The organism is Ruegeria sp. AD11(2025), from assembly GCF_056542405.1.
This window is the reverse complement of record NZ_JBQFZU010000030.1, coordinates 1-50,694: the sequence shown is the minus strand read 5'-3', so window position 1 is coordinate 50,694 and position 50,694 is coordinate 1. Positions and strand designations below refer to the sequence as shown.

The 50,694-nt window shown below is 57.8% G+C and carries 62 protein-coding genes, 1 tRNA gene and 1 pseudogene; 21 read left to right on the top strand and 43 right to left on the bottom strand.

Annotation, left to right across the window (positions count from 1 at the left end; translation table 11 throughout):
• Positions 1 to 548: 548 nt before the first annotated feature.
• The 5 genes from ACR1XY_RS20610 to ACR1XY_RS20590 all read left to right on the top strand — a co-directional run bounded on the left by ACR1XY_RS20610 (position 549) and on the right by ACR1XY_RS20590 (position 4,673).
• Entirely contained in the window at positions 549 to 1,520 is a 972-nt protein-coding gene (locus ACR1XY_RS20610) for a DNA cytosine methyltransferase (protein ID WP_480595985.1), read from the top strand.
• The gene (locus tag ACR1XY_RS20605) at positions 1,520 to 2,365 is read left to right on the top strand and encodes an NgoMIV family type II restriction endonuclease (RefSeq protein ID WP_421596672.1); all 846 of its coding nucleotides are present in this window, start codon (positions 1,520 to 1,522) and stop codon (positions 2,363 to 2,365) included. Before ACR1XY_RS20610 ends, ACR1XY_RS20605 begins: the two co-directional genes overlap by 1 nt.
• A 196-nt stretch (positions 2,366 to 2,561) precedes the next feature.
• Positions 2,562 to 3,344, top strand: a complete 783-nt coding sequence (locus ACR1XY_RS20600; RefSeq protein WP_480595981.1) for a dCTP deaminase domain-containing protein — start codon at positions 2,562 to 2,564, stop codon at positions 3,342 to 3,344.
• Positions 3,344 to 3,697 carry a MazG nucleotide pyrophosphohydrolase domain-containing protein gene (locus tag ACR1XY_RS20595; RefSeq protein WP_480595979.1) on the top strand — a complete coding sequence of 118 codons (354 nt, stop codon included), beginning with the start codon at positions 3,344 to 3,346 and terminating at the stop codon, positions 3,695 to 3,697. The genes ACR1XY_RS20600 and ACR1XY_RS20595 overlap by 1 nt, the downstream gene beginning before the upstream one ends.
• Positions 3,666 to 4,673 (top strand): oxidoreductase, encoded by a 1,008-nt coding sequence (locus ACR1XY_RS20590; RefSeq protein WP_480595977.1) that lies wholly within the window; start codon positions 3,666 to 3,668, stop codon positions 4,671 to 4,673. Before ACR1XY_RS20595 ends, ACR1XY_RS20590 begins: the two co-directional genes overlap by 32 nt.
• A gap of 355 nt (positions 4,674 to 5,028) precedes the next feature.
• Here the strand turns inward: ACR1XY_RS20590 and ACR1XY_RS20585 are convergent.
• The 4 genes from ACR1XY_RS20585 to ACR1XY_RS20570 all read right to left on the bottom strand — a co-directional run bounded on the left by ACR1XY_RS20585 (position 5,029) and on the right by ACR1XY_RS20570 (position 8,725).
• A tRNA-Arg gene (locus ACR1XY_RS20585) sits at positions 5,029 to 5,105 on the bottom strand.
• 64 nt (positions 5,106 to 5,169) lie between these two features.
• Positions 5,170 to 6,552, bottom strand: a complete 1,383-nt coding sequence (locus tag ACR1XY_RS20580; RefSeq protein ID WP_480595975.1) for an ATP-binding protein — start codon at positions 6,550 to 6,552, stop codon at positions 5,170 to 5,172.
• Positions 6,553 to 6,570: 18 nt separating this feature from the next.
• Positions 6,571 to 7,989 carry a dihydrolipoyl dehydrogenase family protein gene (locus tag ACR1XY_RS20575; RefSeq protein ID WP_480595973.1) on the bottom strand — a complete coding sequence of 473 codons (1,419 nt, stop codon included), beginning with the start codon at positions 7,987 to 7,989 and terminating at the stop codon, positions 6,571 to 6,573.
• A gap of 4 nt (positions 7,990 to 7,993) precedes the next feature.
• Positions 7,994 to 8,725, bottom strand: coding sequence for a TVP38/TMEM64 family protein (locus ACR1XY_RS20570; protein ID WP_480595971.1), 732 nt, complete (start codon positions 8,723 to 8,725; stop codon positions 7,994 to 7,996).
• A 296-nt stretch (positions 8,726 to 9,021) separates the two neighbouring features.
• Here ACR1XY_RS20570 and rpmH point away from each other — a divergent pair, with 296 nt between their 5' ends.
• The 11 genes from rpmH (at position 9,022) to ACR1XY_RS20515 (ending at position 19,248) form a co-directional block, all read left to right on the top strand.
• Positions 9,022 to 9,156: a 50S ribosomal protein L34 gene (gene rpmH, locus ACR1XY_RS20565; protein WP_005980833.1), complete on the top strand. Its 135-nt coding sequence runs from the start codon at positions 9,022 to 9,024 to the stop codon at positions 9,154 to 9,156.
• A 25-nt stretch (positions 9,157 to 9,181) separates the two neighbouring features.
• Positions 9,182 to 9,607 carry a ribonuclease P protein component gene (rnpA, locus tag ACR1XY_RS20560; RefSeq protein WP_480595969.1) on the top strand — a complete coding sequence of 142 codons (426 nt, stop codon included), beginning with the start codon at positions 9,182 to 9,184 and terminating at the stop codon, positions 9,605 to 9,607.
• Entirely contained in the window at positions 9,604 to 9,846 is a 243-nt protein-coding gene (gene yidD / locus ACR1XY_RS20555) for a membrane protein insertion efficiency factor YidD (protein ID WP_480595967.1), read from the top strand. Before rnpA ends, yidD begins: the two co-directional genes overlap by 4 nt.
• 67 nt (positions 9,847 to 9,913) lie before the next feature.
• Positions 9,914 to 11,530, top strand: a complete 1,617-nt coding sequence (locus tag ACR1XY_RS20550) for an acyl-CoA dehydrogenase family protein (RefSeq protein ID WP_480595965.1) — start codon at positions 9,914 to 9,916, stop codon at positions 11,528 to 11,530.
• Between the two features lie 44 nt (positions 11,531 to 11,574).
• Positions 11,575 to 12,468 carry a tRNA 2-thiocytidine(32) synthetase TtcA gene (gene ttcA / locus ACR1XY_RS20545; RefSeq protein ID WP_480595963.1) on the top strand — a complete coding sequence of 298 codons (894 nt, stop codon included), beginning with the start codon at positions 11,575 to 11,577 and terminating at the stop codon, positions 12,466 to 12,468.
• Positions 12,469 to 12,540: 72 nt separating this feature from the next.
• The gene (locus tag ACR1XY_RS20540; protein ID WP_480595961.1) at positions 12,541 to 14,076 is read left to right on the top strand and encodes a putative bifunctional diguanylate cyclase/phosphodiesterase; all 1,536 of its coding nucleotides are present in this window, start codon (positions 12,541 to 12,543) and stop codon (positions 14,074 to 14,076) included.
• 123 nt (positions 14,077 to 14,199) lie between these two features.
• Positions 14,200 to 16,029, top strand: coding sequence for a membrane protein insertase YidC (gene yidC, locus ACR1XY_RS20535; RefSeq protein WP_480595959.1), 1,830 nt, complete (start codon positions 14,200 to 14,202; stop codon positions 16,027 to 16,029).
• Positions 16,026 to 16,763 carry an MOSC domain-containing protein gene (locus ACR1XY_RS20530; RefSeq protein WP_480595957.1) on the top strand — a complete coding sequence of 246 codons (738 nt, stop codon included), beginning with the start codon at positions 16,026 to 16,028 and terminating at the stop codon, positions 16,761 to 16,763. Before yidC ends, ACR1XY_RS20530 begins: the two co-directional genes overlap by 4 nt.
• Positions 16,760 to 17,413, top strand: a complete 654-nt coding sequence (yihA, locus tag ACR1XY_RS20525; protein ID WP_480595955.1) for a ribosome biogenesis GTP-binding protein YihA/YsxC — start codon at positions 16,760 to 16,762, stop codon at positions 17,411 to 17,413. Before ACR1XY_RS20530 ends, yihA begins: the two co-directional genes overlap by 4 nt.
• Entirely contained in the window at positions 17,410 to 17,778 is a 369-nt protein-coding gene (locus ACR1XY_RS20520) for a DUF2946 domain-containing protein (RefSeq protein ID WP_480595953.1), read from the top strand. The genes yihA and ACR1XY_RS20520 overlap by 4 nt, the downstream gene beginning before the upstream one ends.
• A 66-nt stretch (positions 17,779 to 17,844) precedes the next feature.
• Positions 17,845 to 19,248 (top strand): PepSY-associated TM helix domain-containing protein, encoded by a 1,404-nt coding sequence (locus ACR1XY_RS20515; protein WP_480595951.1) that lies wholly within the window; start codon positions 17,845 to 17,847, stop codon positions 19,246 to 19,248.
• A 72-nt stretch (positions 19,249 to 19,320) separates the two neighbouring features.
• Here ACR1XY_RS20515 and ACR1XY_RS20510 read toward each other — a convergent pair.
• Positions 19,321 to 19,892 (bottom strand): annotated as a pseudogene (locus ACR1XY_RS20510) (SDR family oxidoreductase).
• Between the two features lie 117 nt (positions 19,893 to 20,009).
• Here ACR1XY_RS20510 and argB point away from each other — a divergent pair.
• Genes argB through ACR1XY_RS20495 form a run of 3 tightly spaced genes read left to right on the top strand, consistent with a single transcriptional unit; the run spans position 20,010 to position 22,064 of the window.
• Positions 20,010 to 20,873 carry an acetylglutamate kinase gene (gene argB, locus ACR1XY_RS20505; protein ID WP_480595949.1) on the top strand — a complete coding sequence of 288 codons (864 nt, stop codon included), beginning with the start codon at positions 20,010 to 20,012 and terminating at the stop codon, positions 20,871 to 20,873.
• A 19-nt stretch (positions 20,874 to 20,892) separates the two neighbouring features.
• Positions 20,893 to 21,570, top strand: coding sequence for a ferredoxin (locus ACR1XY_RS20500; protein WP_480595947.1), 678 nt, complete (start codon positions 20,893 to 20,895; stop codon positions 21,568 to 21,570).
• Positions 21,567 to 22,064, top strand: a complete 498-nt coding sequence (locus tag ACR1XY_RS20495) for a SixA phosphatase family protein (RefSeq protein ID WP_480595945.1) — start codon at positions 21,567 to 21,569, stop codon at positions 22,062 to 22,064. Before ACR1XY_RS20500 ends, ACR1XY_RS20495 begins: the two co-directional genes overlap by 4 nt.
• A gap of 45 nt (positions 22,065 to 22,109) precedes the next feature.
• Here the strand turns inward: ACR1XY_RS20495 and ACR1XY_RS20490 are convergent, their stop codons facing one another.
• The 9 genes from ACR1XY_RS20490 to ACR1XY_RS20450 form a co-directional block, all read right to left on the bottom strand.
• Positions 22,110 to 22,901 (bottom strand): amino acid ABC transporter ATP-binding protein, encoded by a 792-nt coding sequence (locus tag ACR1XY_RS20490; RefSeq protein WP_302477163.1) that lies wholly within the window; start codon positions 22,899 to 22,901, stop codon positions 22,110 to 22,112.
• Between the two features lie 12 nt (positions 22,902 to 22,913).
• Entirely contained in the window at positions 22,914 to 24,269 is a 1,356-nt protein-coding gene (locus ACR1XY_RS20485; protein WP_480595943.1) for an amino acid ABC transporter permease, read from the bottom strand.
• A gap of 1 nt (position 24,270) precedes the next feature.
• On the bottom strand, positions 24,271 to 25,539 hold the full coding sequence (locus ACR1XY_RS20480) for an amino acid ABC transporter permease (protein ID WP_480595941.1): 1,269 nt from the start codon (positions 25,537 to 25,539) through the stop codon (positions 24,271 to 24,273).
• Positions 25,540 to 25,666: 127 nt separating this feature from the next.
• On the bottom strand, positions 25,667 to 26,683 hold the full coding sequence (locus ACR1XY_RS20475) for an amino acid ABC transporter substrate-binding protein (RefSeq protein ID WP_480595939.1): 1,017 nt from the start codon (positions 26,681 to 26,683) through the stop codon (positions 25,667 to 25,669).
• 208 nt (positions 26,684 to 26,891) lie between these two features.
• A complete protein-coding gene (locus tag ACR1XY_RS20470) occupies positions 26,892 to 27,599 on the bottom strand; it encodes an ATP12 family chaperone protein (RefSeq protein ID WP_480595937.1) in 708 nt (235 codons plus the stop codon).
• 4 nt (positions 27,600 to 27,603) lie between these two features.
• Complete coding sequence (locus tag ACR1XY_RS20465; protein ID WP_480595935.1) at positions 27,604 to 28,275, bottom strand: HAD-IA family hydrolase; 672 nt, start codon at positions 28,273 to 28,275, stop codon at positions 27,604 to 27,606.
• Positions 28,272 to 29,315, bottom strand: coding sequence for an RluA family pseudouridine synthase (locus ACR1XY_RS20460; RefSeq protein ID WP_480595933.1), 1,044 nt, complete (start codon positions 29,313 to 29,315; stop codon positions 28,272 to 28,274). Before ACR1XY_RS20460 ends, ACR1XY_RS20465 begins: the two co-directional genes overlap by 4 nt.
• A 109-nt stretch (positions 29,316 to 29,424) precedes the next feature.
• Positions 29,425 to 30,735, bottom strand: coding sequence for a replication-associated recombination protein A (locus tag ACR1XY_RS20455; RefSeq protein ID WP_480595931.1), 1,311 nt, complete (start codon positions 30,733 to 30,735; stop codon positions 29,425 to 29,427).
• A gap of 3 nt (positions 30,736 to 30,738) precedes the next feature.
• Entirely contained in the window at positions 30,739 to 32,127 is a 1,389-nt protein-coding gene (locus tag ACR1XY_RS20450) for a trypsin-like peptidase domain-containing protein (RefSeq protein WP_480595987.1), read from the bottom strand.
• Positions 32,128 to 32,265: 138 nt separating this feature from the next.
• On the opposite strand from ACR1XY_RS20450, the gene ACR1XY_RS20445 reads away from it, so the two are divergent.
• Positions 32,266 to 33,249 (top strand): TAXI family TRAP transporter solute-binding subunit, encoded by a 984-nt coding sequence (locus tag ACR1XY_RS20445; protein ID WP_480595929.1) that lies wholly within the window; start codon positions 32,266 to 32,268, stop codon positions 33,247 to 33,249.
• A 63-nt stretch (positions 33,250 to 33,312) separates the two neighbouring features.
• Here ACR1XY_RS20445 and rplQ read toward each other — a convergent pair whose 3' ends face one another.
• From rplQ to rpmC, 21 genes are all read right to left on the bottom strand, one after another.
• Positions 33,313 to 33,735, bottom strand: coding sequence for a 50S ribosomal protein L17 (gene rplQ, locus ACR1XY_RS20440; protein WP_170613748.1), 423 nt, complete (start codon positions 33,733 to 33,735; stop codon positions 33,313 to 33,315).
• 118 nt (positions 33,736 to 33,853) lie between these two features.
• On the bottom strand, positions 33,854 to 34,870 hold the full coding sequence (locus tag ACR1XY_RS20435; RefSeq protein ID WP_170403678.1) for a DNA-directed RNA polymerase subunit alpha: 1,017 nt from the start codon (positions 34,868 to 34,870) through the stop codon (positions 33,854 to 33,856).
• A gap of 115 nt (positions 34,871 to 34,985) precedes the next feature.
• Complete coding sequence (rpsK, locus tag ACR1XY_RS20430) at positions 34,986 to 35,375, bottom strand: 30S ribosomal protein S11 (protein ID WP_093965380.1); 390 nt, start codon at positions 35,373 to 35,375, stop codon at positions 34,986 to 34,988.
• Between the two features lie 15 nt (positions 35,376 to 35,390).
• On the bottom strand, positions 35,391 to 35,759 hold the full coding sequence (rpsM, locus tag ACR1XY_RS20425; RefSeq protein ID WP_170576075.1) for a 30S ribosomal protein S13: 369 nt from the start codon (positions 35,757 to 35,759) through the stop codon (positions 35,391 to 35,393).
• Positions 35,760 to 35,960: 201 nt separating this feature from the next.
• Complete coding sequence (locus tag ACR1XY_RS20420) at positions 35,961 to 36,605, bottom strand: adenylate kinase (protein ID WP_480595926.1); 645 nt, start codon at positions 36,603 to 36,605, stop codon at positions 35,961 to 35,963.
• Positions 36,602 to 37,966, bottom strand: coding sequence for a preprotein translocase subunit SecY (gene secY / locus ACR1XY_RS20415; RefSeq protein ID WP_170403681.1), 1,365 nt, complete (start codon positions 37,964 to 37,966; stop codon positions 36,602 to 36,604). Before secY ends, ACR1XY_RS20420 begins: the two co-directional genes overlap by 4 nt.
• A gap of 109 nt (positions 37,967 to 38,075) precedes the next feature.
• A complete protein-coding gene (gene rplO, locus ACR1XY_RS20410) occupies positions 38,076 to 38,549 on the bottom strand; it encodes a 50S ribosomal protein L15 (RefSeq protein ID WP_480595924.1) in 474 nt (157 codons plus the stop codon).
• A gap of 145 nt (positions 38,550 to 38,694) precedes the next feature.
• Complete coding sequence (locus ACR1XY_RS20405; protein WP_480595922.1) at positions 38,695 to 39,552, bottom strand: hypothetical protein; 858 nt, start codon at positions 39,550 to 39,552, stop codon at positions 38,695 to 38,697.
• Between the two features lie 177 nt (positions 39,553 to 39,729).
• Positions 39,730 to 39,945 carry a DUF1127 domain-containing protein gene (locus ACR1XY_RS20400; RefSeq protein WP_480595920.1) on the bottom strand — a complete coding sequence of 72 codons (216 nt, stop codon included), beginning with the start codon at positions 39,943 to 39,945 and terminating at the stop codon, positions 39,730 to 39,732.
• 188 nt (positions 39,946 to 40,133) lie between these two features.
• Positions 40,134 to 40,517, bottom strand: coding sequence for a hypothetical protein (locus ACR1XY_RS20395; protein WP_480595918.1), 384 nt, complete (start codon positions 40,515 to 40,517; stop codon positions 40,134 to 40,136).
• A gap of 112 nt (positions 40,518 to 40,629) precedes the next feature.
• Positions 40,630 to 40,818: a 50S ribosomal protein L30 gene (gene rpmD, locus ACR1XY_RS20390; protein ID WP_058283504.1), complete on the bottom strand. Its 189-nt coding sequence runs from the start codon at positions 40,816 to 40,818 to the stop codon at positions 40,630 to 40,632.
• A 12-nt stretch (positions 40,819 to 40,830) separates the two neighbouring features.
• The gene (rpsE, locus tag ACR1XY_RS20385; protein ID WP_170419378.1) at positions 40,831 to 41,400 is read right to left on the bottom strand and encodes a 30S ribosomal protein S5; all 570 of its coding nucleotides are present in this window, start codon (positions 41,398 to 41,400) and stop codon (positions 40,831 to 40,833) included.
• Positions 41,401 to 41,517: 117 nt separating this feature from the next.
• Complete coding sequence (gene rplR, locus ACR1XY_RS20380) at positions 41,518 to 41,877, bottom strand: 50S ribosomal protein L18 (RefSeq protein ID WP_170663171.1); 360 nt, start codon at positions 41,875 to 41,877, stop codon at positions 41,518 to 41,520.
• An 11-nt stretch (positions 41,878 to 41,888) separates the two neighbouring features.
• A complete protein-coding gene (rplF, locus tag ACR1XY_RS20375) occupies positions 41,889 to 42,422 on the bottom strand; it encodes a 50S ribosomal protein L6 (RefSeq protein ID WP_170328770.1) in 534 nt (177 codons plus the stop codon).
• An 11-nt stretch (positions 42,423 to 42,433) separates the two neighbouring features.
• Positions 42,434 to 42,826, bottom strand: coding sequence for a 30S ribosomal protein S8 (rpsH, locus tag ACR1XY_RS20370; RefSeq protein ID WP_010437099.1), 393 nt, complete (start codon positions 42,824 to 42,826; stop codon positions 42,434 to 42,436).
• A gap of 13 nt (positions 42,827 to 42,839) precedes the next feature.
• Positions 42,840 to 43,145: a 30S ribosomal protein S14 gene (gene rpsN, locus ACR1XY_RS20365; protein WP_010437098.1), complete on the bottom strand. Its 306-nt coding sequence runs from the start codon at positions 43,143 to 43,145 to the stop codon at positions 42,840 to 42,842.
• A gap of 19 nt (positions 43,146 to 43,164) precedes the next feature.
• Positions 43,165 to 43,725, bottom strand: a complete 561-nt coding sequence (gene rplE, locus ACR1XY_RS20360; RefSeq protein WP_170334098.1) for a 50S ribosomal protein L5 — start codon at positions 43,723 to 43,725, stop codon at positions 43,165 to 43,167.
• Positions 43,718 to 44,029, bottom strand: a complete 312-nt coding sequence (gene rplX, locus ACR1XY_RS20355) for a 50S ribosomal protein L24 (RefSeq protein WP_170440482.1) — start codon at positions 44,027 to 44,029, stop codon at positions 43,718 to 43,720. The genes rplE and rplX overlap by 8 nt, the downstream gene beginning before the upstream one ends.
• A 2-nt stretch (positions 44,030 to 44,031) precedes the next feature.
• A complete protein-coding gene (rplN, locus tag ACR1XY_RS20350) occupies positions 44,032 to 44,400 on the bottom strand; it encodes a 50S ribosomal protein L14 (protein ID WP_008757934.1) in 369 nt (122 codons plus the stop codon).
• A 76-nt stretch (positions 44,401 to 44,476) separates the two neighbouring features.
• Entirely contained in the window at positions 44,477 to 44,707 is a 231-nt protein-coding gene (gene rpsQ / locus ACR1XY_RS20345; protein WP_039538279.1) for a 30S ribosomal protein S17, read from the bottom strand.
• Between the two features lie 4 nt (positions 44,708 to 44,711).
• Complete coding sequence (gene rpmC / locus ACR1XY_RS20340) at positions 44,712 to 44,918, bottom strand: 50S ribosomal protein L29 (RefSeq protein WP_010437082.1); 207 nt, start codon at positions 44,916 to 44,918, stop codon at positions 44,712 to 44,714.
• Between the two features lie 339 nt (positions 44,919 to 45,257).
• On the opposite strand from rpmC, the gene ACR1XY_RS20335 reads away from it, so the two are divergent.
• Positions 45,258 to 45,701, top strand: a complete 444-nt coding sequence (locus ACR1XY_RS20335) for a GFA family protein (RefSeq protein ID WP_480595914.1) — start codon at positions 45,258 to 45,260, stop codon at positions 45,699 to 45,701.
• A 77-nt stretch (positions 45,702 to 45,778) separates the two neighbouring features.
• Here the strand turns inward: ACR1XY_RS20335 and ACR1XY_RS20330 are convergent, their stop codons facing one another.
• From ACR1XY_RS20330 to ACR1XY_RS20295, 8 genes are all read right to left on the bottom strand, one after another.
• Positions 45,779 to 46,399 carry a 2OG-Fe(II) oxygenase family protein gene (locus ACR1XY_RS20330; RefSeq protein WP_480595912.1) on the bottom strand — a complete coding sequence of 207 codons (621 nt, stop codon included), beginning with the start codon at positions 46,397 to 46,399 and terminating at the stop codon, positions 45,779 to 45,781.
• 50 nt (positions 46,400 to 46,449) lie between these two features.
• Positions 46,450 to 46,998, bottom strand: coding sequence for an amino acid synthesis family protein (locus tag ACR1XY_RS20325; RefSeq protein WP_480595910.1), 549 nt, complete (start codon positions 46,996 to 46,998; stop codon positions 46,450 to 46,452).
• Positions 46,999 to 47,162: 164 nt separating this feature from the next.
• Positions 47,163 to 47,576, bottom strand: a complete 414-nt coding sequence (rplP, locus tag ACR1XY_RS20320; RefSeq protein ID WP_085823145.1) for a 50S ribosomal protein L16 — start codon at positions 47,574 to 47,576, stop codon at positions 47,163 to 47,165.
• Positions 47,577 to 47,588: 12 nt separating this feature from the next.
• Complete coding sequence (gene rpsC, locus ACR1XY_RS20315; RefSeq protein WP_008758042.1) at positions 47,589 to 48,299, bottom strand: 30S ribosomal protein S3; 711 nt, start codon at positions 48,297 to 48,299, stop codon at positions 47,589 to 47,591.
• Entirely contained in the window at positions 48,299 to 48,679 is a 381-nt protein-coding gene (gene rplV, locus ACR1XY_RS20310; RefSeq protein ID WP_039538267.1) for a 50S ribosomal protein L22, read from the bottom strand. The genes rpsC and rplV overlap by 1 nt, the downstream gene beginning before the upstream one ends.
• A 3-nt stretch (positions 48,680 to 48,682) precedes the next feature.
• A complete protein-coding gene (gene rpsS / locus ACR1XY_RS20305) occupies positions 48,683 to 48,961 on the bottom strand; it encodes a 30S ribosomal protein S19 (protein WP_005980699.1) in 279 nt (92 codons plus the stop codon).
• A gap of 3 nt (positions 48,962 to 48,964) precedes the next feature.
• Positions 48,965 to 49,807: a 50S ribosomal protein L2 gene (gene rplB, locus ACR1XY_RS20300; RefSeq protein ID WP_170356688.1), complete on the bottom strand. Its 843-nt coding sequence runs from the start codon at positions 49,805 to 49,807 to the stop codon at positions 48,965 to 48,967.
• 213 nt (positions 49,808 to 50,020) lie between these two features.
• Positions 50,021 to 50,602 (bottom strand): hypothetical protein, encoded by a 582-nt coding sequence (locus ACR1XY_RS20295; RefSeq protein ID WP_480595908.1) that lies wholly within the window; start codon positions 50,600 to 50,602, stop codon positions 50,021 to 50,023.
• Between the last annotated feature and the right edge of the window lie 92 nt (positions 50,603 to 50,694).

Here is a 50,694-nt window from a genome sequence, read left to right as displayed (position 1 = left end):
CGACCCGCTACGACAGGTGCCCGAAGGTCTTCCTGTCAGCCATCGCCCTCGCAGCACTCGTCATCTATTGGCTATGAGTCCTGACCCTAGTAGCAAGGCGCCAACATCCAAAGAACTACGATGTTGACGCCAGGATACAGATCGAGACGAAAGAGTTTCGTTCGATGGATGACTCACAAAAGGTACGGATCTCTAGGAGTCCGTTGTCACACGGAGAGATGGCGTCTCTGATCCAAACGGCTGTCGAGCTTCACTCTCGGGCGATGGATCAAGCGAAGGACCGGCGTTGGTGGTTGCCCGTTCTGACCGCGTTCATTGGAGCTGCTTCGGGTATCGCAGGCACTCTTTTGGGAGTGGTACTCACATAGCTGTCAAAATGCAGGGGGTGGTCGTAACGCATTCACGTCATCCCGCTGGGCTCAACTTGTTACTTCTTCTGCAACCACTTTCGTAGAACATATAGAGAACTGCGGACTTGTGAGAATCCATATCTGGTGTCTTCCATGACTATCCCTACAAGGGTATGGTGCAAAAAAATGAGGCGATTGATGCAGACGAATCTTACATCTATTGAACTTTGCGCCGGTGCAGGCGGTCAGGCTCTTGGCATGGAACGTGCCGGATTCAGCCATCAAGCGCTTGTTGAGATTGACAATCATTGCCGCAACACCTTGTTGCTCAATCGTCCGTCGTGGAACGTCGTAGATGGTGAACAGGCCGATTTAGCTAATTTTGATGGCCGCCCTTATGAGGGCATCGATGTGTTGGCCGGCGGTCTGCCATGCCCGCCTTTTTCCGTGGCCGGCAAACAGCTAGGACACGCCGATGAGCGTAATCTTTTTCCTGATGCTTTGCGTCTAGTTGATGAAATCAGACCACAGGCTGTTATGATTGAGAACGTACGCGGATTTCTTGACGCCGTGTTTGCAGACTACCGCCAAAAGCTCAAACGACAACTTAGCAAGCTAGGCTATAAAGCTGACTGGCATCTCTTCAACGCATCTGACTTTGGTGTACCGCAGCTGCGACCGCGTGTAGTAATCGTCGCCTTGCGAAAAGACTTCTCTGAGCATTTCTCTTGGCCAGTTTCATCTTGCAATTCGCCTGCGACAGTTGGTGAAACTCTGCATGATCTTATGGCTGAGAATGGTTGGAGAGGAGCCACACGTTGGAGCAAGCAGGCCGATGATATTGCCCCGACTATTGTTGGAGGTTCGAAGAAACATGGCGGCCCTGACCTTGGGCCAACGCGAGCAAAGCGAGCTTGGGCAACACTCGGGGTTGACGGCATGGGTATTGCGAATGAAGCCCCAGAACGTGACTTTGTAGGTATGCCCCGACTTACGGTGCCCATGGTGGCACGATTGCAAGGCTTCAGCGATGACTGGCGCTTCTCCGGCAAAAAAACACCCGCCTATCGGCAGGTGGGCAACGCGTTCCCGCCACCAGTAGCTGAAGCTGTCGCGTTCAAAATCCGAGAAGCGATTTCAGCCCGCAAATCCGTTCGGGTTGTTGCCTAATGAGCGTCGCATGGCTCACAAAGGCACGGCGCGAGTTCCACGCGACCCTTCTTGGGGGCATCTTAACCAAAAGCGCAGCTGGCATCCCTAGCAATGCTGACAAAGCCTCTAAACCCAGCAGAGAAATCGCTGGCTCTATTCTAGATCAGCTCGGACCAGCCAAAACCGCACTAAAGCTTCCCGGTCAGACAGCTGGCGCAGATTTTGAAGGTGTGTGTGCAAGTTTTGTGCGCGTGTGCTTCGAGCGAATGCAGCATCTCCGCCCTGGCTCCTTTACTGTTACAAAAGGCGGCGGCATCGCAATGTTCGATCAGTATGCCCACCTGGATGATCTTGAAGCTATCGCCAAAGCCAATCGAGAGATCGCCACGGCCATTGGCTCCGACTATCTAATCAAACCCGATATTGTCGTAGCACGAGCGCCCGAGGCAGATGGGGCCATCAATGCGAAAGGCGCATTGGTTGACACTGGCACAGCACGACTTTCGAGCTTGCGTGCGGTCAATCAGCCTCTTGAAATCCTTCATGCCTCAATCAGTTGCAAATGGACACTGCGAAGTGACCGTGCGCAGAATGCCCGGTCTGAAGGTCTCAACTTGGTTCGAAACCGCAAAGGAAGGCTACCACATATCGCAGTTATCACTGGAGAACCGACACCTGGCCGAGTGGCATCTTTAGCGCTCGGAACCGGCGATATTGATTGCGTTTATCACTTCGCTCTCTACGAGCTTCGCAAAGCTCTGGTAGATCAGGGTCGCGATGAAACGCTCGAACTGTTGGATACTATGGTCGAGGGCAAGCGCCTAAGAGACATCTCCGACTTGCCATTAGATCTAGTAACTTAGGCACTACAATAAGGTTTGAGATACGGTAGAAACTCGTCTCACACAGTTCGGCAACGAATCCCAGCTTTTCAGGTCCAAGGCCACTCCAGCTTTAATGTCAGGTGAACCGAAAGCGGTAGGCTGGTCCAAAATCAGCGCGTGGAGCCAGATCCACTGAGCGAAAACACTTATTAGAGAATTCGAAAGTTAGGGCGCAATGGCAACACTGAGCAATGTAGATCTAGAAAAAGAAATTGGAGCTGGAAGACTACTTACTGGCACTGATGATAAGATGGTTGAAGGTTCCAGCTATCAACTACGGCTCGGCAACGTCTACTATGATCTGTCAGAGAATGGGAAGCGTTTTGAGCTCGCCGACGGCGAAACGATACTCATCAAGCCAGGACATAGGGTCGTTTTGATCACTAAAGAGGAGTTCGATGTTCCTGCGAACATAGTATCCCGAGTAGTCAGCAAAGGATCACTGTTCAGTATTGGGCTTAGCCCTGTCGCTACCTACGCAGACCCGGGCTTCTCTGGCAACCTCGGCATAGTCACGCAGAATTTCAGCAATAGTTATATTCAGCTTTCCCAGGGCGAGCCAATCGCGAAGGCCGATTTTAGCAACCTAAGCAATCCGGCAACCAAACTCTATAAGGGTCAACACGGATTCCAAGCCGAGATTTGGCCGATCAAAACCCATCTGCAAAAAACGCACAGTGAAGTCGCAAATGACGATCGTGTATTTTCGGAAAAGGACGAGGCGTTGGCGCTTTTGCCAGAGGCAACAAAGGTGATAATCCGAAGACTCGAAGGAAGAGTGCTTTGGTTGTTGGCATTGCTCGTGCTAGCGATTGGCATCAATGGGGTCGCACTCTACCTAGTAGAAACCGAGAGCGAACTCCTTGATGATTTCTACGGCGTTTTGGGCAGTCTGATAGCGTCTGGCATTGTCGCGGTTCTTGCCCTGGTGGTCGGATTTCTTGGGAGGACGAAGTAATGGAGCTTGCGAAGATCGTCGCTCGTCAGATGGCAGCGGATGTTAAGCGCGGATTTTCGGAAGAATTGCAAACGGATGCGGATCGGCTTGCCCAACTCACCAGAGACACGGTTGGCCTTGTCGGCGAGGTTGGCGAGTTCGCTAACTTGCTAAAAAAAGTGGAATTGGCGTTCCGTGTTGATGGTTACGAAGGGTATTCACTTGAAATTGCATCTGCGGACCTCCGAGAAGAACTCGCGGATGCAATGATCTACATCATCCGACTATCAAACGTTCTGGGAGGCGATATCGAAAACGACCTACTGGAGAAAATGGCGAAGAATGATGAACGCTACCGCCATCTTGAAGAATAAACGTGTTTTCTTTCTCGGTGTGAATACTGGCTTCGTCCAAGACGGGCTGCCAGACAATCAGTTCATAGATTTCTACAGGGAAAGAAGTTCCGCCCATTTATACTGCGCGATCTTGGGCAACATTGTGATTCCTGGAGGCTTTGGGACTAATGATCAAACGCCTACGCTGTCGACGCATTCTCGATGGGCTGCGATAGCAGAAGCTATTTCGTCAGAGGGAACCGCACCTGGAATCCAACTTGCCACCACGTGGCCAAGCTATATCGGTCAAAGAAAATTTGTAGTCAGAGAGCCCAGTGAAACGATCAAAGCTGCGCGTCAGCTACTTTCAATGATGACACGAGATGACATCGACAGTGTCATGGATGGGTTTCGTGCAGCTGCCCAAATGGCGGTTACACACGGATATCAACACATACAAATTCATGCTGCACACGGATATCTTCCTTGCTTGCTATTGGACAAAGACCTGAACCCTCTTGCACCATATGTAAAAGACGAGATGGCTGAATTGGCTAGCTTCTTACGGTCCCAAAAGGTCGAAACATCGGTGCGCTGGTCAATTCGCACGGGTGACTCCGAGTTTGATCAAAGGGGAATCGAAGAAAGCGTTGGCAATGTTTCTTCACTTCAGTTCGATTTCGTCGATCTTTCTTCCGGCCACTACAACATAGACAAAAGACTCATCTACCCTTCCACAGACTACTTTCTTTCCCAGAGGCACCATGACAGTTTGGAGATCGCAAATAAATTTCCGGAGCAGCGCTTCATCCTTTCAGGTCGGGTTTCGGCCTTTCTAGGGGATCTGCCTAACAATGTTGAGGTTGGCCTCTGTCGCGATCTAATTGCCAACCCAAGGTTCTTGACTGAATTGACCGATGGGTGTCGAAACCGGGGAAAGTGCCATTACCACTCTAGAGGCCTTGATCGGCTATCATGCCCAACATGGAGCGAGAGCTCTAGGAGAGAAGCATGAAGCAGCCGTTTTCCCAACAGGTCCGTATCCGATAGCCACAAGAAATTGTGCCAGAATTACGTAAACTATTTGGGTCGGGCAAAGTAATAGCAGTGGTGGTAAGACTATACTAACGCCGTGAATGTCCGTTATGCCGACGCGACTGCAGCATCTGAAACCTCGGAGTGGCTGTTTGGGACCGACCCGAGTTCATAAAAACGCAGCCAGAGCGAACCACCTATTTCCAGTTGAATTCCGGTATTCGACTTCAGCGATGGACACACGGCAAAGCAACGAAAAAATGGGGCGCTATCTACAATGGAACGACTATGGGTACCAAACGGCAAAACTATGTGTCGTCCCACAATGAAACCAGTGGCGGACCGAGGAGGATTCGAACCCCCGACCCCTTGATTCGTAGTCAAGTACTCTATCCAGCTGAGCTATCGGTCCGCGTTGGTGAGGCGCTATGTAGACCTACCTCCGGGCACGTGCAAGTCGATTCTTGAAAAATGTTCTAAAAAGTCACGTCACCCTGCGGCAGGCGGATTTCAAAGGTTGTTCCCTCAGGTCCGGTCTCGGCCAGAACAAGGTCTCCACCATGTCCGCGCACCAGTTCTTGCGAGATTGCCAGACCAAGGCCCGACCCCCCTTTGCGCACCCCGCCCTGAAACGGCGTGAAAAGGTTCTCGCGCGCTTTGGGCGGCAAGCCCGGGCCGTTATCCTTAATCTCGACGCACCAGTCATTCTCGTGAACACATCCTGCGATCGTGATCTTGCCCGGCTTGCCCGACGCCACCAACGCCTGACGGGCATTGCGCACAAGGTTCATCATCACGCGGAACATCTGTTCCGGGTCTGCGCGGGCGATCAGATCCTCCGGCACTTCGTTGACGATCTCGACGCAGGCATCGGCCACGGCCAGTCTTTCGCTGGCGGCTACATCCTCGGCCACGTCTCGCAGGGGCACCATGGTAAGGGTCGGCGCAGGTTCTTCGGCGCGGCCAAAGGCCAGCGTACTCTCGCACAGGGACACGGCCCGGGTGATCGAGTTCACCAACTTCGGGGCCATACGCCGCACCAGCGGGTCGTCACTGGCCTCGATCCGGTCAGTGAAAAGCTGTGCCGAAGTCAGGATGTTGCGCAGATCGTGGCTGACCTTGGCCACAGCTCCGCCCAGCTGTGCGAGACGTTCACGTTGCTTCAAAGCCTGCGTCAATTCGGTCTGCAGCTGTTGCAGGGCCTCTTCCGCCTCGCGCAGTTCGGTCACTTTGGAATTGGGAGAGATAATTCCCCGTGCGTCCTCGGGTGCACCCGCATAGCGCTGCATATAGCCCACAACTCCCTTGATGGGCTTCACCAGAACAACCCGAACGGCCAGAAACAGGAAAAACGCGGTGATGATCGAAATGACAAATGACAGGCCCAGGATGCGCAGCCCATAATCCGTCATCGCCATGCGCAGGGGTTCGGTGTCTGTGGTGACCTCGATCAGCAACCCCGCCCCTTTGACAGGCTCACCGATCACGCGAATGACCTCATTTTCCGGCGTGAACAGACGCGTGACGGCATCCCTAATCAATATCCAAGGCCCCGCATCGCGCAGGTCGTAGGTTCTGGTGATCGGCTCGGGAATCGGGGAAGACAACATCAACTGCCGTACCTCATCCCGCCGCAGCACTACGTTATAGACCCCGGCATTGGCCAGCAGTTCGGCTTCAAGATCATCGGCCAGCATGTCATCGGCCAGCAGAGCCAATGACGCGATCTGGGCGCGCTCAAGCCGGTTCAGCAGGAAATCTTCGCGAAAACGCGCAATCGAGGGCACAAAGATCAGAACCTCGGCCAACATCACGAAGACCGTCGTCAGGATCAGAAATCGGCCCGACAGCGAGTTCACTAAGCTCTCCTTTTCCGGTCAGGGCATCCAGCGCTGGACGAACCGGACCACCCGTTTAACCATTTGATTCTCAAATAGCCTTGGCGAGAAATAGGCACCCGCCACCCTTTTGTTAAGCTCTCCGATCGTCGGATAAGGCGAAACCATTGCAGCGATCTGCCCCATCTTCAGGTTATTGGCCAAGACCAGCGACCACAAGTTGATCAATTCGCCCGCCTGATGCCCAACGATTGTGGTCCCGACTGGGCGGCCTTTTACGACCATGACCTTAATGAAGCCGTTCGTCTTGCGTTCCGAAATGGCGCGGTCGTTATGGTGATAGTCAAAGCGTACGATCTCGAGTTTGTCGCCGTGCTGGTCGCGCGCCTGCGCCTCGGTCAGGCCAATCTGCGCCAGTTCGGGATCAGTATAGGTGGCCCAAGGGATATGTGCTGTTTTCGCCTTTGACGGCAGTCCAAACAGGGCCGATCGGATGATAATCCCGGCGTGATATCCGGCCACATGGGTAAATTGCATCCCACCTGTAACGTCACCGATGGCGTAGACCTTCCGGTTCGTCGTCCGCAGCGTCTCATCCACCTTGATCCCGGTTCGGGTAGGTTCGATCCCCGCGGCCTTCAGGTTCAAACGGTCGGTATTGGCCTTGCGTCCGGCCGCCAGCAGCAGATGCGAGCCGGTATAGATGTCGCCATTCTCGGTTACGACCTCGACCAGGCTCTTATTGTTGCGAATTTGGGCAACCATTGCCTTTTCGTGAATCGCCACACCTTCGGCCCGCAGCGTGTCCAGCACAATCTCGGCCGCTTCGGGGTCGTCTTTGCCCAGCGCCTGCAAGCCCTCGATCACCGTCACCTCGCTGCCCAACCGGATATGGGCCTGCGCCATCTCCATGCCGATGGGGCCACCACCAATAATCAGCAGATGCTCCGGTTTTTCGCGCAGGTCGAAGATGGTTTCGTTGGTATAGTACGGCACCTGATCCAACCCGGGGATCGGTGGAACCAGAGGCGACGAGCCCGTCGCAATCACCACGCGTCGTGCAGTGATCAAGTTCTCACCCGCTTGCACCTGGGTCGGAGAGACAAAGCTGCCAAATTCCCGGATCACCCGGACTCCGAACCCTTCGAACCGCTCCTGACTGTCCATCGGCTCGATCTGGGCGATCACGTCATACACGTGGTCCTTGGCGGCGGCGTAGTCGACTTGAGGGACTACATCCGCCACGCCCAGCGCGGCGGAATGCGCCTGCCCATAAGCCGCTTTTCCACTGGCGATCAGCGCCTTGGAGGGAACGCAGCCGAAGTTCAGGCAATCGCCGCCCATCTTGTGGCCTTCCAGCAGAATGACATCCGCCCCCATCTGGCTGGCCCCGGCCGCCACGGACAGACCGCCCGACCCGGCCCCGATCACCAGGATATCCGTTTTCAGGTCTCGCATGAGTTCAGGCGCCCTTTTTGCCACGCAGGACTTTGATGACTATCGGCAGAGCAGCCAGCACACACAAGCCGATGATTGGGCCGATGACGAAGGGCTCCCACAGCAGCGAGACATCCGGTGTCTCGCCCCGGTCGAACACACCGCCCAACCCGACACCGATCCACGTGTAGACGATGCCGCCCGGAATGATGCCCAGCGCGGTGGTAATCAGAAAGTTGCGGAACTTCACCCCCACCAACGCAGGAACTAGATTGGCCACAAAGAACGGCACTACCGGCACAAGGCGCAGCAGAAACAGGACCGAGATTTCGTTCTCACGCAGGCCTTCTTTCAGCTTTTTGATCGTCCCTTCAGAGGATTCCAACCGTGCGGTCAGGGATTTGCCTAGGCCCCAACGCGCCGCCAGAAAAATGGTCGAAGCGCCGATAGTGGCGGCAAAGACGTTGAAGACGGTGCCCGCAAACAGGCCGAACAGGAACCCTCCGGTCATCGAGGCAACAGCGGCCCCCGGCAGCGAAAAGGCCACAATCACGATATAAACCGTGATGAATACGGCTGCCATCACCCAATAGTGCGAGTCGCGCAACGCCAGCAGTGCCTCGCGATTGTCGCGCAGTGTCTCGAAAGTAAGGTAGTCGCCCAAGGTGAAGAACCCCACCGCGGCAACAGTGAGAATCACCAGCAACGGGATATGGCGCGCAAGCCCGCTGCGCGGTGCCTGAGTTGTATCGCTCATGAGGCTGTCCGGTTTTGTTCGTTTCATTCTGTCCCCAACATGCGCCGCCCAAGGCCCGCGCAACAGGGACTTCACGCGGCCTTGATGTTTACGGCAGGGAATGTGAGTGTTTGGGGTCTAAAACCACGATTTTGAAACCTTTTGCCCGACCCGGTTACAGAATTGTTGCAAAAGGCGTCAAAACTCACACCTAGGGGTTTGACTTACCCCCCGCTTCCCAGTAGAGGACGGGCTTCGAACACTAGGGCCAGGCGAATCCGCGCCGCACCCCACCGCTATAGATTGGAGACGGAGCGATGAAACGCACCTATCAGCCTTCGAACCTGGTTCGCAAACGCCGCCACGGTTTCCGCGCGCGCATGGCCACCAAGGCCGGCCGCAAAATCCTGAACGCGCGCCGCGCACGTGGCCGCAAGTCGCTGAGCGCGTAAACCGCTCACCGATCAGGTTATGAACATGACGCCGCCGGAGGCCCCTGTGGATGGTAAGAACCAGCCCGGGGAAACGCCCCCGGCGGCGTCCGTTTGCGCACCTGAAACTTTGACCGTTCTCAAGAAACGGTCAGATTTCCTGAAAGCCGCCCGCGCGCGTCGGCAGGGCACCTCATCGATGATGGTACAGGCCCGCAGGCGCGCCGCGGACGAAGCGCCGGGGATTCGTGTCGGTTTCACCTGTTCCAAGAAAGTCGGCAATGCTGTGGCCCGTAACCGCGCCAAGCGGCGTCTACGCGAGGCCGCCCGCGCCGTGCTGCCTGCGCAAGGACAGGACGGATGGGACTACGTTTTGATCGGCCGCGCTGAGGTCACTGCAAAACGCCCGTTCGACGCCCTTCTCGATGACCTGCGATATGCCCTGCGCAAAGTGCACGGGCCGAGGGAATGAATCTGCTGGCGCATATCCTTGCCTTGCCTGTCCGGGCCTATCGGCTGGTGTTCAGCCCTTGGGTTGGGTTCAACTGCCGCTATCAGCCCACATGCTCGGCCTATGCCCTGGAGGCGCTGGAAAAACACGGGGCCATCAAAGGTGCATGGCTGGCGGCCCGGCGGATCGGGCGCTGCCATCCGTGGGGTGGTGACGGGTACGATCCGGTGCCCGAGTGCAAATGCGAAGATTCCGCGTGACCCCCGGTCAGACTTGACCCATCAAAATCCGCGCTAAACACTTGGATCCACACAGCCCGAGGTCCAGATGACATCCGACGCGCACCAAAAGCTGCCCACGCATGAGGTCCTGAATCAACCGCCAATGCGCGGGGATTGCGACCTTTGGGCCGCCGACCCGGTGCTGCGCAATGCGGTTGGCTTCGCTGCAGGCCGCACCGCGCCTCTGGAGGTATATGGCGAGCACTTGGGACGCGCTGAGACCCGCGAGTTGGGCCGCGTCGCAAACCAGCATCCGCCAGAACCACTGTTGTTCGACTCAGGCGGCAGGCGTTTGGACGAAGTTCGCTTTCACCCCGCCTACCATCAAATGATGCAGATAAGCCAATGCGCCGGATACGCCGCCCAGCCATGGGACGGGCAGCCGGGTGGCCATACTACTCATGCCTCGATGATCTATATGGCCAGTCAGGTCGAACCGGGGCACTGCTGCCCGTTGACCATGACCTATGCGGCCTATCCGGTGCTGGACGTGAACACGGATATAGCCGCAATCTGGCAACCAAAGCTGACGGCACGTACATACGACCCGGCTACAAAACCAATCACGCAGAAAACCAGTGCCACGCTGGGCATGGCGATGACCGAGAAACAGGGCGGCTCGGACCTGCGCGCCAATACCACCACGGCCACGCGGGATGGCGATCACTGGCACTTGCGCGGGCACAAGTGGTTTTGCTCGGCCCCGATGTCGGACGGATTTCTGACGCTGGCGCAGACCCCGGGCGGACTGACCTGTTTCCTTGTCCCCCGTTGGCTGGAGGGTGCGCGCAACGCTATTCACCTGATGCGACTGAAGGACAAGCTGGGCAACAGGTCCAATGCCTCGGCTGAAATCGAATACCACGACGCACTGGCCTATCAACTGGGCGACGAGGGCGCTGGTGTGCACACGATCATCGAAATGGTGCACCATACGCGGCTGGATACGGCCATGGCCCCCGCGGGTCTGATGCGTGCCGCTTTGGCCGAGGCGCATCACTGGGTTACCCATCGCAGTGCCTTTCAGCGTCGGTTGATCGACCAGCCGCTGATGCGTGCGGTTCTGGCGGATCTGGTGCTGGACTGGGAAGGCGCGCTGACACTGGGGATGCGCGTAGCACAGGCGTTCGACGGCCAGGCCCCCGAGGACAAGGCATTTGCCCGGATCAGTGTCGCTCTGGCCAAGTTCCTGAACAACAAGCTTTGCCCCGTGGTCGTGGCCGAAGCAATGGAAGTGTTGGGTGGTATGGGTTATGTCGAGGATACCCCCCTGCCCCTGCTTTATCGTGAGGCCCCCCTGAACGGCATCTGGGAGGGGTCGGGCAATGTGATCTGCCTCGACATCTTGCGCACTCTTACCCGCGAGCCGCTGGCCGTTGATGTGTTGCAAACGGAACTGGACGCCGCAACGGGTGCGGACCGCGCCTATGACGCAGCCCTGAAGGCACATCGCGACCGATGGCCCAACCTACCCCCCGAGGCCGAGGCGCGCTGGTTTGCCGAACGCACGGCGCTGCTGCTCACGGCCTCACAACTTCTGCGCAATGCCCCCGGCGCGGTTGCCGATGGGTTCATAAGCACGCGTCTTTCGGGCGACAGCGGGCGCATCCCCGGGTCGGTGACCGGGCTGGACACAGGCGCGCTACTGGCCCGCCTCGGCTGACCGGTCCCCTTGCCCGGTTGCGTCAACTGCTGTAGGGGCTGCGCATGTTTGACGAAGCTGACGATATCCATCCGCTCTTTGCCGGCGCGCCCTCGACCACTGAGTTCAAGAAGCTGCGCAAACGCATCGTGCGCCAGACCCGCGAAGCCATTGAGCAATACGGGATGGTGGACCCGTCCGCCCATGACAAAGACGGCAAGCCGCCCCGCTGGCTGGTGTGCCTGTCGGGCGGCAAGGACAGCTATACCCTGCTGGCGGTCCTTTATGAGCTGAAATGGCGCGGGTTGCTACCGGTTGATCTGTTGGCCTGCAATCTGGATCAGGGTCAGCCCGGATTTCCGGCCACTGTCCTGCCCGAGTTTCTGGAACGCATGGGTGTACCCCACCGCATCGAATATCAGGACACCTATTCCGTTGTGATGGACAAGGTTCCGCAGGGCCGCACCTTTTGCGCGCTGTGTTCCCGCCTGCGCCGGGGCAACCTGTACCGGATCGCGCGCGAGGAAGGCTGCAGCGCCGTAGTTCTGGGCCATCACAGGGACGATATCCTTGAGACGTTCTTCATGAACCTGTTCCACGGCGGACGTCTGGCGACGATGCCACCGAAATTGGTGAACGAAGAAGGCGACCTATTCGTCTTCCGCCCGCTGGCCCACGTGGCCGAGGCCGATTGCGCGAAATTCGCCACCTCGATGAACTACCCCATTATCCCCTGCGACCTGTGCGGAAGTCAGGACGGGCTGCAGCGCCAACAGGTCAAGCAGATTCTGGATCAGTGGGAAAAGAACAGCCCCGGCCGGCGTCAGGTGATGTTTCGGGCCCTGACCAACGCGCGGCCCTCGCATTTGCTGGACCCGAAACTGTTCGATTTCCAGGCGCTCGCGCTAAACCCCGGCGAAAAAGACGAAAATTCGGGTGAAATTCCACTGTTGCGTTAACGTCTGACTCAGATTGGTTTTCTACGGTTGCCCAATACGTGCTATGCCTAAACGTAGGGGCCCAGAAAACCGATGTGGAAACGTTTCTCCGTTGAACGCGTTCTCGATGCTCTAACTTCCATTCTGAGCGGACCTGCCGCTTTGGCTTTTGTCCCAGCGATCAGCCTGGCGGCTTTCTGGATCGGCGGGGAACGGGCATTGGTGGTTGCCGCCCTATGCCTGCCGCTGGTTTTCCTGGGTGCCGCCACATTTGACGCCCGCTCCGACCAGCGGCGCAACGCGCCCGGCGGCATGATGGCCATTGACGCCTTTGCCGCAGAAATGGAAAGAATTTTTAAAACATTCGCGCCCGGGGGGGCAGATTCAGCCTGCATCCTCGTTGCGCTGGACGACTATTCAGATTTTCTGGATTTGCACGGCAACGCCGCGGCCGATCATCTGGCCGACCAATTTAGCCGCCGCATCCTCTCGGTCATACGCACGCAGGATATCGTGACCCGCCTGGACCAGAACAAGACCGCAATTGGCCTGCAACCTTCGCGGCAACTGGATCTTGAGGCCTGCATTCAGATGGCCGGACGCATTCAGGCCGTTGTTGAGGAGCCTTTCACACTCAACGGTACAGGAGTGTATGTGTCCTGCTCGATCGGATTCAGCCAGCTTTCCAGCGCCGCTGATGGCCAGTACGAAGACTGGATCGACACCGCCTCGGCCGCTTTGGGCGAAGCGCAAAGAAACGGACCGTCAACCATTCGCGCCTTTTCCAGCGAAACGCAGCGTCGTTCGCGCATTCGTGCCAATCTGCGCAAAGAGTTCGAAACGGCGCTGGACAACGGTGAAATCCGCCCTTGGTACCAGCCTCAGATTTCGACCAACACGGGGCGCGTGACCGGGTTCGAGGCGCTGGCCCGCTGGGAACATCCTCAAAAAGGGGTGTTGAGCCCACAGGTGTTCCTACCCTTCGCCGAACAGGCCGAGTTGATGGAGAAACTTGGACAGGCGATGCGGCATCACGCCTTTGCTGCCATGCGCGATTGGGATCGTGCCGGGATAGTGGTGCCCCGGATCGGTGTGAATTTCTCATCCGACGAACTGCGCGACCCGGTCCTGATCGACCGACTGAAATGGGAACTGGACCAGAATGACCTGACGCCCGACCGCCTAGCGGTTGAGATTCTGGAAACCGTGTTCTCGCGGCGACCCGACGATGTGATCACCCGCAACGTGACGAGCATGTCCAAACTTGGATGTTGCATTGATCTGGATGATTTCGGCACTGGGCATGCCTCGATTGCATCGATCAAGCGCTTTAATGTCTCGCGGATCAAAATCGACCGGTCCTTTGTCGCCAAAGCGGATCGTGACGCCAGCCAGCAGCAGTTGGTAAGCGCCATCCTGACCATGTCCGAGCGCCTGAATGTCGAAACGCTGGCCGAAGGGGTTGAAACTCAGGGCGAACATGCCCTGATGGCCCAACTGGGATGCGATCATGTTCAGGGCTTCGGGATTGGCAAACCGATGCCGTTTGAAAAGACGCTGGACTGGGTTGCCGCACATCAGAACAAAGTCAACGGAGTGCCGAAAATCGGGCGCAGAACTGGCCCGTAATCGAAGATTTCCACCACAGAAACGCGATCCGTGACGAATTAACAAGCGATTCCGCTTGACCTTTGGGCCAGCACTCTGTTGAACCCACCGGGTGTGTTTCACTGCTTAAGGTGGCTGTCCCCGATGGACGATCAGAACAAGAATCTCATCCTTGCAACCGCGCTCAGCTTTCTCGTGATCCTTGTTTGGTTCGTGCTGTTCCCTCCGCCGGAACAAGAGCTCGCACCAGATCAGGCCGAGGTTACCGCTGTCGACGGCAGTGAGATTCAAACGCCCAACGCTGCGGGCACCAGCACCGTCGGTGAAGCGACAACTGCCGCCGAAGAAACCCTGCCCGAAGAACAGGCCCAACGGGTCGAGATCGACACCCCTCGCCTGAAGGGCAGTCTGTCGCTGTCGGGCGGTCGGATCGACGAGTTGTTTCTGAAGGACTACAAGGTCTCGATCAAAGAAGGCGCACCGATTGTCGAGCTTCTGTCTCCGGTCGGATCGGATTCGGCTTATTACGCTCTCTATGGCTGGGCTCCGGGTGCTGGAGTGGCCGGCGCCGACGTACCGGGCCCGAACACTCTTTGGACTGTGGAACAGGGTGAGACGCTGGGGGTCGACACACCGATCACCCTGAATTGGGACAACGGCAAAGGGCTGACCTTCCGCCGCACGATCTCGGTTGACGAGGACTATATGTTCACGGTCAACCAGTCCGTCGAAAACAACAGCCAGGCCGCGGTTGGAATGGCCCCCTATGGTATTCTGGCCCGCCACGGCATTGGTGAGGACGGCGACCTGCCCGACCTGAAGAACTTCTTCATCCTGCATGAAGGCGTTATTGGCATGGCCGATGGAACACTGGCCGAGATCGACTACGGCGATGTCCGCGATTTCGACATCGACCCCAACGAACGGGCGCAGGCCGAGGTTTATCAGGTCAAGGAAGACGGCTGGATCGGCTTTACCGACCACTATTGGATGACCACGCTGATCCCCGAACCCGGGACCGCGTTCAAGGCCGCCGCGAAATACGACGCGCGCCGCAAGATCTATCAGACCGAAACGGTTCTGCCGACGGTAACTGTTGCCCCCGGTGCGACCGAAGAGGTCACCACTCAGTTGTTCGCCGGTGCCAAGGAATGGGAAACCATCCGTGAATATCAAGCGGAAGGTGTCCAGAAGTTCATCGACAGCATCGACTGGGGCTGGTTCTTCTTCCTGACCAAGCCGATCTTCTGGCTGCTGCACAACATCAATGCCCTGATCGGCAACATGGGCTGGTCCATTATCGGCCTGACCCTGATCATCAAGGCCATCCTGTTCCCGCTAGCGTTCAAGTCCTATGTCTCGATGGCGAAGATGAAGGAACTCCAGCCGCAGATGGAGGCTTTGAAAGAGGCCGCTGGTGACGACCGTCAGAAGATGCAGCAGGGCATGATGGAGCTGTACAAGAAGGAAAAGGTGAACCCGGCTGCGGGCTGTCTGCCGATCCTGATGCAGATTCCGATCTTCTTCTCGCTGTACAAGGTGATCTTCGTCACCATCGAACTGCGTCAGGCCCCGTGGTTTGGCCCGTTCCAGGACCTGAGCGCGCCGGACCCGACCTCGATCATGAACCTGTTCGGCCTGCTGCCTTTTGCCGGTCCGCAGCCCGACAGCCTCATGGCGCTGATCTTCATCGGTATCCTGCCGCTGTTGCTGGGTATCTCGATGTGGCTTCAACAAAAGCTGAACCCGGCACCAACCGACCCGACGCAGGCGATGATCTTTGCCTGGATGCCGTGGGTGTTCATGTTTATGCTGGGCAGCTTTGCCAGCGGGCTGGTGGTTTACTGGATCGCGAACAACACGATTACGTTCACTCAGCAGTACCTGATCATGCGCAGCCAGGGTTACAAACCGGACGTGTTCGGCAACATTAAGTCTGGCTTCAAGCGCCCGCCGAAAACGGATGACAAATGACAGCTGAAGTGATCCAGCTTTGGCGACATCCGATCAAAAGCCATGGTCGTGAAGCCGTCGAAACCGTATCTGTGATCCCCGGGCAGACTATGCCCGGGGATCGTGTTTGGGCGGTTGCGCATGAGGCGTCCAAGGCGGACGGCTCGGAATGGGTGCCGTGCGCCAATTTCAGCCGGGGCGCAAAAGCGCCGCAGTTGATGGCAATCTCAACGCTGTCCAACGGTGAAACCCTGACGTTGTCCCACCCGGACCGCCCGGACCTGACCTTTGCCCCGGACAGCGAGCAGCAGGCGTTTCTGGACTGGGTCAAACCTCTGATGCCTTCAGACCGGGCCGCCTCGGCGCGGATCATCCGGGTTCCGGGGCGCGGCATGACCGACAGCGATTTTCCCTCAATCAGCCTGTGCAACATGTCGTCTCACCGCGCAGTTGGACAAAAACTGGGGCAGGACCTTTCAATCCACCGCTGGCGCGGTAACATCTGGTTCGATGGAATGCCGCTGTGGGAGGAATTCGAATGGCTGGACCGCGAAGTTCGCATCGGCGGGGCGGTGTTCCGCGTCCGTGAACGCATCACGCGCTGTCTGGCAACAACGGCAAACCCGGAAACAGGCCTGCGCGATGCAGATACTCTGGACGCGTTGGAAACCTGGGGACACAAGAATTTTGGCGTCTATGCCGAGGTTCTCAAAGGTGGCGAAATCTCCGTTGGCGACAAGGTGGAACCGCTATGAGTACACTCCCCTTCCCCCTGGCGAAAGACCCGGACGAGTTCGCGTCGGAGCGTGGTCGTAAACTGTTTGCAGGCGAGTCCGAATTCGTCAAAGGTGTGGTTGCAATGAACGGCCTGCCCGCGCCCGACCGGCTGGAGGTCTGCTTTGCGGGCCGCTCAAACGTGGGGAAATCCAGCCTGATCAATGCGCTGACCGGCACCAAGGGGCTGGCACGCGCCTCGAATACGCCGGGCCGTACCCAAGAAATCAACTTCTTCACCCAAGGCCCCGAACTGTATCTGGTTGACCTGCCCGGTTATGGCTATGCCAACGCGCCGGTGAAGGTGGTGGAGAAGTGGCAACGGCTGTTGAAACAGTACCTGAGTGGTCGTCAGACCCTGCGCCGGGCCTTTGTCCTGATTGACTCGCGCCATGGAGTGAAACCGGTCGATGCCGAGATCATGAAGCTGTTGGATACCAGCGCCGTGACCTTTCAATGCGTGATGACCAAGGCCGACAAGGTCAAGGCCAAGGATCGCGAAAAGGTGTTGGAGCAGGTGCGTGGCGCGCTGTCTAAACACCCTGCGGCCTTTCCGGAAATCGTGCTGACCTCGTCTGAAAAAGGCGATGGCATTCCGACACTACGCTCGATCATCGCGCATCTGGAATGAGCCTGCCGGTTCGCCTCTTCGCCTTGTTGACCACGCTGGCGGTGTTGCTGACCGGCACGATCCCACAGGGTTGGATGCCAACCAAGGGCGATGACGGCAGAATGCTGCTGGTGCTGTGTACCGGCGAAGGGACAGTCGAACAATGGGTCGATCTGGGCCCGGACGATCCCATCCATGACAATGGTGACCAGCGCATCATGTGCCCTTTTGCGGGCCTGACTGCGGATGTAGATCTGCTCCCGGTCGGAGCAATCTTGCCTATTGGCACCTTGATCCAACCCCGCTGGCCACACCGCGACTTCACTCACCGCAGTGCCGGATTCCATTCCCGGTATGATGCAAGGGCCCCACCTGTCTTCTCCTGATTCATTTCAAATCATGAAAGCCTGCGCAGGCGCTGCGCGGGGCAATTTTCGAATCCGGAGAACACTATGGCACTGGATAGCCAAACCCTGGGGGAAACCCCGGCGCAGACCACTGCTGCGCAAAAATTCTATTTCGCCGCCTGGCGGTGGCATTTCTACGCGGGGATTTTCGTCATCCCCTTCCTGCTAATTCTGGCCGTCACCGGCTTGATTATGATGTTCATTACGCAGTTTGACGGGCGAGACGGTGAAAAGATCGCGGTCGAGGTTCAGGGCGCGGCCCTGACCGCCTCACAACAGGCCGAGGTCGCTCTGACAGAGGTTCCGGGCACCGTCGTTGAATGGATCGGTCCGAAGGCCGCTGATCTGGCCACCGTCTTCCGTATCAAGACCGAAGCGGGTCAGCGTCTTGTGGCCGTCGACCCCTATGCCGGAGAGGTTCTGCAGGTCTGGGATCGCCGCGCAGGGTGGTACGATCTGGCGGACAACATCCACTCGACCCTGCTAATCGGCACGACAGGGGACCGCATTCTTGAGATCGCCGCAGGGCTGAGCCTGCTACTGGTCTTCACCGGCCTTTACATGTGGTGGCCGCGCGACAACGCCATTGCGGCCTTAGTGCCCAACCTGCGCGCGCGGGGCCGCGCCCTGTGGAAATCCCTGCACGTCGTGACCGGATTTTGGATGTCGCTGCTTCTGGTGTTTTTCCTGATCTCGGGCCTGTCCTGGGCGGGCGTCTGGGGCGGGATGATCGTCCAGCCTTGGAGCAGCTTTCCGGCTGAGAAATGGGACAACGTGCCCCTCTCGGACGAAACCCATGCCAGTATGAACCACGGCCACCAGAACGATGTCCCCTGGGCGCTGGAGCAGACACCGATGCCCGCCTCGGGTTCTGAAGCCGGGATCGAAGGCGTTCCGCAGGGCACTTCGGTGAATATCGACGCGCTTGTGGCATTGGGAACCACTCTGGATATGACCGGGCGGTTCCGCGTGGCATATCCCGGTGGCGGAACCGGGGTCTGGACCCTGAACCGGGACAGCATGAGCAGTGACTCGACCGATCCGGTCAATGATCGAACCATCCATGTGGACCAGTACACTGGAAAAATCCTGGCTGACGTCCGGTATCAGGATTATTCGCTGATGGGTAAATCCATGGCCCTTGGCATTCCATTCCACATGGGCCTGATAGGCATGTGGAACTTTATCCTGAATCTGGTGTTCTGCCTGTCGGTGATCTTTGTCTGCGTCTCGGGGGTGGTCATGTGGATCAAGCGCCGCCCGCAACGCGCAGGGCGTCTGGCCGCGCCACCGATGCCAGCGGAGTTGCCCTTGTGGAAAGGGGCCGTTCTGATTGGGCTGTTCACCGCGATGGCCTTCCCTCTGGTCGGTCTTACATTGTTGGCCGTGCTGCTTTTCGACCTACTGGTGGTCAGCAATATCCCGGCGATGAAACGCGCCCTGAGTTGACGCAATTGGCCGCACCGATCCGTTCGGTGCGGTCATTTCCGCGATCCGGTCTCGGCACAACCTTCCAAAGGTCTAAACGTGATGCGCCCTATTCACCTCGATTTCCGCACTGGAAATACACGAACCTTCCTGAGAAGGCTCGAAGTAGATCGCGGCTGAAACTTCTTGTGACTGCCCCATTCGGCCCAACGGCAGTTTCTCCACCGTTTTATCGGTACCAGGGCTCAGGATTTGAGTTTCAACCTCACCGGGCGCGATGGCGTTCACACGTACACCCCGTGGACCTCAGTCACGTGCCATTTCCCGCATCAGTGCGGCCAGTGCCGCTTTGGATGTAGCGTAGGCAACACCTGCAAATGGATGAACGCGCAAACCTGCAATGGATGTCTCATTTACGAATTATCCATCGGCTGCGGCCAACTCATCTTTCAACCCACGCGCCAGAACACCGACTGAGTTGATCGTGTCGGCCGGATCGCTCAGTTCCAGTTGCACATGGTTTTATTTTCTTGCCACGGACAATCTTCGGGCACAGGAGCACGCGAGCATGTAACAACCCACCAGTCTTCAGCATGGAACCGTCGCACCTTCGCGAAACCCATGCCCCGGCTTGCACCCGTCAAAATAAGAGCTTTTCTCTCCATTCGACGCGTTTCCTGATTCAGGGCGTGCGGACGTACTAGGAGCGCCGAGTGCACTCACAACAGCGATCTTGGCTTATGCGGCCAAAACGCCTAACACGTGGGGAAGAGGACCAATATATGAAGACACGAGATATGAACCGGGACTGGATTGCCACCGCCGCCACTTTGAACAGCGCCTTGCCGTACCTACAGCGCTATGACGGCGCGATAGTCGTCATCAAACTGGGCGGCCACGCCATGGGCAGCGATGAGGCAATGGAGAGCTTTGCCCGCGACGTGGTGCTGATGAGGCAGGTCGGCGTGAACCCGGTGATCGTGCATGGTGGCGGTCCTATGATCAACGCGATGCTCGACCAGTTGGATATCCAGTCCGAATTCGTGAACGGCAAGCGTGTGACAGACAAAGCCACCGTTGAAGTGGTTGAGATGGTCCTGTCCGGCCTTGTGAACAAGCGTATCGTACAGGCGATCAATGGTCAGGGCGGTACAGCCGTAGGGTTGTCCGGTAAGGATGCCAACCTCATGGTTTGCGATCAGGCCGATCCTGCGTTGGGATTTGTCGGCTCTCCGTCCAAAATGAACCCGAGAATCCTGCACGACCTGTTCGCGCATGACGTGATACCCGTGATCGCGCCCCTGGGTGCGGGTACGAATGGCGAAACCTTCAACATCAATGGTGACACTGCTGCCGGGGCCATCGCATCTGCACTCAAGGCTGACCGGCTGCTGCTGCTGACCGACGTGTCAGGCGTCAAAAACGCTGCCGGAGACGTGGTGACCGAATTGAAAGCTGGCCAGATCCGCGAAATGACATTGGACGGCACCATTGCGGGCGGCATGATCCCCAAAACCGAAACCGCGTTGGATGCGCTACACAGCGGCGTTCGCGCGGTGGTAATTCTGGATGGCCGCGCGCCCAACGCTGTGCTGTTGGAGCTTTTCACCGAGCACGGTGCGGGCTCGTTGATCCGGCCAGACTGACAATCGTGGCGGAGGAGACATGACCAGACACCCCCTGACCTCCTCTGCAGACACCTATGACCGTGTCGAGCGGTTCGCTCAGAATGCCGGGCTGATCATCATGGGCGCGTTGCATCCGCGTCTGACCGAAACCAAACAACTGGACGGGGGCACTCTGATCCTGTTGGGCGCGGGACCGGAATTTTGGCCGACCCTGAAAGCCTCTCCTGAATGGACCGGAGACCACCCGGTCGACCGTTGGTCATCGCGCGTGGTCGGAGAAATGGCGCGCGATCTCGGGGCTGTCGCATACTTCCCGTTTGGTGGCCCACCCTACACGCCCTTTATCGATTGGGCGCTGAAATCCGGCCGTACCTTCAGCAGCCCGGTGGGCGCGCTGGTGCATGATACGGTTGGAATGATGATCTCATACCGCGGCGCACTGCATTTCGCCGAAGAATTCACCATCCCCGAAGCCCCCGGTATCTCACCCTGCACCTCCTGCCCGGCCCCCTGCACCAAGACTTGCCCGGTGAGAGCGTTGAACAGCCAGAGCTTCTATGACGTCGATGCCTGCCACGGCCACCTCTCCACTGAGGCGGGGGAAACCTGCATGACCGGCGGCTGCCTTGCGCGGTTGTCCTGCCCGCTCAGCGCGGGTGCCGGGCGCGACCCGGAACAATCCGCCCACCACATGAGAGCATTTCACCCGTTATGACCCGCACCCTGATCTTGATTCGCCACGCGAAGTCCAGTTGGGACAGCCCGGCGCTGAATGATCATGAGCGCCCCCTGAACAAGCGCGGACGCAAATCAGCCCCGGCGATTGCTGGGTGGTTACGTGACAACGGTTGGCTGCCGGATGAGGTGCTGAGCTCAACCTCGGCCCGTACGCGCGAGACCTGGGACAGAATGGGGCTGCAGGCCGATAAGGTTTGCTTCCACCGCACGCTCTATCATGCGGACCCAGAGGACATCCTGATTGATCTGTCAGGTGCCACGGAACCCACGGTGCTGATGCTGGGCCACAACCCCGGCATTGCTGCCTTTGCCGCCCGTATCGTCCGGCAAGCCCCGGATCACCCCCGGTTTCACGACTACCCGACCTGCGCCACGACCGTGATCCAGTTTGACATCGACGATTGGGCACGGGTCCGTTGGCGCAGCGGTTCCGTGCAGGGTTTTGTCATTCCGCGCGAGTTGCTGGAATAAAAAAAGGCGGGGCCAAACCCCGCCTTTTCGTCGAATTTGCTAAGATCAGTGACCCAGAATCTGGCTGAGGAACAGCTTGGTCCGTTCGCTCTGCGGGTTGTTGAAGAACTCTTCCGGTTCGTTCTGTTCCACGATCTGACCGGCATCCATGAAGATCACGCGGTTGGCGACCTGACGGGCAAAACCCATCTCGTGCGTCACACACAGCATGGTCATGCCTTCCTCGGCCAACTCGATCATGGTGTCGAGCACTTCTTTGATCATCTCGGGGTCCAGTGCCGATGTCGGTTCATCGAACAACATGATCCGCGGCATCATGCAGAGCGAGCGGGCAATCGCCACACGCTGCTGCTGACCACCGGATAGCTGACCGGGATATTTGTCGGCCTGCTCAGGGATTTTCACCTTTTCCAGAAAATGCATCGCGCGCTCTTCGGCCTCTTTCTTGGGCGTCTTGCGTACCCAGATCGGGGCCAGCGTGCAGTTTTCCAGAATGGTCAGGTGCGGGAACAGGTTGAAGTGCTGGAACACCATGCCAACCTCGGACCGGATCTTGTCGATGTTTTTCAGGTCATTCGACAGCTCGGTCCCATCCACAATGATCGTACCCTGCTGATGCTCCTCCAGCGCGTTCAGGCAGCGGATCAGGGTGGACTTGCCCGACCCCGATGGGCCCGCGATCACGATCCGCTCGCCCTGGTTGACGGTCAGATTGATGTCGCGCAGCACGTGAAACGACCCGTACCACTTGTTCATGTTGGTGATTTCGATGGCGACCTCGTCGCTCACCTGCATCTTGGAGCGGTCGATTTCGCGTTCAATTGCAAGTTCAGACATGTATTGAACTCCTTAACGATGGCCAGTCTGAAGCTTGCGCTCCAGGTACATGGAATAACGGGACATGGAGAAGCAGACGACGAAGAACAGAACGCCGATAAAGGCAAACAGTTCCCAGTAGACGCCGTTCCAGGCGGTATCGGCGCGGATGCCGTTGGTCAGGCCGATCACGTCGAACAGACCGATGATCGAGACCAGTGTGGTATCCTTGAAAATGCCGATAAAGGTCGACACGATGCCCGGGATCGAGATTTTCAGAGCCTGCGGCATGATGATCAGCCGCTGCGCCTGCCAGTAGTTCAGGCCCAGACTGTCGGCCCCTTCGTACTGACCACGCGGCAGTGCAGCCAGACCACCCCGGATCACCTCGGCCATATAGGCCGCCGAGAACAGGGTCATCATGATCATCACCCTCAGGATGATATCGAAATTGGTGCCCGGCGGCAGGAACAGGTTCAACAGCAGAGATGCCACGAACAGCAGGGTGATCAGCGGCACGCCGCGGATGAACTCAATAAAGCCCACGCACAGATACTTAACGATCATCAGATCCGACTGACGACCCAGCGCCAGAAGGATGCCGATGGGCAACGAGACACCAATGGCCACAACACCCAACAGGATCGCCAGCATAAAGCCACCAAAGTCACGGCTTTCTACTGGGGCAATGCCGATCGGAATGACGGAGTTGATCGCGTCGGCAACCGAACCGGCAGCAAACAACCACCAAAGAACAGGTAGCGCGACCGCAACGATGATCGCTGTCAGTGAACCAGCGACTGGGAGAACAAACTTGTACGCAAGATACCCAATGCCCAGCCCGGCCGCGACCATCAGCGGTCCCCAGATGCTGCCGCCCCACATCAGCCAAGGCAACAGGAACGGATAGGCCGCCGTCACAAATAGCAATTTGCGCGGTACGTTGGTGAACAGCACGGGCGCTATCGCGACAAGCAACAGGATGAAGGTCAGGTTCGGCCGGAAATAGGCGGGCCAGCCGCCGGTTTCGGGTGGGTTAGACCACGTTGCATCCGGATGCGCCGGATAAGGCGGATAGAAACCGTACAGCAATTGCAGCCACCGGTCCTTGATAACGCCCCAGCAGGCATGACCATGCGTATCGCCCCACGTCGCCATCATGATCTCACGGCATTCCGACAGTGAATTGGCGTTCCAAACGGATTCGAACGTCCAAGTCAGGATGTTGGAAAGCACATAATAGATGAAGATCAGCGAGATAACGGTCAGGATCGCGTTAAGCCAGCTTGAGAACAGATTGTGCCGGATCCAGCCCAGTACGCCTACCTCTGAGGCAGGTGGCGCCTGTTCCGGCAACATTTCCGTGCGGACAAATGAAACATCACTCATATTACCGCTCCACCAGTTTGACACGGTTGTTGTACCAGTTCATCACCGCCGAAATGCTCAGTGAGATGGTAAGATAGACCAGCATCAGCAGCAGAACGCATTCCAGCTCGCGGCCGGTCTGGTTCATGGTGATGCCGCCAAGGGTCCCCGTGATGTCCATATATCCGACGGCAATCGCCAGTGACGAGTTCTTGGTCAGGTTCAGATAGTTCGAGATCATCGGCGGGATGATCACCCGCAGCGCCTGCGGCAGGATCACAAGGCGCATGGTTCGACCCGGGCGCAGACCCAGTGCAGATGCGGCCTCGGTCTGACCTTTAGAGATGGCCAGAATACCAGCGCGAACGATCTCGGCGATGAAAGCTGCAGTGTACAGTGACAGGGCCAGCCAGAGGGCAATCAGCGAGTTCCGCAGATGGGTGCCACCGGTGAAGTTGAAGCCTTTCAACTCGGGGTAGCCCAAGTGGAAGCCCAGCGCGCCCAACAGGATGGCCGACGGAACGATCAGCAGACCAAGTTGGATGTGCCAGATGGTCGGACGGTCACCAGTCTTTTCCTGCGTGGCATTGGCCCAGGCCGAGACCTTGCGCATGGCAAAGATACTGCCGCCGAATACGATCAGGAATGCAATCAGGTCCAGTGAAACATCAAACCGCAGGCTCGACGTGCCGAACAGGTGGATGTCGCCCAAACCGCGCGAGAACAGGAATTCGGGGATATAGACCCCGCGATTGGTCACGGCAACCGAGCCGAACAGATCCATCGTGGCTTCTGGATTTTCACCCCGGAAGGCGCGTGGCGATGGCAGGCTTTCGATCAGGATCGCCATGGCGAACACGATCCACAGCAGGACCGGAACGTTGCGGAACATTTCGACATAAACCGTCATGATCCGAGCGATCAGCCAGTTGTTCGACAGGCGCAGAACACCGACCATGACGCCGATGATCGTTGCAGTGATACAACCCAGAACTGCGACAACCAGCGTGTTCAGCAGGCCTATAAACGCCGCACGCAGATGGGTATCGCGCGAGTCGTATTCCAGCAGGCGTTGGTTGATGTCATAGCTCGACGGTTCGGCGAAAAAATCGAACCCGACTGTTCTGCCCAGCGTATCGAGGTTCTGAATGGTATTGTTGATAATCCAGGCTGCCAAAAGCATGAAACCGATCAATGCAATGACCTGAATGGTCGCAGATCGATACCGCGTATCGTAAAGGAGCATGGACAGCCGGAAGTGCTCCTTCGGCGGGTCAGTGAGTGTCGTCATGACCTATGTATTTCCCCGTGCATCCCGGTTTTTCAGTGGCAGAGTTGATCTCTGCTCAGAACGATCCGGGCGTGTTTCTTATGGATGGAAAAAGGGCGCGGGATGTCCCGCGCCCTTTTCCGTGGATTTAGCGGAAAGGCGGTGCGTACATCAGGCCGCCGTCGGTCCACTGTGCGTTCAAGCCGCGCGCCAGACCGATCGGAGTTTCCTCACCGATGTTCTTGGCAAAGACTTCGCCATAGTTACCACCGACTTTGATCGCGCGCTGTGCCCAGGTTGCGTCCAGACCCAGCATCTCACCCAGAGTGCCTTCGCTGCCCAGCAGACGGTTCACTTCGGGGTTGTCGGTGCCAGCGGCCATCTCGTCGATGTTGGCCGAGGTCACGCCCAGCTCTTCGGCTGCGATCAGCGCGTTCAGGGTCCAGCGGACCACATCGCCCCACTCGTGATCACCGTGACGGACCAGCGGGCCCAGCGGCTCTTTCGAGATGATTTCGGGCAGGATCACGTGATCGCCCGCGTTTTCAAAGGTGGCGCGGGTTGCAGCCAAGCCAGATGCGTCAGTGGTGTAGACGTCACAGGCACCAGCCAAGTACTGCTGCTGCGCTTCGGCGTTGGTTTCGATCGGAACCGGCTCGTAGCTCATGTTGTTGATGCGGAAGAAATCCGCCAGGTTCAACTCGGTGGTAGTACCGGTCTGGATGCAGACGGTGGCGCCGTCCAGTTCCTTGGCCGAGCTGACGCCCAGAGCCTTGGGAACCATGAAGCCTTGGCCGTCGTAGTAGTTGATGCCGACGAATTCGAACTTCAGGTCAACGTCGCGGCTGAAGGTCCAGGTGGTGTTACGGGCCAACATGTCGATCTCGCCCGACGCCAGCGCGGTAAAGCGGGTTTTACCGGTGGTCGGAATGAACTCAACAGCGGACGGATCGTCCAGAACGGCGGCTGCAACTGCACGACAAACCGCTACGTCAAAGCCCTGCCACTCACCGTTGGCATCCGGGCTGGCAAAGCCGGGTACACCGGTCGCCACGCCGCAGTTCAGCTTGCCGCGCGCTTTGACATCATCGATAGTCCCCGCTGCCGCCACACCAGCAGCCAGGCCGGCGATGGTTGCCACGCCCAAGAATACGGATTTTTTCATTTTTACCTCTTCCTGATTTTCCGTCCCGTTCAAAGGACGGTTCTGTCCGGCACCTCTGGCACCAGAAAGGTTTCCCAAAGGTGTCTCCCCTTTAGTGGCCACGAGTTTGGGCGCATTCATAAACAAACGTCAAGGGTTGGATCAGGGAAAACGATGGGTCAATTCAGAGAACACTTGCCCAACGTTCAAAAAAAATGTGCCTGAGGGATCAAATCGAGAGGTCAAAGAACCGTTTGGCGTGCAAAAAGGCCATTTTCTTGGTCTCGGCAACCGTATGGGCTTCGTCATCATGGCCCCATTGCTCGATCTGCCACAACTCATCCAGCCTTGAAATCTGCCAGATTTCTTCCGCATCAGCCCGGTTTTGCGCTGCTGCAAATCCGAGGATGAGAGAGCCCGACAGGCTGACCAGATCGTGGAAGGCTGCCAGTTGAAAGTCATTTAGCGCATGCACACGCTGCCTGAGCGTTGTCAGAGCCTCCGCCGACTGGGGGTGGTGTAGCACACCGGCCACAGGCAACAGCCGCGCCGACAGCGTTTCGACCGCCCACTCCAGCACCGGGTCCCATTGTTCGGCCTGACGCTGCTGCAACTCCTGCGGGTGAACCGCGCGGTAGCACAGCAGGTCCGAATCGCCATAATCGGCCAACATATCTGCAACTTCGGCGTGTTGATGGTGGACCTTGTCGATGGCGGCATTTGCCGAGCGGGTGAAAGGCATCACTGACGGGTCGATCACTTTTTCCTGAGCGTCCCATTCCGCGGCGACCTCGTCGGCCATGGCACGAGTCGGTAGGACCAAAGCGGCCTTTGCCGGGGTTTTGACACGGCGACCGTCCAGCTCGATGGTATAGCCACGCTCGGCTTCGACCACCGCGCTCTCGGTCCAAAATCGCTTGGGTTTCCAGTCGCTCATGTTGTCAGGTCCAGATATCGTCCAGCGCGCGGGGCAATTGGTCAAAGGTTTCAATTATGCGGGTCGCACCTTCCAGAGCGGATCGGTCATGATAACCCCAAGTCACGCCAATGCCCGCCACTCCGGCGGCACGGGCCATGTCCATGTCGAACCGAGTGTCCCCGATCATGACCGTATTGGCCGCATCCACCCCAGTTTCGCTGCGTGCCGTGTCGATCATCGACGGGTGCGGCTTGGAGGGGTGATGATCCGCCACCTGGCGTGTAACAAAAAAGCGCTCTAGTCCGTGAGCCTCGATCAATGCGTCCAAGCCGCGCTGAGATTTCCCGGTGGCCACGCCCAACAGAACCTCGGGCACCGCATGCAGTGCTTCGACGGTTTCGCGTGCCCCCGGATACAGCGGAGAGCTTGCCGCCCCCTGTTCCAGTCGCTGCGCGTGATAGGCTTCCTTATAGCCCTCGACCAGCCGTTGCTGCACGGTGTCGGGATGTTCGGACGCCAGTTGCGCCATCGCGTTGGGCAGAGACAGACCCACAATGGACAGGATCGACTCGCGCTCCGGCACCGGCAGAGACTGGCCACCGAAACAGGCGGTCATTGCGGCAACGATACTGCCCTGGCTGTCGACCAGGGTGCCATCCACGTCGAACAGAACCAGACGCAGTGGTGCGCTCATTGCAGTTCCTCGAACGGGTCGTCCGCGGCAAGATCCTCGGTCCAGCCGAACGTGTCCCAGCTGTGTTTCATGTGATCCGGCAGCAGCGCGGTGACAGTGATGGTCTTGCGCGTCACAGGATGCTGAAAGGTCGCTTGCCGGGCATGCAGATGCAGTTTCTTGCTGATGATCCCACCCAGTTGCGCGCCCCAGCCATCGCCCAGGTTCTCCTGCCCCGAACCACCGTATTTGCCGTCGCCGATGATCGGATGCCCGATCGCGGCCATGTGGGCGCGCAGCTGGTGGGTGCGACCGGTGATCGGCTCCATCGCAACCCACGCGGCGCGACCAGCTACCCGGTAAAGCGTGGCATAAAGCGTATGCGCCCGTTTCGCGCCCGGCGTGTCATTGATTTCGTTTAGATGCACAGGGATCATCTTTTCGCCCTCACCATGCTTGCCATGGCCTACGGCCTTGACCAGCCCGGTCTTAATCTCACCCAGATACGGCGTTGGCACCCCGGCCACCAGCGCCCAATAGATCTTGCGCGTGTCGCGGTGGCGGAACGCGGCAGTCAACCCCTTGGCCGCCTCGCGTGTGCGCGCCATCAGCAACACGCCAGACGTGTCCTTGTCCAGCCGATGCACAAGGCGGGGGTTCTCGTCATAACCAAACCGCAGCGCCTCGGACAGGCTGTCCACGTGGCGCGTCTGGCCGCTGCCACCCTGAACCGGCAGACCTTGAGGTTTGTTCAACGCCAGAACGTGATCATCGCGATAGATGACGCAGGACTGGATCATCTTGGCGTCCGCGTCCGAAATACGGTGTTTGATCTCAGCCGGCTTGTGATCGACGTCAGGTAAAGGCGGGACACGAACAACCTGACCGACCTCAAGCCGGGTCGAAGCTTTCACCCGGCTGCCTTCAACCCGCAACTCACCCTTGCGGCACATCTTTTCGATGCGGCCCTGACTGACATGCGGAAACAGACGGCGCAGCCACCGGTCGATCCGCTGATCGCCGTCACCTTCTGCCACGGTGATCATCTGTACGCCGCTCATGCCGATATCCCCTGCGTCGCGCGACGTGCCCGCGCGCTAAGCCTGTCTGTAAGTGCCTTAGAAAACATGCGCGTCTGTGGCCTGCTGCACCGCAAGAGTCAAGCCGACCTTACCCGTTCCGCTGGGCCCGCAGCTTGGCAAAGTAATCCAACCGCTTTTTCAACTCGCGCTCAAACCCGCGTTCGACCGGCTGATACAGTTCGGGCCGATCCATGCCATCGGGAAAGTAGTTCTGACCCGAAAACCCGTCCTCGGCATCATGGTCATAGGCATAGCCCGCGCCATAGCCTTGATCCTTCATCAGCGAGGTCGGCGCATTCAGGATGTGCTTGGGTGGCGGCTCACTTCCCGATTGCTTGGCTAACCGCATCGCCGCCTTATAACCCACATAGGCCCCGTTCGATTTCGGAGCCAGCGCCAGATAGACCAGCGCTTGCGCCAAAGCCAACTCGCCCTCGGGCGAACCCAGCCGTTCATAGGTCTGCCAGGATTGCAGACAGATCGCCTGCGCCTGCGGATCGGCCAGCCCGATATCTTCAACCGCCATCCGGGTGATCCGCCGCGCCAGATACCGAGGGTCCTCGCCCCCGGTCAGCATCCGCGCGAACCAATAGAGCGCCGCATCCGGGTCAGACCCACGTACCGATTTGTGCAGCGCCGAAATCAGGTTGTAATGCTCGTCGCCCGATTTGTCGTATTTCGCCGCGCGGCGCATCAGCCGGGTCGACAGCGCATCCGGGTCCAGCGGCGCATCGACCTTCCACGCCGCGATCTGTTCGATCAGGTTCAACAGCGCCCGACCGTCGCCATCGGCCATCTCTTGCAGCGCTTCGCGTGCTGGACCGGTTAGCGGCAGTGCGCGGTCCAGCTCTTTCTCGGCCCGTTGGGTCAGTCGCTCCAGATCGATCAGGCTGAGCCGTTCCAGCACCAGTACCTGCGCCCGACTGAGCACAGCGGCGTTCAGTTCAAAAGACGGATTCTCGGTCGTGGCCCCGACCAGCAGGATCGTCCCGTCCTCCATATGCGGTAGGAACCCGTCTTGCTGAGCCTTGTTGAAACGGTGGATCTCGTCCACGAACAGCAAAGTGCCCTGCCCGTTCTGGCGGCGAATTTTTGCGGCTTCGAAAACTTTCTTGAGGTCCGGTACACCAGTGAAAATCGCGCTGATCTGAACGAAATGCAGCTCGGTTTCCTGCGCCAGCAACCGCGCGATGGTCGTCTTGCCCACGCCCGGAGGTCCCCAAAACACCAGACTGGACAGGCTGCCCGAGGCCAGCATGACCCCCAAAGGCGCATCCGGGCCCAATACCTGCTTTTGCCCGATCACCTCAGCCAGCGCCCGTGGCCGCAACCGATCCGCCAGCGGGCGATGCGCGGGCGATGCGGGTTCAGTCGCCCCGGTGTCGAACAGGTCACTCACAGGTTACAGCCGGAACCGCAGGGAAACCGAACGGCCCCCGCGGGAAACATCGAAAATCAGCCTGCGCCCCGGATCGGTCAGCGCATCGACTACGTCCTGCGGGTGTTTTATCTGCGCACCGTTGATGCCGTTAACCACATCACCCACACGCAGCCCGGACCGCCCTCCATAGGGGCCGGCGTCTACCACAACGACGCCGGTTTGCGACAGCACAAGCCCCAGCCGCGAGATGATCGCCGGGTTGATGCGCGAGATCGTCAGCCCAGGCATGACCGTCTGGTCATCCAGTGTGGTTTCGTCAGCCGACGGGGTTTCGGGCGCCCTTACGAGCGCTATCTCAAAATCCGCGCTTTCCTTTCCGCGCAGCCGGGTTACAACTGACGTGCCACCGACACCCGCCACCGACATGCGGAACTTCATCTCGGCCGGAGAGTTTACCTCATCCCCGTCTACATGGGTCACGACGTCACCGACGCGCAGCCCCGCGTCTACCAGCGGGCTAAGGGGGTGAAGGTCAGAAATCACGACGCCCATCGGAATCACCAGACCCAGAGACTCGGCGATATCGGCGCTCATGTGCTGGCCTGCCATTCCAGCCCAGGGGCTGATGAAGCTGTCGTTGCCCTCCTGCGCCTGCCGCAGGAACTCAGCCACCAGATTGGCCGGAATCGCAAAACCAATGCCATTTGAGCCGCCCGAGCGGGTCAGGATGGCCGTGTTAATCCCGATCAGGTCCCCATTCACATCAATCAGCGCGCCGCCCGAATTGCCTGGGTTAATCGCCGCATCCGTCTGAATGAAGTAACCGCGTGCATTGCCCGTGGCCGCCCCGGTCCGTGCCAGCCCCGATATAATGCCTGACGACACAGTCTGCCCCACCCCAAACGGGTTGCCGATGGCCAGCGCCAGCTCCCCCACCGCAACCTGATCCGAGTCACGCAACTGCAAGAACGGCAAATCGTCAGCCTCTTGCAGCCGCAGAATGGCAATATCACTTTCCTTGTCGCCCAACACCACCTGCGCCGAGTATTCTCGCCGATCCGTTGTCACCACGCGGATTTCCGTGGCTGTACCGACCACGTGATAATTCGAGACAACGTAGCCATCCTGCGACAGGATCACCCCCGATCCCAACGAATTCTGAACCCGCGGGCGGGGCTCTCCGAACCCACGACCAAAGAAATCCTGAAAGAACGGGTCCGAGAAGAACGGGTTTGAACGACCCTGTCGAACAATCTTGGCATAGATGTTGACGACTGCAGGCGCAGCCTCATTGACCACCGGTGCAAACCCAAGGCTGATTTCGGCCTGGGAGGTGGGCACCTTTGTTTCGGCCTGGGCTGGAACCACAAATGAGGCCAACAGCAGCGAACACAGAATTTTCCGCATGATCTTCCCGTCGATGACTTGCCCATCGGATATGCGAGGCATGTGACAAGATTGCAAGCGTGATGCTGCCTCTTGCGCATTGACTTGGGCTGGGGGCAGTGAAAACGTTCGCCCGAATTAACCAACCGAAACGGACCAATTGTGCTTAGTAGAATACTTGTGGCGGGGCAAAAGCATCTTCGACCATCTTTTTTGTTCCTGACCGCGGCCCTTGCGCTGTCCGCACATACTGCGCAGGCTGCGGATACCAAACTGACCATGGGGACAGGGGGGGAAGGCGGATATTATTTTTCCGTCGGCAACCTGCTGTGCAAATCGTTTGCCCAAAATACAGCTGGCTACAAGTGCAACGCCAAAGCCACAGATGGCCCACGGGAGAATCTGCCAAAACTGCGCCGTGGTAAATTCGACCTCGTGGTTGCGCGGTCGGATTGGGCCAAATACGCACTAGATGGGTCAGGGGTATTTGAGTCCAAAGGCCCAGATTCATCCCTGCGATCGCTTTTCTCGATCCACAGCACACCCCTTAACGTAATTGTACGCAAAGGATCGGGTATTGGCAGATTGGATGACCTGAACGGTAAACGTGTTCGTCTTGACAGATCTGCAACCCGGCTTGTCCGGCAATTCCCTCAAGCGGGAACATGGGACGTTTCTGCCTATCAGACAATCAAGCCCGGTGAGTGGAACAAACAGCGCGCTGCACTTTGCTCGGGCGAAATTGACGCTCTTGCGAGGATGGTCGGTTATCCATCGGATTGGATAGAGAAAACCGCCAAAACCTGCCCAATACAGTTGTTGGATGTCTCAGGTCGGTCGTTTAACAAGCTGATCGCAAACTCTGACACGATCAACAAAGCAAAGATTCCTGCAAATACCTACGCTGGTGTGACCACGCCGACGGAAACATTGGGCTACAAAGCGACTTTACTCAGCAGCTCCGCCGTGTCGGACGAGGACATCTATGCGTTTGTAAAATTCACTTTTGAAAGCTTGCCTCAACTGGCGCGCAAACATCCTGCACTGAATGGGTTGCAACCGACGGATATGATCCGAGGCAGCCTGCCAGCGCCCTTGCACCCCGGGGCCGCTCGGTATTACCGCGAAAAAGGTTGGATCAAATAGATCACCAAAAGAAAAACCCCCGCGTCCGGGACGCGGGGGTCGAAATCAGAAAGCCGAACTCTCTTATTCTTCGTCGGCAGCCTCTTCAGCGGCAACGCGGGCTTTGTCGGCCGCGCCTTTGGCGTCGACGTCACGATCAACGAATTCGATGATCGCCATCGGTGCCATATCACCATAGCGGAAGCCAGCTTTCAGGATGCGGACGTAACCGCCCTGACGCTCGGCGTAGCGGGGGCCCAGAACTTCGAACAGCTTGGCGACGTCTTTGTCTTCTTTCAGCTGCGATGCGGCCTGACGGCGCGCGTGCAGGTCGCCGCGCTTGCCCAGAGTGACCAGTTTTTCGATGATCGGGCGCAGTTCTTTTGCCTTGGGCAGAGTCGTTTTGATTTGCTCATGCTCGATGAGCGAGCCAGCCATGTTCGCAAACAGCGCCTTGCGGTGCTCATGAGTACGGTTCAGGCGGCGGTAACCACGTGCGTGACGCATTTTTCAATTCCTTCTTTCGCGTTTTGCTTTGTCTGGCCGGCGATGCGTGTCACCGGCTCTCCTTGGGGCGGAAGTGCCCATGCGGTCCCCGGCAGCCCAGGCATTTGTGAAGACGCGCTTAGAACGCGTCTTCGAATTTCTTCGCCAGATCTTCGATGTTGTCGGGCGGCCAATCCTCGACATCCATGCCGAGGTGCAGACCCATGCCGGACAGCACTTCCTTGATCTCGTTCAGCGACTTGCGGCCGAAGTTCGGGGTGCGCAGCATCTCGGCTTCGGTCTTCTGGATCAGGTCGCCGATATAGACGATGTTGTCGTTCTTCAGGCAGTTTGCCGAACGGACCGACAGTTCCAGCTCGTCCACTTTCTTCAGCAGCAGCGGGTTGAACTCCAGACCATCGTCTTCATCCTGGCGGCCAGCCGATTCCGGCTCGTCGAAGTTGACGAAGATCGACAGCTGATCCTGCAGGATGCGTGCGGCAAAGGCCAGCGCGTCTTCCGGCGTGATCGAACCATCGGTTTCGATCTTCAGGGTCAGTTTGTCATAGTCCAGAACCTGACCTTCACGGGTCGGCTGAACGTCATAGGCAACCTTTTTGACCGGCGAATAGATCGCGTCGATCGGGATCAGGCCGATGGGCGCGTCTTCCGGCTTGTTCTTCTCAGCCGAGACATATCCCTTACCGGTGTTGACGGTCAGTTCCATGAACAGGTCGGCGCCATCGTCCAGGTGGCAGATGACGTGATCGCGGTTCAGAACCTCGATACCGGCGCTTTCGCTGATGTCACCGGCGGTGACAACGGCGGGGCCCTTGGCATTGATCGACAGGCGCTTGGGGCCTTCGACTTCCATGCGCAGGGCGACCTGCTTGAGGTTCAGGATGATGTCGGTGACATCTTCGCGAACACCTGCGACCGAGGAGAACTCGTGCAGGACGTTGTCGATCTGGACGCTGGTGATGGCCGCGCCTTGCAGCGAGCTCATCAGGACGCGGCGCAGCGCGTTGCCCAGGGTCAGACCAAAGCCGCGTTCCAGCGGTTCAGCGACCAGAGTTGCCTGACGCGCAGGGTCGTTGCCCGGCTTGCCGTCCAGCTGGGTCGGCTTGATCAATTCTGCCCAATTCTTGTGGATCATGTAATCCCTCCATTCCTGTCCGCGCCCCATGACCAACAAGGTGCAGACGCCCGAGGTTCAAAATGACGTGCTGGGGCCGTGCGAAAACGCGGGCCCCAGCTCAATTCAAAATCGCTTAGACGCGGCGACGCTTCGGCGGGCGGCAGCCATTGTGAGCGATCGGCGTCACGTCGCGGATCGACGTGATGTTGAAGCCCACAGCAGCCAACGCGCGCAGAGCCGATTCACGACCCGAACCGGGGCCCTGAACTTCGACTTCCAGCGTCTTGACGCCATGTTCCTGCGCCTTCTTGCCTGCGTCTTCTGCAGCCATCTGAGCGGCGTAGGGGGTCGATTTCCGCGATCCCTTAAAGCCCATGGTACCGGCAGACGACCATGCAATGGCGTTGCCCTGTACGTCCGAGATCAGGATCTTGGTGTTGTTGAAGGTCGAGTTCACATGGGCAACGCCCGATGCGATGTTCTTACGCTCTTTGCGCTTAACGCGAGTCTTGTCACGTGCCATCAGTCAGACCCTCCCTTATTTCTTCTTACCAGCGATGGCCTTTGCGGGGCCTTTGCGGGTACGAGCATTGGTGTGGGTACGCTGACCGCGAACCGGCAGGTTGCGGCGGTGACGCAGACCGCGGTAGCAGCCCAGATCCATCAGGCGCTTGACGTTCATCTGAACTTCACGACGCAGGTCACCTTCGACGGTGTAGTTGGCATCGATGTGTTCGCGGATGGCCAGAACTTCGGCGTCGGACAGTTCGTTGACGCGACGGTGCGCTTCAATGCCTACGGCTTCGCAGATCGCTTTGGCCGAGGTGTTTCCGATACCGGTGATATATGTGAGGGCGATAGGTACCCGCTTTGCAGTCGGGATGTTTACGCCGGCAATACGTGCCACGTTTCACTTTCCTTTTCGTTGCGGTTCCGTAACTCCAGAACCTTTTTTCACAACGCCTAACCGTGGCAGTGCCGCCAGAGGGTTCAGCATTATTCGAGGTGGTCGGGGCAATTGGGACGAATCCCGCATGCGGTCTTGATTCCCCAAGGGGATGGGGGTCGATATGGGGTTTTGGTGGGGCCGTCAAGCCCCAACCTCAAGTCAGCCCAGAATCGCCTCGATCGAGGCGGTGACTTCCTTGATCTCGGCCAGGCCATTGACCGGGCGCAGATCGCCTTTGGCGTAGTAATACCCAATCAGCGGTGAGGTCTTTTTGTAGTATTCCATCAGTCGTGTGCGCAGACTGTCTTCGTTGTCATCCGCACGACGCTGGAAGTCATTTTCCTTGCCGCAATTGGTGCATTTGCCATCGGCCGGGATCGGCTTGGTGATGTCGTTATAGACCTCACCGCAGCCGCCGCAGGTCGAACGTGCTGTGATCCGCTGAACCAGCGCCTCGTCATCAACACGCATTTCGATCACGGTGTGCAGCGACTGACCCAGCTTGGCCAGCAACGCGGCCAGCGCATCAGCTTGCGCCAGCGTCCGTGGAAAGCCGTCAAAGATGAAGCCAGCGCCAGTTTCCGTGGTCAGCTTCTCTTCGATCAGTCCGATCACGATCTCATCAGTGACAAGTTTGCCCGCGTCCATGATCGCGGCAACTTTCTTACCCATCTCGGTTCCCGAGGTTTTCGCTTCGCGCAGCATGTCACCGGTGCTCAGCTGCACCATGCCGCGTGTCTCGACCAGGTGACGCGCCTGCGTCCCTTTACCGGCCCCCGGGGGCCCAAGAAGAATGATGTTCATCGACGAGCGGGCCCCTTCCTGCCGCGTTTCTTACCCTTGCCGCGTAGCTGGGACTTTTCGATCAGCCCTTCGTATTGATGCGCCAGCAGGTGGCTCTGAACCTGTTGGATCGTGTCCATGGTCACAGAGACGATAATTAGAACCGAGGTGCCGCCGAAATAGAACGGGATGGCGAACTGGTTCCGAAGGATTTCAGGCAGCAGACAGACAGCCGCCAGATAGGCCGAACCCAGAACCAGCACGCGGTTGACCACGTATTCCAGATACTCGGCGGTTTTCTTACCGGGGCGGATACCCGGCACAAAACCGTTCTGCTTTTTCAGGTTGTCCGCCACATCGTCCGGCTTAAACGACACGTTGAACGTGTAGAAATAGGCGAAGAACACGATCATAGCCGCGAAGAACAGCAGGTACAGCGGCTGTCCGGGGCCAAAATTGGCCAGCAGCCAGGACATAATCGGCCCGCTGGTCGCGCCCGACGAGAAGGTCGAGATCGTCACCGGCAGCAGCAGCAGCGAGCTGGCAAAGATCGCCGGAATAACGCCCGCCGGGTTCACTTTGACCGGCAGGTGGCTGGAGCCGCCCTCATAGATCTTCATACCGGCCTGACGGCGCGGATACTGGATGTGGATCTTGCGCAGCGCCCGTTCCATGAACACCACAAAGGTAATCACGGCGATCACCATCACGATCACACCAACGATCACGGCGGGGCTGATCGCACCCGAACGGCCCGAGGCAAAGAACTGCGCCAGAGCGGCCGGAACCTCGGCAATGATGCCGACGAAAATGATCAGAGAAATACCGTTGCCGATGCCGCGTGCAGTGATCTGCTCACCCAGCCACATCAGGAACATGGTGCCACCAACCAGAGTGATCATGGTCGAAAGGCGGAAGAACATGCCCGGATCGGTCGCCAGATCGCCCGATTCCAGCGAAACGGCCAGACCATAGGCCTGAACGGTGGCCAGTGCCACGGTGCCGAAACGGGTGTATTGGTTGATCTTCTTGCGGCCCTGCTCGCCCTCTTTCTTGAGCTGTTCGAGCGCGGGAACCATGGATGTCAGCAGCTGTACGATGATCGAGGCCGAGATATAGGGCATGATGCCGAGGGCAAAGATACCCATCCGCCCAAGCGCCCCACCGGTAAACATCGAAACCATACCGCCGATGCCCTGCCCCGCCTGTTCCATGAACTCGCGCAGAGCCTGACCGTCGATCCCCGGCACCGGAATAAATGTGCCCAGGCGATAGACGATCAACAAACCCAGCGTGAACAGGATGCGGTTGCGCAGATCGGTGGCTTTGCCAAGGGCAGCCCAGCTTGTGTTGGCCGCCATTTGTTCTGCTGCTGATACCATAAATCGGTCTCTCTTATGAAAACGCCGCCCGGAACCGTTTTCCGGCTCGGACGGCGTCTTGGAAAACTCTGAGGTCTATGTAAGCGGGTCTGCGCCCGCTCACAAGCGCTTACTCTGCCGCAGCGGCTTTTGTGACCGTCAGTGAACCGCCCGCTTTTTCGACTGCCTCAACAGCAGCTTTCGAAGCACCGGTTACTTCCAGGTTCACTTTGGCGCTGATTTCGCCTTTAGCCAGAACGCGGATACCGTCCAGCTTGCGACGCACCAGACCCGACGCAACCAGAGCGTCCTCGGTGATCGCGTCTTTGGCGTCCAGCTTGCCGGCCTCGACGAATTTCTGGATCAGGCCCAGGTTGATAACTGCGAATTCCTTGCGGTTCGGCTTGTTGAAGCCACGCTTGGGCAGACGCTGGTACAGCGGCATCTGGCCGCCTTCGTAGCCATTGATGGCCACACCCGAACGGGATTTCTGGCCTTTGATACCACGGCCACCCATTTTACCTTTGCCAGAACCGGGGCCACGGCCAACGCGGGTGCGTTTCGGGTTGGCGCCGGGATTGTCGCGCAGTTCGTTCAGTTTCATTTCGCTTCTCCTAAGCCGGATGTGACCCCCGAAGCGTGATGGGCCAAACACGGCATTTCTTGGTTTTGATTCTCATGGGCGGAAACCCACCGGAGGCGTATAGGCCCCTAACCCCCGCTTGGCAAGCCCGTGGTTCGCTGCAAGATCAGTCGGCCTGCGGTGCCTCGGCTTCATCCTCATCCTGTTTGATAATTGGCGCTGCAAGCGGATCGATGCCATGTTTCTCTACAAGCCTTCCGACCAAACTGTCAGGATCGGGTTTGCCGTCATACTTGTCCCGCATGATCGCCCGCATCCGCCGACCATACAGGTGGATGGAAACCGTATCGTCCTTGAAGAAATGGTCTATTTGGGCCCCCGGTCGGGCCAGGGCCCGGCGGCGCGTGTAATTGAGCGGGTAGAACACATGCTCGGGCAGTGCGTATCTGATCTCACCCGTTAGCTTCAACGCCCATGTGAATGCACTCGGCCCCCAGACACCCCAAAGCGTTTCAGGCACGTTCACGGGCTCGCCATTCTGCTGCGCCTCTTCCAGCGGTATGCGATGACGAGGCGGCAGCCAGGTCGGAATAAGGTACGGGTCGTTGGTGAATTCGATCAGCTTGGCCAGCGTTTCGCTGTCCTGCGGCAGGGCAAGCACGCCGATGGCCACATCGCCTTCGAGATAGCCGTAGTAGTGGCCGTTTTCCGTTGTGAATGGCCTAAGGCAATAGGCGTCCGTATCCGCCCAGATCAGGTCACTCTCTTGCGCCAGCATGCGATACCGGAACTTGTCCGAATGCGGCGCAGGGCTTCCGGTTCTGCCATGTGTCACGAACTCGGAATCGGGCAAAACTTCACGTGCATCCCGCTGTTCCACGCCTTCTGGAATACCTGCCACGGTCCCATAGGTATACAGACGCACATGTTGCCCGGCATCCAGATAGGATTTGATGCACAACTGCTCAAGAAAGCTCAACGGTCCATCGACCCACAGCATTCCGATCTGGTATTCGCGCGCCATAAATATGTCTTTCCAAAACTCCACCGGCTTCAAACGGCCGCCCAATCCGCATGTGGCCCAATAGGGGCGCCGTCGCAATGCTTGCCGCCCAAAAATTTCCAGCCTGTGGCGGGATGGACCCTGAAACCAAAAGAGGCGCCAAACGGCGCCCCTCGGTAAGTGCTGTGCTTTTGAAATTTATGCGCAGTAGACGTGATCATGCGCGATATCCTTTATATCGCAACGACGCACGCCGATGTCGTTCAGTTCGCGGTCGGTCAAACCCTGCAATTCCGAATAGGTCCGGTTGTACTCGGCGCGCAGAGTGTATGCTGCTTTTACCTTTGCGGCGAACTCTGCGAGGCGTGCGAAGATGTTGATGCCGCCATGAGAGGTTGTTGCTGTGTAAGCCATATCTGAGTTCCTTTACTGATCGGGGCGTATTCCCCGATGATTTCTGTTCTGTTCCTGTTTGGGACAGCGTTCAGATAGGCGCACCGGATACCGCTAACAACCGAAGTTTCGGTCTAGCCGCATTGCAAACAATGCATGGGTAGGATCTGCAGGACCGAACAAGCTGATACTGCCCGGCCTTGGAAAACCTACTTCCGGATTTCACCCACGTAACGTTGCTTTTGCTGGTTCACCAGAACCAGTTTGCCGTTGTTCACGACATACAGATCAAACCGGGGCTTGTCATAGCCGATGCACCGTACCCCGTTGTCGTAGAACCTGTAGGAACTCGCCTTCCATGCTTTCCCGTTGGCCGTGTAGGAGTAGGACCCATTGGCAGAGTAGGTCTCAAATTCTTTCCCGGGATATACAACCTTTCGCCCGGAAAGATTCTTTTGCAGCCAGGTCGCATTCACTTTCTGGTCGCCATTGGAATAGTAGCTTTTCGAAAAATTCGGCGATTTGGCCGGGCATTCGGCGTAAGCGGTCGCACCAATTGCAGTGACGCAAATCGCAGCAAGAAACAGTTTCATACTCATCATCCATTCAAAAAAACACGATTGAAGTTACCCCTGCCTGTTCAAATGGCAACAAAAAACGCCCCCGAACGGGTCGGAGGCGTTTCTTTGCTCGATGGAAGTGCGCTTAGCCGCGCTCTTCGACGATCTCTACCAGATGCGGGATCTTGTTGATCATGCCGCGAACCGAAGGAGTATCCTCCAGCTCACGGGTTTTGTGCATCTTGTTCAGGCCCAGACCGATCAGGGTTGCGCGCTGTTCGGCGGGACGGCGGATCGGGGAACCGACCTGCTTGACGACGATGGTTTTTGCCATTGCTCGCTCTCCTTATGCTTCTGCTTCAGCAGCAGCTGGCGCTTCGTCCCGCTTGGGCAGGATGTCAGCAACCTTTTTGCCACGACGCTGTGCAACCGAACGCGGGCTCTGCTCTTTCTGCAGGCCGTTGATGGTGGCGCGGATCATGTTGTACGGGTTCTGCGAGCCCAGCGACTTGGACACAACGTCCTTGACGCCCAGCATTTCGAACACGGCACGCATCGGACCACCGGCGATGATACCGGTACCTTCAGGCGCGGTGCGCATAACCACTTTACCGGCGCCGTGACGGCCTTCGATGTCGTGGTGCAGGGTCCGACCTTCGCGCAGTTGCACGCGGATCATCTGACGCTTGGCTTGCTCAGTCGCCTTACGGATGGCTTCAGGTACTTCTTTCGCTTTACCTTTGCCAAAGCCCACGCGGCCTTTCTGATCGCCGACAACCACCAGAGCGGCGAAGCCAAAGCGCTTACCACCTTTTACGGTTTTCGACACGCGGTTGATTGCGACCAGACGATCTGCAAATTCCGGTGCTTCTTCACGGTCGCGGCCACGGCCCCGACGGTTTTCACGTTCTGCCATCTTGGCATCCCTTTTCTCTAGAGGCGCTTGCGGCGCCGATTTGTTCAATCCAAGTGAGCCCCGACTGGCGTCGAGGCCCCCGGATCATCGGGGCGGATCGTAACCCGCCCGCAGGTCTTAGATCTTCAGACCACCTTCACGCGCAGCGTCGGCCAGAGCCTTCACCTTGCCGTGGAACAGGAAGCCACCACGATCGAAATAGGCCTCTTCGACGCCTGCCTTCTTGGCACGCTCGGCGATGGCCGCACCCACTTTGGTGGCCGCTTCGACGTTGTTCTTGCCAACAACACCCAGATCTTTTTCCAGGGTCGAGGCCGAGGCCAGGGTCACGCCACGAACGTCGTCTATCAGCTGAACGCTGATGTTCTTGTTCGAACGGTGAACCGACAGGCGTACACGGCCGGCGTTGACTTTGCGAAGTTTGTTCCGAACGCGCAGGCGGCGCTTCAGAAACAGGGTTCTTTTGCTGTTTGCCATGGTTTGCGTCCTTACTTCTTCTTGCCTTCCTTGCGGAAGATGAACTCGCCCTTGTAGCGGATGCCCTTGCCTTTGTACGGCTCGGGACGGCGCCATTCGCGGATTTTGGCCGCGACTTCGCCCACCTGCTGCTGGTCGATACCTTCCACAACGATCTCGGTCTGCTTCGGCGCGGTGATGGTGACACCTTCCGGAGCAGTGAAATCAACATCGTGGCTGTAGCCCAGGTTCAGCTTCAGGGTGTTGCCCTGCATCTGAGCGCGGTAACCCACACCCTGGATTTCCAGCTCTTTCTTGAAGCCTTCGGTCACACCGGTCACCAGGTTGGCAACCATGGTGCGGCTCATGCCCCACTGCTGACGTGCACGCTTGGACGTACCACGCGGATCAATTTTGACCACGTTGTCTTCGACCGACAGAGTTACGTCATCGGTTGCGGTGAAGCTGCGGGTGCCTTTCGGACCTTTGACTTCGATGGTCTGACCCGACACAGAGGCGGAAACGCCGCTGGGCAGCTCGACCGGTTTTTTACCAATACGAGACATTGCAGACCTCCTTAGAAGACGGTGCAGAGCACTTCGCCGCCAACATTGTTGGAGCGAGCGTTTGCATCCGACATCACACCTTTCGGAGTGCTGACAATCGACACACCCAGACCCTGACGGACCTGCGGGATGTCATTGACGCCCATGTACACGCGACGACCGGGTTTCGAGACCCGCTTCAGTTCGCGAATAACAGGAGTGCCTTCGTAATATTTCAGGCTGATTTCGATGGCCGGATGACCGTTTTCACCAGTCGTCGCTTCGTAGCCACGGATGTAACCTTCGTCCGCCAGCACGTCCAGAACCCAACCGCGCAGCTTGGAAGCCGGGGTGGAAACAGTGGACTTGCCGCGCATTTGCGCGTTGCGGATACGGGTGAGCATATCGCCGATAGGATCATTCATATCTATGTCTCCCTTACCAGCTCGATTTCACCATGCCGGGGATCTGACCAGCAGAACCCAGCTCGCGCAGCGCGATACGGCTGACCTTCAGCTTACGGTAGTAAGCGTGAGGACGACCGGTCAGCTGACAGCGGTTGTGCAAACGAGTAGCCGAGCTGTTGCGCGGCAGTTTCGCCAGTTTCAGACGCGCCTTGAAGCGCTCTTCCATCGGCTTGCTCTCGTCATTCGCGATTTCTTTCAGCTCGGCACGCTTTGCGGCATATTTGGCCACCAGGCGTTCGCGCTTCTTCTCGCGTTCGATCATTGCTTTTTTAGCCATGTCTCAATCCTCCCGGCGCTTACGCGTTGAACGGCATGTTGAAAGCTTTCAACAGTGCCTTTGCTTCAGCGTCGGTTTTCGCTGTGGTGGCAATTACGATGTCCATGCCCCAGACCTCGTCGACCTTGTCGAAGTCGATTTCCGGAAACACGATGTGCTCTTTCATGCCCATGGCAAAGTTGCCCTGACCATCGAAAGACGGCTTAACACCGCGGAAGTCACGAACACGCGGCATCGCGATGGTGATCAGACGATCCAGGAATTCATACATCCGGTCACCGCGCAGGGTCACTTTCGCGCCCAGCGGCATGTCTTCACGGACGCGGAAACCCGCGATCGACTTTTTCGCCTTGGTTGCAACGGCCTGTTGACCGGCAATCGCAGTCAGATCCTCAACAGCCGCTTTGGCTTTCTTGGAATCTTTGACGGCCTCAGCACCACAACCGATGTTCAGAACGATTTTTTCCAGCTTGGGCAGCTGCATGTCGTTCTTGTAGCCGAACTCTTCTTTCAGAGCGGCGCGGATGGTTTCAGCGTACTGAGCTTTCAGACGCGGGGTATAGGTTGCGTTATCAAGCATCGATCACGTCCCCTGTGGTCTTGGCGAAACGCACCTTCTTGTCACCTTCCATGCGGAAGCCAACGCGGGTTGCTTTGCCGTTCTTGTCCAGCAGAGCCAGGTTCGACAGCTCGATCGGGTTTGCCTGGGGCAAACGGCCGCCTTGGCTGTTCTGGGTCTGGCGGGTGTGGCGGATGGCGATGTTGATGCCGTCGACAACGGCTTTACCGGCTTTCGGGTCAACCGAGGTAATCGTTCCCTCTTTGCCCTTGTCCTTGCCGGCCAGCACAACGACCTTGTCGCCTTTGCGGAGTTTAGCAGCCATGATTACAGCACCTCCGGAGCCAGCGAGATGATTTTCATGAAGTTCTTGCCGCGCAGTTCGCGAACAACGGGGCCAAAGATACGGGTACCTACGGGCTCGTTGTTGTTGTTCAGGATGACGGCGGCATTGCGATCGAAACGAATCGCAGTGCCGTCTTCGCGACGGACTTCTTTCGCGGTGCGTACGACGACGGCCTTGCGAACGTCACCTTTCTTTACGCGGCCGCGTGGGATGGCTTCCTTCACCGAGACGACAATGATGTCGCCGACGGAGGCGTATTTACGCTTGGAACCACCCAGGACCTTGATGCACTGAACTCGGCGAGCGCCGGAGTTGTCAGCGACATCCAGATTGGTCTGCATCTGGATCATGTGGTTTCTCCCGACCTGTGGGGGCTGGTCTCGTTAGATCCCCCAGGGTTTCGACAAATGGAAAAATCCTGGAAGCTTACGCTTCCAGAACTTCCCAACGTTTCGTCTTCGATTTCGGCGCGCATTCGATGATGCGTACGGTGTCACCGACTTTGAAGGCGTTCTTTTCGTCATGAGCCCGGTATTTCTTGGACTTACGAACGGTTTTGTGCAGCAGCGGGTGCTTGAAACGGCGTTCAACCGAAACAGTCACGGTCTGCTCGTTGGCGTCGCTGGTTACGATTCCGGACAGGATACGCTTGGGCATCTGATTACTCCTCGGATGCCGCAGCAGCGGCCTTTTCGTTCAGAATGGTTTTGACGCGGGCAGCATTGCGGCGGGCCGCCTTGATGCCGGCAGTGTTTTCCAGCTGACCGGTTGCCTGTTGAAAGCGCAGGTTAAAGCTTTCTTTCTTCAGGTTGGCCAGTTCCTCGCGGAGCTGGTCCGGGGTCTTGTCACGCAGTTCTTGGGCGTTCATCGCCTTTTTCCTTTGCTCAAAACACCAGAAGGCCCCGTACACGGGTCACCTTTGACCTGGTGGATGAATGATAGACATGCGAATCCCCCGACTCAGCCGGGGGACTTGCAGGATGCCGCCGTATAAGGGTTTAGGGAGTGGGGGGCAAGGGAAAGTTTGACGTCTTCTTGATGGCAAGGGAATTAGATGCTCCCGGTCGCTGAACGGGTGGCCAATCACAAAGCTTCCGCGAAGTATTCCTCATCCAAACTCAGGCCAAGGTCTGTATTGCCAACGGGCCGCGTTCGGCGCCCAATAGAGCAGGCCCAAAAGCCTGAAGCTCACAGAGGAGGTAAGAAAATGACCAGCCCTTATTCAGGAGGATGTGAACACGTCAAGATAGTCGCGACGGCAGAACCGATAGACAACCATGAATGCCACTGTGATGTCTGTAAGTCCGTGACCGGACAGCACACAACCCATGTTGCGTTCTTTAACTACTCAGACCTGTCAGCAGACCCCGAAGATAAGATGAACCGTCAACCATTCAACGCCAACAATCCCGATGGCCCTTTAGAGCTTTGCACATGTTCAGAGTGTGGGGCCGCGCTGATGCTGGATGACAAGCAAAAACGCATACGCGTGGCTGTACCCAACGTGATGGGGTATGATGACAGCCAGTTTCCGGCAGCGACCTACCACGCGTTTTACGATGAAAGCAAAGGGTACCCCAAGCCTGATGACGGACGACCGGTATATGAAGCGTTCCGTCCAGAATTTGCTTGGCCTTCACCTGCCACCTGACAGGGTTTTCGTTCATTCTGGGCGGTGTGCCAACGGTGTTCGCCGGCATTCAAGATGCCAGTATTCGGTGGGAGCGTTCAGTCCCACCGATAGTTGAAACTGACCGATATCCGCTCTTCCTCGGCCATGTTCATCGGCACCTCGTGGCGTAGCCAGCTTTCCCACAGCAGCACGTCGCCGACCTGAGGCTTCATATAGATAAAGGGCTGCAAATCGCGCCGCCCGCCCTTGATACGCGTTGGGGCCGCCATCATACGGCCCGAGCGGGGGTCTTCCAGTTTCAGCGCGCTCGCCCCTTCAGGCATCGCCACATACGTCGTACCCGAGATCACGCTGTGCGGGTGCAGGTGGCTGGAATGCATGCCGCCCTCGGGCAGGATGTTGATCCATAGGTCCTCCAGTTTCAATTCACCCTCACCCAGATCGAACTCCAGATCTTTGGCAAAGGCCGCCACGTGCTGGTCGAGCACCTTGACCAGATCGGCGAAGATCGGAAAGCGCCAGGGCAGATCGGTCAGCGAGGCATAGCTGGTGTAGCCGGGATAGCCGTTTTCCTCGCACCATTCCTGCCCGGCTTCGTCATCCTCGGCGATGACAAGACAGGAGCTTTCCAACTCTTCCGCGTCGATCTTGGGATCGAACTCGGACAAAGCTGCGCGATAAAGTCGGGTTACGAAGAGTGATTCAATCTGTGCCATGGGCCGGGCATAACCCAGCCCTTTCGACATGACCAGCCAATGTTGGCGGCTTACGTCTTGATAGGCCCTTTGCCACATCGCGGTATCGGTCGACCACCGTCAGCATAGGCGAGGCACAGCACGATCTCATCTGGTTTCGGTGCATCGGGAATGCTCAGCGTCATTGTGTCGAAATGGTCGAAAGACCACGGGTTGTCCTTGTGCCCAAGCGGCAAGTCAATCGCACAGCCCGGCGCCCCCAGTTTGGCATTCGATGGGATCACAGCCTCGCCCCCGCCAGCCGCTTCTCGCATAGGAGCACCAAGCTTTGGATGGATAAGCGCCCCACCTTGCTCAAGGTCGCCGTTCACGCCGACGATCGCGGCTTTGCCATAAGAAACCGGCGCACCGTCCAGCTGTGCCACCCCCTCAGCGGCAAGTTCCGCGCCCAGAGAACCACCGATCTCGAACAACTCGGACAAATCCTCTGAAAACGCTCCTGCAAGAGGATTCCGAACGACTGCCATGATCGCAACACGACTGATCGGGTCACAGGGTTGGCCCAATTGATCCGTGGTTATGACTTCCTTGATGACCATCTTTTTGCGCAACTGAACCATGGTACCCTCCGTTACTTGGAGGTCAGTCTATGGTGGCTTTGCACAATGGTCGACGTTTTCCCAACCCGCCCAACAAAGTCAAAAATGGGTCGAGCCAAATGAAAGCCCCCGCCGGTGTCCCGGCGGGGGCCAATTTTGTCACGATCGGGGTCACCCCCAATCGCTTACCAGTCTTCGCGAACCACGACGCGGGTCTTGATCGGCAGCTTCATCGCAGCCAGGCGCAGGGCCTCGCGGGCGATGTCGTCATTGACGCCGTCGATCTCGAACATCACGCGGCCAGGCTTGACCTTGCATGCCCAGCGGTCGACCGAACCTTTACCTTTACCCATACGAACTTCGATCGGCTTTGCAGTGACCGGAGTGTCGGGGAAGATGCGGATCCAGACACGACCCTGACGCTTCATGTGACGCGTCATGGCACGACGTGCAGCTTCGATCTGGCGTGCGGTTACACGCTCAGGCTCAAGAGCTTTCAGGCCGTAGGTGCCAAAGTTCAGATCAGAGCCGCCCTTGGCTTCGCCCTTGATCCGGCCTTTGTGCATCTTGCGGAATTTAGTACGCTTTGGTTGAAGCATATCTTTCCCTCCTTAGCGACGACCGCCACCAGCACCACGAGGTGCAGGGCCGTCCTGGAGTTCCTGTGCTTTACGGTCACGTGCCTGCGGATCGTGCTCCATGATCTCACCTTTGAAGATCCAGACCTTGATCCCGATGATCCCGTAGGGGGTCATCGCTTCGGCATGTGCGTAATCGATGTCGGCACGCAGAGTGTGCAGAGGCACGCGGCCTTCGCGGTACCACTCGGTCCGTGCGATTTCGGCGCCGCCCAGACGACCAGCGACGTTCACCCGGATACCCAGGGCGCCCATGCGCATGGCGTTCTGAACCGACCGCTTCATCGCGCGGCGGAACGAGACGCGGCGCTCCAGCTGCTGAGCGATGGACTCGGCAACCAGCTGCGCGTCAAGCTCGGGCTTGCGCACTTCGACGATGTTCAGGTGCAGTTCGCTGTCGGTCATCCGCGCAAGCTTTTTGCGCAGAACTTCGATGTCTGCACCTTTCTTGCCGATGATGACACCGGGACGTGCTGTGTGGATCGTAACGCGGCACTTCTTGTGCGGACGTTCGATGATCACACGGGCAACACCGGCCTGCTTGCACTCTTTGTTGATGAACTCACGGATCTTGAGGTCTTCCAGCAGAAGATCACCGTAGTCCTTGGTGTCGGCGTACCAGCGGCTGTCCCAGGTGCGGTTGACCTGCAGGCGCATGCCGATCGGATTTACTTTATGACCCATTAGGCTTGCTCCTCAACTTGACGCACCTTGATGGTGATCTCCGAGAACGGCTTCATGATCTTGCCGAAACGGCCACGGGCACGCGGACGACCGCGCTTCATGACCAGGTTCTTGCCAACCCATGCTTCGGCGACGATCAGCTCGTCAACGTCCAGGTTGTGGTTGTTTTCGGCATTCGCGATTGCGGACTGCAGGCACTTCTTGACGTCCTGCGCGACACGCTTGTTCGAGAAAGTCAGGTCGGTCAGAGCCTTCTCGACTTTCTTGCCGCGGATCATTTGCGCAACCAGGTTCAGTTTCTGCGGGCTGGTGCGAAGCATGCGGGTTTTCGCCATTGCTTCGTTTTCAGCCACGCGGCGGGGGTTCTTTTCCTTGCCCATGACTTACTTCCGCTTCGCTTTTTTGTCTGCGGCGTGGCCATAATAGGTACGGGTCGGCGAGTATTCACCGAACTTCTGACCGATCATGTCTTCCGAGACGTTGACGGGAATGTGCTTCTGGCCGTTGTACACACCAAAGGTCAGACCCACGAACTGGGGCAGAATGGTGGAACGACGCGACCAGATTTTGATGACTTCGTTGCGGCCCGACTCGCGCGCTGCTTCGGCTTTTTTCAGCACGTAAGCATCGACGAAAGGACCCTTCCAAACAGAGCGAGACATGGATTAACGTCCCTTCTTCTTGGCGTGCCGCGAGCGGATGATCAGCTTCTGGGACGCTTTGTTCTTGTTGCGGGTACGCTTACCCTTGGTGTCCTTACCCCACGGCGTAACCGGCGTACGGCCACCCGAGGTACGACCTTCACCACCACCGTGCGGGTGATCGATCGGGTTCATTGCAACACCACGAACCGAAGGACGCACGCCCTTGTGGCGCATACGACCGGCTTTACCGAGGTTTTGGTTCGAGTTGTCGGGGTTGGACACGGCACCAACGGTGGCCATGCATTCCTGACGGACCATGCGCAGCTCGCCCGAGCTCAGACGTATCTGAGCGTAGCCGCCATCGCGGCCAACGAACTGAGCGTAAGTACCGGCCGCACGTGCAATCTGACCGCCTTTACCAGGCTTCATCTCGATGTTGTGGACGATGGTACCAATGGGCATGCCCGAGAACGGCATTGCGTTGCCCGGCTTGATGTCAGCTTTTGCCGACGCGATGACTTTGTCACCAACAGCCAGACGCTGCGGAGCCAGGATATATGCCTGCTCGCCGTCTTCGTATTTTACCAGTGCGATGAATGCGGTCCGGTTCGGGTCATATTCGATCCGCTCGACGGTTGCCGCGACATCAAATTTGTTCCGTTTGAAGTCAACGATCCGGTAGAGACGCTTTGCGCCACCGCCGCGGCGGCGTGAAGTGATCCGTCCGGTGTTGTTCCGGCCGCCCGATTTGGTCAAACCCTCAGTGAGAGACTTGACCGGACGTCCTTTCCAAAGCTCCGAACGGTCGATCAGCACCAGCCCGCGCTGGCCCGGCGTCGTCGGCTTGTACGACTTGAGTGCCATGCTTTCTGTCTTCCGTTTAGCAAGTGCAGGGGGTTTCCCTGCTATGTGATAGGCCCCCGTAGGTGCCCGAGGTGAAGGGCCCCGAAGGTCCCCGATTACAAATATCAGAGGCCCCGGAACGAATCCGAGGCCGCAAGATTGGGAGCGTGTAACAGGGTTGGGGGTGGGTGTCTATAGGGTTTATCGGCAATCCCCAGCTAGGTTGAACTTCACCTAATCAAAACCGAATGAACTGAAGTCGTTTTGGTATATCTGGTCGAAAAGCTCCCTGACTATATCGGGATTACTTTCGCAAGGCTTGCCCCCCGGAAGTAAGACCCTGACCACTACGCGATCGTCTGCAAGAACCTCAACACCCGTCCCATCCAATCTTTCTCGACCGTCGAGCCTATCTGTTTTAATCCGCAGATACGCGCTGGTTTTTCGTCCATCTGCCCCACCGGCTCCGATCCAGTTTTTTTCACGAATAGACTGTTCTCCGGCGATCAAATCAATCAGTACGCTGCATCCATCTGTATTGAGTGTTGTGCTTGCAGCCGGACTAACTACAAGGTCCATCACCAGAATAGACAACCCCTGCGACGCTGAAACAGATGGATGTTGGCGAACTTCATGTGCCTTGTTCGATTCCAGAAATGGAATGGTGTTTGACAGTGCATCAGATTGAGCTTTCAACGAACCGACAAACCTCTGCATAGCGCCTTGATGTAGGGCGTAGGTCTCAGAGGTTATTATATCAGCAATCGTCATTTCGAGTATTGCTTCGCCAAACTCGTCAATTAAATCGAAACCCACGCCTAGGCTCAGGACCCATTGATTTCCGTATAGCGGCGTGATTCACGGTTCGAAAACGAGCGGTGAACATGTCTGATCTTTTCTGGCTTACA

Bases quoted from the DNA above. Each gene is read 5' to 3' on its own strand.
- ACR1XY_RS20335 (WP_480595914.1), top strand. From the start codon at position 45,258: ATGACCAGCCCTTATTCAGGAGGATGTGAACACGTCAAGATAGTCGCG.
- ACR1XY_RS20520 (WP_480595953.1), top strand. From the start codon at position 17,410: ATGAGCCTGCCGGTTCGCCTCTTCGCCTTGTTGACCACGCTGGCGGTG.
- ACR1XY_RS20480 (WP_480595941.1), bottom strand. From the start codon at position 25,539: ATGACGACACTCACTGACCCGCCGAAGGAGCACTTCCGGCTGTCCATG.
- ACR1XY_RS20550 (WP_480595965.1), top strand. From the start codon at position 9,914: ATGACATCCGACGCGCACCAAAAGCTGCCCACGCATGAGGTCCTGAAT.
- rpsH (WP_010437099.1), bottom strand. From the start codon at position 42,826: ATGAATGATCCTATCGGCGATATGCTCACCCGTATCCGCAACGCGCAA.
- ACR1XY_RS20395 (WP_480595918.1), bottom strand. From the start codon at position 40,517: ATGAAACTGTTTCTTGCTGCGATTTGCGTCACTGCAATTGGTGCGACC.
- ACR1XY_RS20600 (WP_480595981.1), top strand. From the start codon at position 2,562: ATGGCAACACTGAGCAATGTAGATCTAGAAAAAGAAATTGGAGCTGGA.
- rplV (WP_039538267.1), bottom strand. From the start codon at position 48,679: ATGGGCAAGGAAAAGAACCCCCGCCGCGTGGCTGAAAACGAAGCAATG.
- rpmH (WP_005980833.1), top strand. From the start codon at position 9,022: ATGAAACGCACCTATCAGCCTTCGAACCTGGTTCGCAAACGCCGCCAC.
- rplX (WP_170440482.1), bottom strand. From the start codon at position 44,029: ATGGCTGCTAAACTCCGCAAAGGCGACAAGGTCGTTGTGCTGGCCGGC.
- ACR1XY_RS20420 (WP_480595926.1), bottom strand. From the start codon at position 36,605: ATGAACATCATTCTTCTTGGGCCCCCGGGGGCCGGTAAAGGGACGCAG.
- ACR1XY_RS20595 (WP_480595979.1), top strand. From the start codon at position 3,344: ATGGAGCTTGCGAAGATCGTCGCTCGTCAGATGGCAGCGGATGTTAAG.
- rpsC (WP_008758042.1), bottom strand. From the start codon at position 48,299: ATGGGTCATAAAGTAAATCCGATCGGCATGCGCCTGCAGGTCAACCGC.
- rpmC (WP_010437082.1), bottom strand. From the start codon at position 44,918: ATGAACGCCCAAGAACTGCGTGACAAGACCCCGGACCAGCTCCGCGAG.
- rplE (WP_170334098.1), bottom strand. From the start codon at position 43,725: ATGCTTGATAACGCAACCTATACCCCGCGTCTGAAAGCTCAGTACGCT.
- rpsE (WP_170419378.1), bottom strand. From the start codon at position 41,400: ATGGCAGAACGTGAAAACCGTCGGGGCCGTGGCCGCGACCGTGAAGAA.
- rplF (WP_170328770.1), bottom strand. From the start codon at position 42,422: ATGTCTCGTATTGGTAAAAAACCGGTCGAGCTGCCCAGCGGCGTTTCC.
- rplB (WP_170356688.1), bottom strand. From the start codon at position 49,807: ATGGCACTCAAGTCGTACAAGCCGACGACGCCGGGCCAGCGCGGGCTG.
- ACR1XY_RS20605 (WP_421596672.1), top strand. From the start codon at position 1,520: ATGAGCGTCGCATGGCTCACAAAGGCACGGCGCGAGTTCCACGCGACC.
- ACR1XY_RS20570 (WP_480595971.1), bottom strand. From the start codon at position 8,725: ATGAGCGATACAACTCAGGCACCGCGCAGCGGGCTTGCGCGCCATATC.
- rpsN (WP_010437098.1), bottom strand. From the start codon at position 43,145: ATGGCTAAAAAAGCAATGATCGAACGCGAGAAGAAGCGCGAACGCCTG.
- yidD (WP_480595967.1), top strand. From the start codon at position 9,604: ATGAATCTGCTGGCGCATATCCTTGCCTTGCCTGTCCGGGCCTATCGG.
- rplP (WP_085823145.1), bottom strand. From the start codon at position 47,576: ATGCTTCAACCAAAGCGTACTAAATTCCGCAAGATGCACAAAGGCCGG.
- ACR1XY_RS20470 (WP_480595937.1), bottom strand. From the start codon at position 27,599: ATGAGCGACTGGAAACCCAAGCGATTTTGGACCGAGAGCGCGGTGGTC.
- ACR1XY_RS20330 (WP_480595912.1), bottom strand. From the start codon at position 46,399: ATGGCACAGATTGAATCACTCTTCGTAACCCGACTTTATCGCGCAGCT.
- ACR1XY_RS20500 (WP_480595947.1), top strand. From the start codon at position 20,893: ATGACCAGACACCCCCTGACCTCCTCTGCAGACACCTATGACCGTGTC.
- ACR1XY_RS20610 (WP_480595985.1), top strand. From the start codon at position 549: ATGCAGACGAATCTTACATCTATTGAACTTTGCGCCGGTGCAGGCGGT.
- rpsS (WP_005980699.1), bottom strand. From the start codon at position 48,961: ATGTCTCGCTCTGTTTGGAAGGGTCCTTTCGTCGATGCTTACGTGCTG.
- ACR1XY_RS20485 (WP_480595943.1), bottom strand. From the start codon at position 24,269: ATGAGTGATGTTTCATTTGTCCGCACGGAAATGTTGCCGGAACAGGCG.
- ACR1XY_RS20530 (WP_480595957.1), top strand. From the start codon at position 16,026: ATGACAGCTGAAGTGATCCAGCTTTGGCGACATCCGATCAAAAGCCAT.
- ACR1XY_RS20405 (WP_480595922.1), bottom strand. From the start codon at position 39,552: ATGGCGCGCGAATACCAGATCGGAATGCTGTGGGTCGATGGACCGTTG.
- rplO (WP_480595924.1), bottom strand. From the start codon at position 38,549: ATGAAACTGAACGAACTGCGCGACAATCCCGGCGCCAACCCGAAACGC.
- ACR1XY_RS20495 (WP_480595945.1), top strand. From the start codon at position 21,567: ATGACCCGCACCCTGATCTTGATTCGCCACGCGAAGTCCAGTTGGGAC.
- ACR1XY_RS20325 (WP_480595910.1), bottom strand. From the start codon at position 46,998: ATGGTTCAGTTGCGCAAAAAGATGGTCATCAAGGAAGTCATAACCACG.
- rplN (WP_008757934.1), bottom strand. From the start codon at position 44,400: ATGATCCAGATGCAGACCAATCTGGATGTCGCTGACAACTCCGGCGCT.
- ACR1XY_RS20575 (WP_480595973.1), bottom strand. From the start codon at position 7,989: ATGCGAGACCTGAAAACGGATATCCTGGTGATCGGGGCCGGGTCGGGC.
- ACR1XY_RS20540 (WP_480595961.1), top strand. From the start codon at position 12,541: ATGTGGAAACGTTTCTCCGTTGAACGCGTTCTCGATGCTCTAACTTCC.
- secY (WP_170403681.1), bottom strand. From the start codon at position 37,966: ATGGTATCAGCAGCAGAACAAATGGCGGCCAACACAAGCTGGGCTGCC.
- rpmD (WP_058283504.1), bottom strand. From the start codon at position 40,818: ATGGCAAAAACCATCGTCGTCAAGCAGGTCGGTTCCCCGATCCGCCGT.
- ACR1XY_RS20475 (WP_480595939.1), bottom strand. From the start codon at position 26,683: ATGAAAAAATCCGTATTCTTGGGCGTGGCAACCATCGCCGGCCTGGCT.
- rpsQ (WP_039538279.1), bottom strand. From the start codon at position 44,707: ATGCCCAAGCGTATCCTGTCCGGAATCGTAACCAGCGACGCCAACGAG.
- rpsK (WP_093965380.1), bottom strand. From the start codon at position 35,375: ATGGCACGTGACAAGACTCGCGTTAAGCGCAAAGAGCGTAAGAACATC.
- ACR1XY_RS20400 (WP_480595920.1), bottom strand. From the start codon at position 39,945: ATGGCTTACACAGCAACAACCTCTCATGGCGGCATCAACATCTTCGCA.
- ACR1XY_RS20465 (WP_480595935.1), bottom strand. From the start codon at position 28,275: ATGAGCGCACCACTGCGTCTGGTTCTGTTCGACGTGGATGGCACCCTG.
- rplQ (WP_170613748.1), bottom strand. From the start codon at position 33,735: ATGCGTCACGCACGTGGTTACCGCCGCCTGAACCGTACTCATGAGCAC.
- ACR1XY_RS20460 (WP_480595933.1), bottom strand. From the start codon at position 29,315: ATGAGCGGCGTACAGATGATCACCGTGGCAGAAGGTGACGGCGATCAG.
- ACR1XY_RS20590 (WP_480595977.1), top strand. From the start codon at position 3,666: ATGATGAACGCTACCGCCATCTTGAAGAATAAACGTGTTTTCTTTCTC.
- argB (WP_480595949.1), top strand. From the start codon at position 20,010: ATGAAGACACGAGATATGAACCGGGACTGGATTGCCACCGCCGCCACT.
- ttcA (WP_480595963.1), top strand. From the start codon at position 11,575: ATGTTTGACGAAGCTGACGATATCCATCCGCTCTTTGCCGGCGCGCCC.
- ACR1XY_RS20435 (WP_170403678.1), bottom strand. From the start codon at position 34,870: ATGATCCACAAGAATTGGGCAGAATTGATCAAGCCGACCCAGCTGGAC.
- ACR1XY_RS20490 (WP_302477163.1), bottom strand. From the start codon at position 22,901: ATGTCTGAACTTGCAATTGAACGCGAAATCGACCGCTCCAAGATGCAG.
- rnpA (WP_480595969.1), top strand. From the start codon at position 9,182: ATGACGCCGCCGGAGGCCCCTGTGGATGGTAAGAACCAGCCCGGGGAA.
- ACR1XY_RS20515 (WP_480595951.1), top strand. From the start codon at position 17,845: ATGGCACTGGATAGCCAAACCCTGGGGGAAACCCCGGCGCAGACCACT.
- yidC (WP_480595959.1), top strand. From the start codon at position 14,200: ATGGACGATCAGAACAAGAATCTCATCCTTGCAACCGCGCTCAGCTTT.
- yihA (WP_480595955.1), top strand. From the start codon at position 16,760: ATGAGTACACTCCCCTTCCCCCTGGCGAAAGACCCGGACGAGTTCGCG.
- rplR (WP_170663171.1), bottom strand. From the start codon at position 41,877: ATGGCAAACAGCAAAAGAACCCTGTTTCTGAAGCGCCGCCTGCGCGTT.